General features: G+C 71.5%; 47 protein-coding genes, 1 tRNA gene and 1 pseudogene. 23 read left to right on the top strand and 26 right to left on the bottom strand.

The window, feature by feature from the left end; genetic code table 11:
- Nucleotides 1–134: 134 nt before the first annotated feature.
- Nucleotides 135–1,586: an aldehyde dehydrogenase gene (locus ACPA54_RS32480; RefSeq protein WP_345673366.1), complete on the bottom strand. Its 1,452-nt coding sequence runs from the start codon at nucleotides 1,584–1,586 to the stop codon at nucleotides 135–137.
- Nucleotides 1,587–1,899: 313 nt separating this feature from the next.
- On the opposite strand from ACPA54_RS32480, the gene ACPA54_RS32485 reads away from it, so the two are divergent.
- Entirely contained in the window at nucleotides 1,900–2,955 is a 1,056-nt protein-coding gene (locus tag ACPA54_RS32485; RefSeq protein ID WP_423535167.1) for an MBL fold metallo-hydrolase, read from the top strand.
- Between the two features lie 90 nt (nucleotides 2,956–3,045).
- On the opposite strand, the gene ACPA54_RS32490 is transcribed toward ACPA54_RS32485, so the two are convergent.
- From ACPA54_RS32490 to ACPA54_RS32505, 4 genes are all read right to left on the bottom strand, one after another.
- Entirely contained in the window at nucleotides 3,046–4,191 is a 1,146-nt protein-coding gene (locus ACPA54_RS32490; RefSeq protein WP_423535169.1) for a steroid 3-ketoacyl-CoA thiolase, read from the bottom strand.
- Between the two features lie 279 nt (nucleotides 4,192–4,470).
- The gene (locus ACPA54_RS32495; RefSeq protein WP_423535171.1) at nucleotides 4,471–4,854 is read right to left on the bottom strand and encodes a DUF779 domain-containing protein; all 384 of its coding nucleotides are present in this window, start codon (nucleotides 4,852–4,854) and stop codon (nucleotides 4,471–4,473) included.
- A gap of 44 nt (nucleotides 4,855–4,898) precedes the next feature.
- On the bottom strand, nucleotides 4,899–6,416 hold the full coding sequence (adh, locus tag ACPA54_RS32500; protein WP_423535173.1) for an aldehyde dehydrogenase: 1,518 nt from the start codon (nucleotides 6,414–6,416) through the stop codon (nucleotides 4,899–4,901).
- 147 nt (nucleotides 6,417–6,563) lie between these two features.
- Entirely contained in the window at nucleotides 6,564–7,196 is a 633-nt protein-coding gene (locus tag ACPA54_RS32505) for a TetR/AcrR family transcriptional regulator (RefSeq protein ID WP_423535175.1), read from the bottom strand.
- Nucleotides 7,197–7,289: 93 nt separating this feature from the next.
- On the opposite strand from ACPA54_RS32505, the gene ACPA54_RS32510 reads away from it, so the two are divergent.
- Genes ACPA54_RS32510 through ACPA54_RS32520 form a run of 3 tightly spaced genes read left to right on the top strand, consistent with a single transcriptional unit; the run spans nucleotide 7,290 to nucleotide 9,287 of the window.
- Nucleotides 7,290–8,225 (top strand): ABC transporter ATP-binding protein, encoded by a 936-nt coding sequence (locus ACPA54_RS32510; protein WP_423535176.1) that lies wholly within the window; start codon nucleotides 7,290–7,292, stop codon nucleotides 8,223–8,225.
- The gene (locus ACPA54_RS32515; RefSeq protein WP_423535178.1) at nucleotides 8,209–9,036 is read left to right on the top strand and encodes an ABC transporter permease; all 828 of its coding nucleotides are present in this window, start codon (nucleotides 8,209–8,211) and stop codon (nucleotides 9,034–9,036) included. Before ACPA54_RS32510 ends, ACPA54_RS32515 begins: the two co-directional genes overlap by 17 nt.
- A 26-nt stretch (nucleotides 9,037–9,062) precedes the next feature.
- Nucleotides 9,063–9,287, top strand: coding sequence for an FmdB family zinc ribbon protein (locus ACPA54_RS32520; RefSeq protein ID WP_345673361.1), 225 nt, complete (start codon nucleotides 9,063–9,065; stop codon nucleotides 9,285–9,287).
- Between the two features lie 55 nt (nucleotides 9,288–9,342).
- Here the strand turns inward: ACPA54_RS32520 and ACPA54_RS32525 are convergent, their stop codons facing one another.
- Complete coding sequence (locus ACPA54_RS32525) at nucleotides 9,343–10,044, bottom strand: restriction endonuclease (protein ID WP_423535181.1); 702 nt, start codon at nucleotides 10,042–10,044, stop codon at nucleotides 9,343–9,345.
- Nucleotides 10,045–10,192: 148 nt separating this feature from the next.
- On the bottom strand, nucleotides 10,193–11,026 hold the full coding sequence (locus tag ACPA54_RS32530) for an SDR family NAD(P)-dependent oxidoreductase (protein WP_345673359.1): 834 nt from the start codon (nucleotides 11,024–11,026) through the stop codon (nucleotides 10,193–10,195).
- Nucleotides 11,027–11,219: 193 nt separating this feature from the next.
- On the opposite strand from ACPA54_RS32530, the gene ACPA54_RS32535 reads away from it, so the two are divergent.
- The 9 genes from ACPA54_RS32535 to ACPA54_RS32575 all read left to right on the top strand — a co-directional run bounded on the left by ACPA54_RS32535 (nucleotide 11,220) and on the right by ACPA54_RS32575 (nucleotide 19,750).
- On the top strand, nucleotides 11,220–11,648 hold the full coding sequence (locus tag ACPA54_RS32535) for a (4Fe-4S)-binding protein (RefSeq protein WP_423535183.1): 429 nt from the start codon (nucleotides 11,220–11,222) through the stop codon (nucleotides 11,646–11,648).
- A 116-nt stretch (nucleotides 11,649–11,764) separates the two neighbouring features.
- The gene (locus tag ACPA54_RS32540) at nucleotides 11,765–12,322 is read left to right on the top strand and encodes an arsenate reductase/protein-tyrosine-phosphatase family protein (RefSeq protein ID WP_423535185.1); all 558 of its coding nucleotides are present in this window, start codon (nucleotides 11,765–11,767) and stop codon (nucleotides 12,320–12,322) included.
- A 34-nt stretch (nucleotides 12,323–12,356) separates the two neighbouring features.
- Complete coding sequence (locus ACPA54_RS32545; RefSeq protein WP_423535186.1) at nucleotides 12,357–13,175, top strand: serine hydrolase domain-containing protein; 819 nt, start codon at nucleotides 12,357–12,359, stop codon at nucleotides 13,173–13,175.
- 151 nt (nucleotides 13,176–13,326) lie between these two features.
- Nucleotides 13,327–14,202, top strand: a complete 876-nt coding sequence (locus ACPA54_RS32550; protein WP_423535188.1) for an ABC transporter substrate-binding protein — start codon at nucleotides 13,327–13,329, stop codon at nucleotides 14,200–14,202.
- A 387-nt stretch (nucleotides 14,203–14,589) separates the two neighbouring features.
- Nucleotides 14,590–15,798 carry an ABC transporter substrate-binding protein gene (locus ACPA54_RS32555; protein ID WP_423535189.1) on the top strand — a complete coding sequence of 403 codons (1,209 nt, stop codon included), beginning with the start codon at nucleotides 14,590–14,592 and terminating at the stop codon, nucleotides 15,796–15,798.
- 6 nt (nucleotides 15,799–15,804) lie between these two features.
- Complete coding sequence (locus tag ACPA54_RS32560; RefSeq protein ID WP_423535191.1) at nucleotides 15,805–17,049, top strand: ABC transporter ATP-binding protein; 1,245 nt, start codon at nucleotides 15,805–15,807, stop codon at nucleotides 17,047–17,049.
- Complete coding sequence (locus ACPA54_RS32565; protein ID WP_423535193.1) at nucleotides 17,046–18,002, top strand: ABC transporter permease; 957 nt, start codon at nucleotides 17,046–17,048, stop codon at nucleotides 18,000–18,002. Before ACPA54_RS32560 ends, ACPA54_RS32565 begins: the two co-directional genes overlap by 4 nt.
- Nucleotides 17,999–18,808, top strand: coding sequence for an ABC transporter permease (locus ACPA54_RS32570; RefSeq protein ID WP_423535195.1), 810 nt, complete (start codon nucleotides 17,999–18,001; stop codon nucleotides 18,806–18,808). Before ACPA54_RS32565 ends, ACPA54_RS32570 begins: the two co-directional genes overlap by 4 nt.
- A 60-nt stretch (nucleotides 18,809–18,868) precedes the next feature.
- Nucleotides 18,869–19,750: a hypothetical protein gene (locus ACPA54_RS32575; RefSeq protein WP_423535196.1), complete on the top strand. Its 882-nt coding sequence runs from the start codon at nucleotides 18,869–18,871 to the stop codon at nucleotides 19,748–19,750.
- Here the strand turns inward: ACPA54_RS32575 and ACPA54_RS32580 are convergent.
- Nucleotides 19,731–19,991: a hypothetical protein gene (locus ACPA54_RS32580; RefSeq protein ID WP_345673351.1), complete on the bottom strand. Its 261-nt coding sequence runs from the start codon at nucleotides 19,989–19,991 to the stop codon at nucleotides 19,731–19,733. The two genes, ACPA54_RS32575 and ACPA54_RS32580, sit on opposite strands and share 20 nt — an antisense overlap.
- Nucleotides 19,992–20,252: 261 nt before the next feature.
- Here ACPA54_RS32580 and trxA point away from each other — a divergent pair.
- Nucleotides 20,253–20,663, top strand: a pseudogene (gene trxA / locus ACPA54_RS32585) (thioredoxin); the annotation flags it as partial.
- 441 nt (nucleotides 20,664–21,104) lie between these two features.
- Nucleotides 21,105–21,620 carry a DUF7144 family membrane protein gene (locus ACPA54_RS32590; RefSeq protein WP_423535198.1) on the top strand — a complete coding sequence of 172 codons (516 nt, stop codon included), beginning with the start codon at nucleotides 21,105–21,107 and terminating at the stop codon, nucleotides 21,618–21,620.
- Nucleotides 21,621–21,676: 56 nt separating this feature from the next.
- On the opposite strand, the gene ACPA54_RS32595 is transcribed toward ACPA54_RS32590, so the two are convergent.
- From ACPA54_RS32595 to ACPA54_RS32605, 3 genes are all read right to left on the bottom strand, one after another.
- Nucleotides 21,677–22,213: an Lrp/AsnC family transcriptional regulator gene (locus ACPA54_RS32595; protein ID WP_423535200.1), complete on the bottom strand. Its 537-nt coding sequence runs from the start codon at nucleotides 22,211–22,213 to the stop codon at nucleotides 21,677–21,679.
- Between the two features lie 152 nt (nucleotides 22,214–22,365).
- Nucleotides 22,366–23,766, bottom strand: a complete 1,401-nt coding sequence (locus ACPA54_RS32600) for an NAD(P)/FAD-dependent oxidoreductase (protein ID WP_423535202.1) — start codon at nucleotides 23,764–23,766, stop codon at nucleotides 22,366–22,368.
- 73 nt (nucleotides 23,767–23,839) lie between these two features.
- A complete protein-coding gene (locus ACPA54_RS32605) occupies nucleotides 23,840–25,276 on the bottom strand; it encodes an aldehyde dehydrogenase family protein (protein WP_423535204.1) in 1,437 nt (478 codons plus the stop codon).
- Nucleotides 25,277–25,555: 279 nt separating this feature from the next.
- Between ACPA54_RS32605 and ACPA54_RS32610 the strand changes: the two genes are divergently transcribed.
- The 3 genes from ACPA54_RS32610 to ACPA54_RS32620 all read left to right on the top strand — a co-directional run bounded on the left by ACPA54_RS32610 (nucleotide 25,556) and on the right by ACPA54_RS32620 (nucleotide 29,484).
- Nucleotides 25,556–26,971 carry an APC family permease gene (locus ACPA54_RS32610; RefSeq protein WP_423535205.1) on the top strand — a complete coding sequence of 472 codons (1,416 nt, stop codon included), beginning with the start codon at nucleotides 25,556–25,558 and terminating at the stop codon, nucleotides 26,969–26,971.
- Between the two features lie 29 nt (nucleotides 26,972–27,000).
- Nucleotides 27,001–27,324: a DMT family transporter gene (locus tag ACPA54_RS32615; protein WP_423535207.1), complete on the top strand. Its 324-nt coding sequence runs from the start codon at nucleotides 27,001–27,003 to the stop codon at nucleotides 27,322–27,324.
- Between the two features lie 225 nt (nucleotides 27,325–27,549).
- The gene (locus tag ACPA54_RS32620) at nucleotides 27,550–29,484 is read left to right on the top strand and encodes an ATP-binding cassette domain-containing protein (protein ID WP_423535209.1); all 1,935 of its coding nucleotides are present in this window, start codon (nucleotides 27,550–27,552) and stop codon (nucleotides 29,482–29,484) included.
- A gap of 82 nt (nucleotides 29,485–29,566) precedes the next feature.
- On the opposite strand, the gene ACPA54_RS32625 is transcribed toward ACPA54_RS32620, so the two are convergent.
- Entirely contained in the window at nucleotides 29,567–30,181 is a 615-nt protein-coding gene (locus tag ACPA54_RS32625; RefSeq protein WP_423535211.1) for a TetR/AcrR family transcriptional regulator, read from the bottom strand.
- A 138-nt stretch (nucleotides 30,182–30,319) separates the two neighbouring features.
- On the opposite strand from ACPA54_RS32625, the gene ACPA54_RS32630 reads away from it, so the two are divergent.
- The gene (locus tag ACPA54_RS32630) at nucleotides 30,320–31,852 is read left to right on the top strand and encodes an MFS transporter (RefSeq protein WP_423535212.1); all 1,533 of its coding nucleotides are present in this window, start codon (nucleotides 30,320–30,322) and stop codon (nucleotides 31,850–31,852) included.
- Between the two features lie 123 nt (nucleotides 31,853–31,975).
- Here the strand turns inward: ACPA54_RS32630 and ACPA54_RS32635 are convergent, their stop codons facing one another.
- The 4 genes from ACPA54_RS32635 to ACPA54_RS32650 form a co-directional block, all read right to left on the bottom strand.
- Nucleotides 31,976–32,632 carry a hypothetical protein gene (locus tag ACPA54_RS32635; protein ID WP_423535214.1) on the bottom strand — a complete coding sequence of 219 codons (657 nt, stop codon included), beginning with the start codon at nucleotides 32,630–32,632 and terminating at the stop codon, nucleotides 31,976–31,978.
- On the bottom strand, nucleotides 32,622–33,155 hold the full coding sequence (locus ACPA54_RS32640; RefSeq protein WP_423535216.1) for a SigE family RNA polymerase sigma factor: 534 nt from the start codon (nucleotides 33,153–33,155) through the stop codon (nucleotides 32,622–32,624). The genes ACPA54_RS32635 and ACPA54_RS32640 overlap by 11 nt, the downstream gene beginning before the upstream one ends.
- Before the next feature lie 303 nt (nucleotides 33,156–33,458).
- Nucleotides 33,459–34,118 (bottom strand): pentapeptide repeat-containing protein, encoded by a 660-nt coding sequence (locus tag ACPA54_RS32645; RefSeq protein ID WP_423535218.1) that lies wholly within the window; start codon nucleotides 34,116–34,118, stop codon nucleotides 33,459–33,461.
- 792 nt (nucleotides 34,119–34,910) lie between these two features.
- A tRNA-Val gene (locus ACPA54_RS32650) sits at nucleotides 34,911–34,987 on the bottom strand.
- 748 nt (nucleotides 34,988–35,735) lie between these two features.
- Between ACPA54_RS32650 and ACPA54_RS32655 the strand changes: the two genes are divergently transcribed.
- Together ACPA54_RS32655 and ACPA54_RS32660 are read left to right on the top strand one after the other, a co-directional pair.
- Nucleotides 35,736–37,058, top strand: coding sequence for a hypothetical protein (locus tag ACPA54_RS32655; protein WP_423535220.1), 1,323 nt, complete (start codon nucleotides 35,736–35,738; stop codon nucleotides 37,056–37,058).
- A 414-nt stretch (nucleotides 37,059–37,472) separates the two neighbouring features.
- Nucleotides 37,473–37,958, top strand: a complete 486-nt coding sequence (locus tag ACPA54_RS32660; protein ID WP_345673337.1) for a hypothetical protein — start codon at nucleotides 37,473–37,475, stop codon at nucleotides 37,956–37,958.
- Nucleotides 37,959–38,158: 200 nt separating this feature from the next.
- Here the strand turns inward: ACPA54_RS32660 and ACPA54_RS32665 are convergent, their stop codons facing one another.
- From ACPA54_RS32665 to ACPA54_RS32680, 4 genes are all read right to left on the bottom strand, one after another.
- On the bottom strand, nucleotides 38,159–39,001 hold the full coding sequence (locus ACPA54_RS32665) for an HAD family hydrolase (RefSeq protein WP_423535247.1): 843 nt from the start codon (nucleotides 38,999–39,001) through the stop codon (nucleotides 38,159–38,161).
- Nucleotides 39,002–39,159: 158 nt separating this feature from the next.
- Nucleotides 39,160–40,314, bottom strand: coding sequence for a cysteine protease StiP family protein (locus ACPA54_RS32670; RefSeq protein ID WP_423535222.1), 1,155 nt, complete (start codon nucleotides 40,312–40,314; stop codon nucleotides 39,160–39,162).
- A complete protein-coding gene (locus ACPA54_RS32675) occupies nucleotides 40,311–42,011 on the bottom strand; it encodes a phosphoribosyltransferase family protein (RefSeq protein WP_423535224.1) in 1,701 nt (566 codons plus the stop codon). The genes ACPA54_RS32670 and ACPA54_RS32675 overlap by 4 nt, the downstream gene beginning before the upstream one ends.
- Nucleotides 42,008–43,285 carry an HpcH/HpaI aldolase/citrate lyase family protein gene (locus ACPA54_RS32680; RefSeq protein WP_423535226.1) on the bottom strand — a complete coding sequence of 426 codons (1,278 nt, stop codon included), beginning with the start codon at nucleotides 43,283–43,285 and terminating at the stop codon, nucleotides 42,008–42,010. The genes ACPA54_RS32675 and ACPA54_RS32680 overlap by 4 nt, the downstream gene beginning before the upstream one ends.
- A gap of 533 nt (nucleotides 43,286–43,818) precedes the next feature.
- Between ACPA54_RS32680 and ACPA54_RS32685 the strand changes: the two genes are divergently transcribed.
- Nucleotides 43,819–45,048: a TerD family protein gene (locus ACPA54_RS32685; protein WP_423535227.1), complete on the top strand. Its 1,230-nt coding sequence runs from the start codon at nucleotides 43,819–43,821 to the stop codon at nucleotides 45,046–45,048.
- A 105-nt stretch (nucleotides 45,049–45,153) separates the two neighbouring features.
- Here ACPA54_RS32685 and ACPA54_RS32690 read toward each other — a convergent pair whose 3' ends face one another.
- From ACPA54_RS32690 to ACPA54_RS32715, 6 genes are all read right to left on the bottom strand, one after another.
- On the bottom strand, nucleotides 45,154–45,522 hold the full coding sequence (locus ACPA54_RS32690; protein ID WP_423535229.1) for a DUF4180 domain-containing protein: 369 nt from the start codon (nucleotides 45,520–45,522) through the stop codon (nucleotides 45,154–45,156).
- Between the two features lie 98 nt (nucleotides 45,523–45,620).
- Nucleotides 45,621–46,310, bottom strand: a complete 690-nt coding sequence (locus tag ACPA54_RS32695) for a TerD family protein (RefSeq protein ID WP_345673333.1) — start codon at nucleotides 46,308–46,310, stop codon at nucleotides 45,621–45,623.
- Nucleotides 46,311–46,498: 188 nt separating this feature from the next.
- A complete protein-coding gene (locus ACPA54_RS32700; protein ID WP_423535231.1) occupies nucleotides 46,499–47,629 on the bottom strand; it encodes a DUF475 domain-containing protein in 1,131 nt (376 codons plus the stop codon).
- A gap of 122 nt (nucleotides 47,630–47,751) precedes the next feature.
- Nucleotides 47,752–48,330, bottom strand: a complete 579-nt coding sequence (locus tag ACPA54_RS32705) for a TerD family protein (protein WP_423535233.1) — start codon at nucleotides 48,328–48,330, stop codon at nucleotides 47,752–47,754.
- A 294-nt stretch (nucleotides 48,331–48,624) separates the two neighbouring features.
- Nucleotides 48,625–49,200, bottom strand: coding sequence for a TerD family protein (locus ACPA54_RS32710; RefSeq protein ID WP_345673330.1), 576 nt, complete (start codon nucleotides 49,198–49,200; stop codon nucleotides 48,625–48,627).
- A 348-nt stretch (nucleotides 49,201–49,548) separates the two neighbouring features.
- On the bottom strand, nucleotides 49,549–50,007 hold the full coding sequence (locus ACPA54_RS32715; protein WP_423535236.1) for a peroxiredoxin: 459 nt from the start codon (nucleotides 50,005–50,007) through the stop codon (nucleotides 49,549–49,551).
- Between the two features lie 313 nt (nucleotides 50,008–50,320).
- Here ACPA54_RS32715 and ACPA54_RS32720 point away from each other — a divergent pair, with 313 nt between their 5' ends.
- A complete protein-coding gene (locus tag ACPA54_RS32720; RefSeq protein ID WP_423535238.1) occupies nucleotides 50,321–51,316 on the top strand; it encodes a maleylpyruvate isomerase family mycothiol-dependent enzyme in 996 nt (331 codons plus the stop codon).
- The last annotated feature ends 60 nt before the right edge of the window (nucleotides 51,317–51,376 follow it).

The following is a 51,376-nucleotide window of genomic DNA, read 5'->3' on the forward strand; positions in this document are numbered from 1 at the left end:
TATGTTTTTAATAACCCCCCCCCAGTGCCCCGGGCCCTGGGGTAATTCCCCTTAGGGGGTTCGGGGGGGGGCCCCCCCGGCGGGGGGGGGGGGGGGGGGCGCGGGGGGGGGGGGCCCCCCGCCGCCGGTCCGCGTCAGCTTTCCTTGGGCAGCGCGATCGACTTGTGCTCGACGTACGCGGCCAGGCCTTCGGGGCCGAACTCGCGGCCGATGCCGGAGTTCTTGAACCCGCCGAACGGGCCGTTGAAGTCGACGCCGTAAGTGTTCACCGAGTAGGTGCCGGTGCGCACCTGCCGGGCGATGCCGAGGCCGCGTTCGACGTCCTCGGTCCAGACGCTGCCGGACAGCCCGTACTCCGAGTCGTTGGCGATCTTCACCGCGTCCGCCTCGTCGCCGTAGGGGATCAGGCACACGACCGGGCCGAAGATCTCCTCGCGGGCGACCCGCATCGAGTTGTCGACGCCGCCGAACAGCGTCGGCTCGACGTACCAGCCGGTCGGCTGCGATTCCGGACGGCCGCCGCCGACCAGGACCTTCGCGCCTTCCTCCTGGCCGATGCGGATGTAGTCGAGGGAGCGCTGCCGCTGCCGGTCGGCGACCAGCGGGCCGACCTGGGTGGCGGGGTCGAGCGGGTCGCCGACGACGAGTTCGGACACCCACGCGGCGAGGCGCTCGGAGATCTCGCCGTACCGCGACTCCGGCACCAGGATGCGGGTCTGCGACACGCACGCCTGGCCGTTGTTCATGAACGCGTTGGGCATCAGGCCCGCGACGGTGTGCTCCAGGTCGGCGTCCGGCAGGATGATCGCCGCGGACTTGCCGCCGAGTTCAAGGGTCACCCGGGTGAGGTTGCGGGCCGCGACCTCCATGATGCGCTTGCCCGCGTTGACCGAGCCGGTGAACGCGACCTTGTCGATGTCCGGGTGCCCGACCAGGTATTCGCTGACCTCGCGGTCCGCCGGGACGATGTTGAGGACGCCGTCCGGCAGGCCGGCCTCCTGGCAGATCTCGGCGAGGATGTAGGCGTCCAGCGGGGTTTCCGGGGACGGCTTGAGGACCACCGTGCAGCCCGCGGCGAACGCCGGGCCGAGCTTGGCCGCGGTGACGAACTGCGGCACGTTCCACGGCACGACGGCCGCCACCACGCCGACCGGCTCGCGGCGGATCACCAGCGGGTTGAGGACGCCCGCGCGGCGCTCCTCGAAGGCGAAGTTCCGGGCCGCGTTGATGGCCGAGTCGTAGAGCATGCCGGCGCCCATCGACTGGGCGAAGATGCTCCACGAGTACGGCGAGCCGTTCTCGGAGCTGATCAGCCGCGCGATCTCGTCGTAGCGCGTCATGAACGCGTCCTTGATACGGCCGACGATCTCCAGGCGCTCCTCGAGCGCCATGCGCGGCCAGGGGCCGTGGTCGAAGGCGCGGCGCGCGGCGGCGACGGCCGCGTCGACGTCCGCCTTGGCGGCGTGCGGGACGCGCCCGATGACCTGCTCGGTGTGCGGCGAGACGACCTCGATCACGTCCGACCCCGCCGGGTCGACGAGGCGCCCGTCGATGAACAGTTGGCCGTACTCCAGGACGTCCGTCACTGGTCCTCCTCGGTGGCTGTCTCTCCCGCGGCGAGTCCGGCGCCGCGCGATCGTGCCGATCTGTAGAACAGATATCAGTTGAGCTGCCGGGGAACAACGGAATCCCGGCCCGAATGAGACTGGAGTCTCACCCGGAGTCCCAAGAAACGCGAGTGGCGGATCGCGCGGCAAACTGCTAGACCAAGTCAATTATATTGCCGAGACGGTGCTCTATGGTGGCGAAGGAGCCCGTCATCGCCGAATGACACGTGCGAGACCGGCCCGACAGCACCAGGGCGCGACCTGCGCGCGCACCGATCCGGGGAGGACCACCATGACGGCAACGGAATCTGACAGGACGTCAACCCCGGAAGGTGTGGCGACCGACCTCGGCGGGGGCGTATGGACGATCCCCGTCCCGATCCCGGACAACCCGCTCGGCTACACCCTGGTGTACGTCCTGGAGAGCGCCAACGGCCCGGTGCTCGTCGATGCCGGCTGGGACGACCCGGCCTCGCTGACCGCGCTCACCTCCGGGCTCGCCTCGCTCGGGACCTCGCTCGCCGACGTGCACGGCGTCATCGCGACGCACAACCACCCCGACCACCACGGCCTGACCTACAAGGTCGTCGAGGCGTCCGGCGCCTGGGTCGCGATGCACGAGGCCGACGCGGCACACGTCAACCTCATCAACACCGCGCCGCGGAACCGGTGGATCGATCACCACGTCGCCGTGCTGCAGGCCGCCGGAGCGCCGCAGGACGCGGTCGACGAGCTGGTCGGCTCGCGCTCCCCCTCGTCGGTCGTCAAGCCGCGCTTCACCCTGGCGACCCCGGACCGGAACCTGGTGCACGGCGAACTCGCCGACGTCGCCGGGCGCGACGTGCGCATCGTCTGGACGCCGGGCCACACCCCAGGCCACGTGTGCCTGCACCTCGAAGAGGAGATCGGCACCCGCGCGGGCCGCCTGCTGTCCGGCGACCACCTGCTGCCCGGCATCACCCCGCACATCGGCCTCTACGAGGACACCGAGGAAGCCGACCCGCTCGGCGACTTCCTCGCCTCGCTGTCCCGCGTCGCGGCCATGCCGATCACCGGCGTCCTGCCCGCGCACAAGCACGGGTTCGCCGACGCCGCGGCGCGCGTCGACGAGATCAAGGCGTTCCACGAAATGCGCCTCGCCACGCTGCACGCCCGGCTGGTCGCCGCCCCGCTCACCCTGTGGGAGATCGCGGTCGGCATGGACTGGAACCGGCCGTGGGAGCAACTGAGCGTGCACAACCGGCAGATCGCGCTGAGCGAAGCCGCCGCGCACCTGCGCCACCTGGTCAAGCGCGGCCAGGCGGGCGCGGCCAACGCGGACGACCCGGTCCGCTACGCGGCCGCCTGACAGCCGAACGGACACGGGCACCCCGCGCGGGCGCCCGTGTCCGAAGCGCCGTTCCGTCTTCCGTTCCGCCGACTCCGTCCGGCGTCCGCTCTAGAGCCGCTGGATGATCGTCCCCGACGCCTGGCCGCCCCCACCGCACATCGCGATCAGGGCGAACTCCTTGTCGGTGCGCTCCAATTCGGACAGCGCCGAGGTGATCAGCCGGGCCCCGGTGGCGCCCACCGGGTGGCCGAGCGCGATCGACCCGCCGTTGACGTTGACCTTCGACATGTCCGCGGCGAACGTGCGGGTCCACGCCAGCACCACCGAAGCGAACGCCTCGTTCACCTCGACCACGTCGATGTCGTCCAGGCTCATCCCGGCGCGCCCGAGCACCGCCCGGGTCGCCGCGATCGAGCCGTCCAGGTTGAGCGACGGGTCCGAGCCGACCAGCGCCTGCGCGACGATCCGGGCGCGCGGCCGCATGCCCAGCGCGACGGCGGACTTCTTCGACGCCCACAGGATCGCGGCCGCACCGTCGGACACCTGCGACGCGGTCCCGGCGGTGTGGATGCCGCCGGGGAGGATCGGCCGGAGCGCGGCGAGCGCCTCGTAGGACGTGTCGCGGACGCCCTCGTCCTCCTCGATCAGGTGCCACGCGTCGTCGCCGACGGGCACCTTGACGCCGAACGTCTCGTGCTTGAAGCGGTGGTTGTTCCACGCCTGGCGGGCGCGCTCCTGGGACAGCAGGCCGAGGCCGTCGGCGGCCTCGCGCGAGATGCCGTACTTGCGGGCGATGCGCTCCGCGGCCTCGTACTGGCTCGGCAGGTCGATGTCCCACGTCGCCGGGTACGGGCTGCCGTCGCCGGCTGCCGACGACGTGCCGAGCGGCACCCGGCTCATCGACTCGACGCCGCAGGAGATGCCGACGTCCAGGACGCCGCCCGCGATCAGCCCGGCGAGCAGGTGCGCGGCCTGCTGCCCGGAGCCGCACTGCGCGTCGACGGTGGTGGACGCGGTGTCGTACGGCAGCCCGGTGGCCAGCCAGGCGTTCCGGGTCACGTTGGTGCTCTGCTCGCCGGCCTGCGTGACGCAGCCGCCGACGACCTGCTCGACGATGTCGTCCTGGGCACCGGAGCGGGCCAGCAGCTCGCGGAAGGTCTGGCCGAGCAGCTCGGTGGGGTGCAGGGCCGACAGCGCGCCCCCGCGCTTGCCGACGGGAGTGCGCACCGCCTCGACGATGACGGGTTCAGCCATGGTTCGGCTCCTTTCTTCCGTGAGGGGTTTCTAACCCCGCCCGGTGGAGCCCGACAAGAGGTTGACAACCTCCGAACCGTCACGTACGAACCGCAGCAAATCAGACAATTCCTCGATCCCTGCGACCACCTATGCGGCTATTTGACGGAATCCATGAACGACCGTCAGAAACGTTCCGCCACACGGCAGTAGGGTCCGCCCGCGGACGCGCCGGGCGGCGCCGCGAAGACCCGCGGCGCCGCCCGGAAAGCACGTTTTCCTCCATTTATGTGACCTCGGTCACCCGGCCGGTCCGGTGCGGACCGGTTCCTCCGCCAGTTCGGCGGCTTCCGCGTCGGTGAACACGCGCGACCGGATGAGGAACCGGAACCCGGTCGGCGCCTCGACGGAGAACCCGCCGCCGCGGCCCGGCACCACGTCCACGGTCAGGTGGGTGTGCCGCCAGTACACGTACTGGGCGGCGCTGATGTAGAACGGCGTCCCGGCGACCTCGCCCAGGTACACGTCGGCGTCCGAGACCAGGAACTCGCCTCGCGGGTAGCACATCGGCGACGACCCGTCACAGCACCCGCCGCTCTGATGGAACATCAGCGGCCCGTGCTGCACCACGAGTTCGCCGACGAGCGCGGCGGCCTCCGGGGTGATCGCGACTTTCTCCGGCATCCCTGCCCCTATCTCCGACGGGTCCGTGCGCGTGATCCCGGCGCCTAGAAGAAGCCCAGCTTCTTCGGGCTGTAGCTGACGAGCAGGTTCTTGGTCTGCTGGTAGTGGTCGAGCATCATGCGGTGCGTTTCGCGGCCGATGCCGGAGGCCTTGTAGCCGCCGAACGCGGCATGCGCCGGGTAGGCGTGGTAGCAGTTCGTCCACACGCGTCCGGCCTTGATCTCGCGTCCCATGCGGTACGCACGTGTCGCGTCGCGTGTCCACACCCCGGCGCCGAGCCCGTAAAGGGTGTCGTTGGCGATGCGCAGCGCCTCGGCGTCGTCACGGAAGGTGGCCACGGACACCACCGGCCCGAAGATCTCCTCCTGGAAGATCCGCATGTCGTTGGTGCCCTTGAACACGGTCGGCTCGACGTAGTAGCCGTCTTCCAGCCCGGGCACGATCTTGCGGCTGCCGCCGGCCAGCACCTCGGCGCCTTCCTGACGCCCGATGTCCAGGTAGGACAGGATCTTCTCGAGCTGGTCGTTGGATGCCTGGGCGCCGACCATGGTGGCCGGGTCCAGCGGATCGCCCTGCACGATCGCCGCGGTCCGGGCCAGCGCGCGCTCCATGAACGCGTCATAGATGGACTCGTGGACGAGCGCCCGCGACGGGCACGTGCAGACTTCGCCCTGGTTGAGTGCGAACATCACGAAGCCTTCGACGGCCTTGTCGAGGTAGTCGTCGTCGGCCGCGAGGACGTCGGCGCAGAAGATGTTGGGGCTCTTCCCGCCCAGTTCCAGCGTCACCGGAATGATGTTGTTGCTCGCGTATTGCATGATCAGGCGGCCGGTGGTGGTCTCGCCGGTGAACGCGATCTTCGCGACCCGCTTGCTGCTCGCCAGCGGCTTCCCGGCCTCGAATCCGAAGCCGTTGACGACGTTGACGACGCCGGGCGGCAGCAGGTCCGCGATCAGGTCCATGAGGAGCAGGATCGTGACGGGCGTCTGCTCGGCAGGCTTGATCACCACGCAGTTGCCCGCGGCGAGTGCCGGGGCGAGCTTCCACGTGGCCATCAGCAGCGGGAAGTTCCACGGGATGATCTGGCCGACGACGCCGAGCGGCTCGTGGAAGTGGTAGGCGACGGTGTCGTCGTCGATCTGCGCGATCGAGCCTTCCTGCCCGCGGATCACGCCCGCGAAGTAGCGGAAGTGGTCGACGGCCAGGGGCAGGTCGGCGGCGAGCGATTCCCGCACCGGCTTGCCGTTGTCCCAGGTTTCGGCGACCGCGAGGCGTTCGAGGTTCTCCTCGATGCGGTCGGCTATGCGCAGCAGGATGCGGGAGCGTTCCGCGGCGCTGGTGCGTCCCCAGCCGTCGGCCGCGGCGTGCGCGGCGTCGAGGGCGAGTTCGACGTCTTCGGCGGTGGAGCGGGCGACGTCGCAGTAGGGCTGCCCGGTGACCGGCGAGACGTTGGCGAAGTACTGTCCGAGCACGGGCGGTACGTGTTTGCCGCCGATGAAGTTGTCGTACCTGTCCTGGAAGTCGATGACGCTGCCGGCCGTTCCGGGCCGTTGGTACACCACGTGTCCTCCTCGGCGCGCACGACGAAGAGCCCTGCCGCACAAGGGCGGTGGGCCCTCGGGTATGCCAGGAAACTAGTACCGTGCGGGACTTTGCACCAGGGCTCGCGGTGATCGGGCGCGGACGGTGCGTCGCGGCCGGACGCGTGGTCAGGCGTCGCGGCGGGCGACTGCTTCGACGAGCCGCCGAATGTCGGCGAGGTCCGCTTCGAACTCGGCGGTGAGGTCGGCCGGCAGCTCCACCCACGGCCCGAGGGCGTGGTGGTGCGGCAGTTCCTCGTCGGGCATCCGGCCGCGGCGGGTACGCGGGTCGGCCTCGCCGGGGGCGAAGCGCCCGGCGGCCTCGGAAGCCGCGAAGCCGAGCACGAAGGTGCTGACCAGGCGTTCCAGCCGGGGCACTTCGGGCTCGGGCACGCCGGCTTCGAGGAGGGCGCCGTAGATGACGTCCACCGCCCGGACCGCGTCCGGAGTGACGGCCGGCCGGGAGAACAGCAGGTAGGCGGCCCACGGATGGCGCTGCGCGGCGGCCCGGCAGGCGCGCGCGAGGGCGGCGAGCCGGACGTCCCACGGCTGCTCCGGCGCGGCCGCGGTCGGCAGCAGGCCGGCGAGGAGGCGGCCGACCATGGCGTCGAGCAGCGCCGACTTGTCGCTGACGTGGCGGTACAGGGCCATGGGCGTGACGCCGACCCGCTCGGCCAGCGCCCGCATGGAGACGGCGTCGAGGCCGCCTTCGTCGGCGATGGCCAGCGCCGCGTCCAGGATCTCTTCCCGCCTGCCCGTCATGGGTCTACAGTGTAGACGTATACAGCGTAGACGTATACAGCGTAGACGTGTACGGCGTAGACGTGTACGGCGTATACCACCACGGGGAGAAGGATGCTCAGCGCACAAGGACTCGTGAAACGGTTCGGGAGCAAGGCGGCGCTCGACGGTTTCGACCTCGCCGTCGAACCCGGCGAGATCGTCGGCCTGATCGGCCACAACGGCGCCGGCAAGACCACATTCGTGGAGACCGTGACCGGCCTGGTCCGCCCCGACGCGGGCCGGATCCGCATCGGCCCGCACGACGCGCTGCGGGACGGCCGGGCCGCCCGCCGCCTGCTCGGCGCGGCACCGCAGGAATCCGCGGTGTACGGCACCGCCACCGTCCGGGAGAACCTGCGCCTCTTCGCCGGGCTCGCCGGACTGCGCCGCACCCGCCGCGCCGCGGAAATCGACCACGTGCTCGACGAGTTGCGGCTGACGGACCTTGCCGACCGGCGGGTCGCCGTGCTCTCCGGCGGGCAACGCCGCCGCGTGCAGGCCGCGACCGCCATGGTCGGCGGTCCGCCGCTGCTCCTGCTGGACGAGCCCACCGCCGGAGCCGACCCGGAGACCCGCGCGGCCCTGCTGGCCGCGGTCAAATCCCGCGCCGAGGCGGGCGCCGCGGTCGTCTACACGACCCACTACCTTCCGGAACTCGTGGACCTCGACGCCACGTTGGCGCTCGCCCGGGCAGGCTGCGTGGTGGCCCGCGGCTCGCAGGCCGAACTCACCCGCGACCTGCCCGGCGAACTCCGCGTCACCTTCGCCGACCCGGCGGAACCCGAACTGCGCCTGCCGACGACCGATCCCGGGCGCGCGCTGGCGGAGTTGCTGGCGTCCGGGCGCACGCCCGCCTCCGTGGACATCCGGCGCCCGAGCCTGGACGACCTGTACCGGTCCCTGGAAGGCGCCGGAAGCACTGAAGACACCGAAAGCGCCGGAAGCGCCGGCAGCGCAGAGAGCACTGAAGCCACGACGGGAGCGGACCACCATGACGCCGCCGCCTGAATCCGCACTCCGACTCGGCCCGCCCGAGAGCACCGAGCCGCCGCGCGACTCCCTGACCCGCCTCGACCTGACCCGCCTCGGCGCCCTGGTCCGCCACAACACCCTCCTGATGCTGCGCGAACCGGGACCGCTGCTGAGCCGCCTGATCCTGCCGCTCGTCTTCCTCACCCTGCTCCGCCCGCTCTACCTGGCCGCGCAGGGCCGCGAGGACGGCACCGAGCAGGCCGCGGTCGGCACGCTGGTGACGTTCTCGCTTCTCGCGATGAGCATCTCCGGCAGCGCAATCCTCACCGAACGCCTCGGCCACACCTGGGACCGGCTGCGCGGGACGCCCCTGCATCCGGCGGAGTTGCTGGCCGGCAAAGCGGTCCCGGTGTTCGCCGCGCTGCTCACCCAGCAATTGGCGATCCTCGGATTCGCGGTCGCCGCGTTCGGGCTGCCGATGCCGCACCCGCTGCTCGTGCTGGGTGTGCTGTTCGCCTGGAGCTGCACCTTGCTCGGCCTGGGCGCACTGCTCGGTGTGGTGGCCCGCAGCATGAGCGAGTTGTCGGCGTCGTACGACATCGGCGGAATGCTGCTGAGCAGCCTCGGCGGCGCCATGGTGCCGCTCGCGGCGCTGCCGGGGTGGGTCGCGGCCGTGGCACCGGTGTCGCCGGGCTATTGGGCGGTGCGGGGCCTGCACGCGGCCCTCGCGGGGGACGCGGGCGCGGTCGGCGCGGCGTGCGGGGTGCTGCTCGGCGCCGCCGCGGCGTGCGGGTCGCTGGCGGCGGTGCGGCTGCAGGGGCAGGGCGGCCGGTTGGTGGCGCTGTAGCGGGGCCCGCTCGCTACTCTTCCCTCATGCCCACCTACGAGTTCCGCTGCCGTGCCTGCGGCGACACGTTCGCCGTCAACCGCCCGATGGCCGAGTCCTCCGCGCCCGCGGCCTGCCCCGCGGGGCACGACGACACCGTGAAGCTGCTGTCCGCGGTCGGCATCGCCCGCGGCGGTTCCGGATCCGCTCCGGCGCCCGCGCCGCGGCCGGCCGGGGGCGGCGGGTGCTGCGGCGGAGGCTGCTGCGGCTGACGCCGCTGTGGCCGACGCGCAATCCCGCGGCGGGGCCCGACCGCGGTACGCGGCGTCAGGATGCCGGGCTGCGTCCCGGCTTCCGCGCCTTGCCCGGCTCGGGCACGGGGGCGGGTGCCGCCAACCCCGCGGGTACCTCGCCGTCGACCTGCCACCGCGCCAGCGCCCGCTGGTCGACCAACTGCACGCGGCCTGCCAGCCCGCGGGCCTTCGGCGAGAACGAGCCCGCGGTGGACGCCAGCACGAGAGTCCGCCCCGCATAGGCCGCGACCGCCCCGAACCGTTCCACCACGGCCCCCGACACCGTCGAGGCGTGCGATTCGGTGCGGCAGCGCACGACCACGCGCGTGCCGTCCGCCAACGTGCCCAGCACGTCGACCGAGCGCGCGTCGCCGGCCACCCGCGACGTCTCCACCTCGTGCACGCCGTCGCGCGTGCACAGCTCCGCGACGTGGTCGCCGAGCCGCACCGGATCCATCCGGCCGAGGGTGTCCAGGACCGAGGTGCGTTCGTAGCCGAGCCGGTCCCCCGGCGGCTGCGCCGTCCGCCCGCCCCGGGTGAGCCACCACCAGGCCGCCACCACCGCGGCGCCGCCGACCGCGCAGGAGACGCCGAGCAGCCACGGCACCTCCGCCCGGTCGTCCTCGCGGACCGCGATCCACGCTCCGATGCCGACGCCTTCGACCAGCACGAGCAGCGCGCCGAGCGCCGCCCACAATCTGCGTCTCGGAGTCCCGTACGCCTGCCGCCGCGCCATAACGCCCGCCCCCTGCCGCCCGGTTTCCCCGCCTGACGATCGAACTCGTGCGGGTGGTTCCCCGGCGGGCCGGGAAATACCGCGGGCTCGCGCAAACCGCACCTGCGGTCGCGCGAGCCCGCGGAAAACGTCCCTGCGAAGGCAGGGGTCAGGCCTGGTCGGGCAGATTGGTCCAGCCCTTGCCGTTGGCCTTGCCGTGCCAGCCGCTCGCCGCGATGGTGCCGCCGTCCACGGGGATCAGGTGCCCGGTGACGAACCCGGAGTCGTCGGAGGCGAGGAACAGCACGACACGTGCGTAGTCCTCCGGCTGCCCGAACCGGGCGAGCGGGATCCACGAGCCGATCAGCTTCGGGTCGCGGCCGCGCAGCATCGCCTCGGCGGGGGTCTGCAGGGTGTCCGCCATGTCGGGGGCGATCGCGTTGACGCGCACGCCCTTGCGGGCCACGTCCACGGCGAGGCTCTTGGTGAACGCGATGACCGCCGCGTTGTACGCCGAATACACCGGGCATCCCGGGATCCCGCGGATCGCCTCGACCGTCGAGACGTTGACGATGCTGCCCGAGCCCTGCTCGACCATGGTCGGCAGGATCGCGTGCGTCACGCGCAGCACGTGCTCGAAGTTGATCGCGTGGGAAGCCGCCCAGTCCTCTTCGGTGCTGCGCAGGAAGACCGACGACGGACGGTAGTCGCCCACGTTGTTGACCAGCACGTCGATCCGTCCGCCGGCCGCGCCGAGCGCCGCGTCGCGGAGCCGCACGACGGTCTCCGGCTCGCGGATGTCGCCGACGACGACGATGGCCTGCCCGCCCGCTTCGGTGATGTCCTTCGCGGCGGCTTCGGCGTATTCGGCCTCGATGTCGTTGATCACGACCAGGGCGCCCGCCTGCGCGAGCAGCCGCGACACGCCGCCGCCGATGCCGGCGCCGCCCCCGGTGACGACGGCGACACGTCCGGCCAGCGGTTCGGGGTTCAGCACGGACATCGCCTCCACGTTCTCGAGATATCTGACAGAACGTCAGATTCCTGCATCGTGGCCGTCCGCGCGACCAAGGTCAAGCGCGGCCGCCCGCCACTCCGGCCGCCCGTCCCGCCGGCCCGGTTTACCGCGGGCCCCCCGGGTAACGGGATACATCGGGACAACCTCGCTCCGAGCACGAAAGCACGGAGGCACGGACATGACCGACACCCCCGCCAAGGTCTACGAAGGCAAGAACGTCACGGTGACGTTCGACGCACACCGCTGCCTGCACTCCGGCGAATGCGTCCGCGGCCTGCCCCCGGTGTTCGACACCGCCCGAAGGCCCTGGGTGGACCCGGACGGCGCGTCCCCCGAGGAGATCGCCGACGTCGTGTCGCGGTGCCCGAGCGGCGCACTGCACTACACGGTCACCGGCGGCGCCCCCGAGGACCCGCAGCACCCGACGACGATCACCGCGGTGCCCGGCGGCCCGCTGGTGATACGCGGCCACCTGGTGCTGCGCACGCCCGACGGCAAGCACGCGCACGAAACCCGCGCGGCCCTGTGCCGCTGCGGACACAGCGGCAACCAGCCCTATTGCGACGGCAGCAACGCCTGCCTGCTGGAGGACAAGAACTGGAAGTGAACCGGACGGCGCATTCGCCGCACGGGTCTCCGCAGCCGCACCCCTCGCGTCCGCACAGCCGAGTGCTTCGAACGCCCGTTCACCATGCCGCACGGCCGCCCCGCTACCCTGCGGGCATGACCGAACGCCCGGCCGACGCTTCGCCCGCGCCCGCACCCGCCGACGCCGCGCCGCTGCTGTTCATCTGCACCGGGAACGCCACCCGCTCGGTGATCGCCGGCGTCCTCGCCGCGCGCGCCTACCCGGCGCGGCCGGTCCGCACCGCGGGCACGTTCGTCATCGAAGGACAGCCGGTCAGCTGGCGGACCCGGCGCGCCCTCGAAACGCTCGCCATCACCGCGGACGCGCACCGCAGCACGCAGCTGACCGCGGAGCACCTCGCCGAGGCCGCCGTCGTCGTGGCGCTGGCCTGCGAGCACGTCACGTACATCCGCCGCAACCATCCGGAAGCGGCCGCCAAGACGGCGACGCTGCACCGGCTCGCCCGGGACCTCGCCGACGGCCCCGCACCGCTCGCCGAGCGCGTCGCCGCGCTGTCCCTGGACACGGTGACGCTCGACCTGGAATGGGAGGACGTCGTCGACCCGGGCGGCGGCGAGGTCGAGGACTACCTCGCCTGCGCGGCCGAGATCGACGGCCTGATGCGGACCGTGCTGCCACGCCTGGACGTGTGACGGGCGCCCCGGCGTGCTCGCATAAGCTCGTCCCGTGGAAAGCCTGCGCGTGATCGAGTCCTGGCCCGTCCCCCATGCCGCCGCGGCGGTGGTCCGGGCCGACGGAAGCGTGGCGGGCATCCACGGACCGGCCGGGCACCGGTTCCCGCTGGCGTCGGTGACCAAGCCGCTGACCGCGTACGCCGTGCTGGTCGCGATCGAGGAAGGCGGCATCGAGCTGGACGAGCCCGCCGGGCCCGAGGGCGCGACGGTCCGCCACCTCCTGGCACACACCGCCGGCTACGCCTTCGACCACGAGCGGGTCATGGCCCGCCCCGGACAGCGCCGCATCTACTCGAACGCCGGCTTCGAGGTCCTGGCCCGGCACGTCGAGCAGGCCTGCGCGATCCCGTTCGGCGTCTACCTGAACGAGGCGGTCTTCCGCCCGCTCGGCATGGCGGACAGCAGCCTCGACGGGTCGCCTGCCGCGGGCGGCGTCTCCACCGTCGCCGACCTGGCGAAGTTCGCCGCCGAGCTGATGGCCCCCAAGCTGCTCGCGCCGGAGACCGTCGCCGAGGCGACGACCGTGCAGTTCCCCGGCCTGGACGGCGTCGTCCCCGGCTACGGGCTGCAGCGCCCCAACAACTGGGGCCTCGGCGTCGAGATCCGCGGCACCAAATCGCCGCACTGGACGGGCGCCACCAACTCCCCCGCGACTTTCGGCCACTTCGGACAGGCCGGCACCTTCCTGTGGGTCGACCCCGAGGCCCGCGCCGCAACCGTGGCCCTGGCCGACCGCGACTTCGGCCCGTGGGCGATCGAGGCGTGGCCGCCGTTCAACGACGCCGTCGTCGCCGAACTCGCCCGCGGCTGAAGAAGGTTCATCCCCACCCACCCCGGCTTCGGCCGTTTTGCGCGCGCGCCGACGCAAAGGCCACAAAGCCGCTGGCCGCGAGCCCGGCACACCCCCGAGACTGGCCGGAGACCGATACCGGACAAACCGCCGGACGAGCATCGGGGGAAGCATGAGCCACCCGCATGACCGGACACCGTGGGAATTCCTCGACGACCGCGCACAGTTGGCGAGCGCGCCGGAGCGCCCGCGGCGCGTCGTCACCTACGTGCAGGCCGGCGCGGCGCTGTGGGACCACGGGATCCGCCCGGCAGGCGTCTTCGGATCCCCGCACGACGACGAGACGACAGCGGATCCGGCGAAGACCGGCCGTCTTCCGATGGGCGACGTGCCGTACCTCGGCGCCGGGGCCGGGCTCGACGTCGGCACGCTGCTGGCCGCCGAGCCGGACCTGCTGGTCGCGGTCACATACGGCGGCAGCGCGGTCTACGCGATCGCCCCCGAGACGGCCAAGCACCTCGAAGAGCACGTCCCGGTGCTGGCACTGTCCGTGGCCGCCGACCGCGGCCTCACCGGAATCCGGGAGCGCTTCGCCGAACTCGCCCACGCCCTCGGCGCACCCGAGCGGCCCGAGGCGGCGCACGAACTCGACGCGGCCGAAGGTCTGTTCCGTGCCGCCGCGGCCTCCGCCGGGGACATACGCATCACCGCGGTCTCGTCCGCGGGCCCGGACCAGGTCTACGTCGCCCGCCCGCACACCTGGTCCGACCTCACCGCCCTGCACGCCCTCGGCGCCACCTTGCCGGAACCACCCGACGGCCCAGGCATCAACTGGCACACCACCACGTGGGACGAAGTCATCTCCTGGCAACCGGACATCGTCCTGACCGACGCCCGCGCCCACGCCGGCCCGACGGACCCTGCCCTCGCCGGCCGCACCCGGCTCCTCCCGTGGAACCCGGAGCTCCCACCGAGCCCCGACGCCCACGCCCGATTCCTCACCGGACTCGCCGAGGCCTTGCGGGACGCTGCGCGGTCTCGCAAGTAGCTGTGCGCAGGCCGCGGCGTTCGTGCACTTGGCCTCGCGAGGGGGCAGTGCGCACGCCAACCGGCCGGGCCGATGCCCTACGGTGGACATCCCGGACGTGTCCGCCCATCAAGTCCGCGACACGCGCGGGTTTCTGACACACCGTCAATTTCCGTGCCCGAAATTGACAAGATGTCCATTGCTCGGGCGATCTCGTGCCGGAATCGTTCATGCCCAAGCGGAACCGGTACCGCAATCGCGTTTTCGGCACCGAATCCGGCGTCTTTCTGCTTGTGCGCTTGCCTGCGTGCGTGATCGCCCGCGTGTGTGCCCGTCACTCCCTCCGACGCCCCTTCGCCGCACCTTTTTTGGGCCCCCTCCCCCCTGCCATCCGCCAGGAGGCTCCACGTGCACCCTTTCCTCTCCCGCCTCTCCCCGCCCACCAGAGCCGCCGCCGTCCGGTCCCTCACCACCGGCCGCGGCGCGCTCTCCCGCCGAAGCCTCCTCCGCGGCACCGCCGCCACCGGACTCCTCGCCGCCACCGGCACCTTCGCCACCGCCTGCAGTGACAGCGGGGGCGGCAGCGACGCCGACGTCGTCTTCTCGAACTGGCCCCTCTACATCGACGTCGACGACAAGGACAAGTCCAAGCACCCCACCCTCGAAGCCTTCACTCAGCAAACCGGCCTGAAGGTCAAGTACACCGAAGACATCAACGACAACAACGAGTTCTTCGCCAAGATCCAGCCCCAGCTCGCCAAGGGCAAGGACACCAAACGCGACCTGATCGTCCTCACCAACTGGCTCGCCGCCAAAATGGTCCGGCTCGGCTACGTCCAGAAGTACAACCCCGCCAACGTCCCCAACGCCGCCCGGAACCTCGACGCGCGCTTCCGCGGCAACTCCTGGGACCCGCAGCGCGAATTCGCCTACCCGTGGGCCGAACTCTCCACGTTGATCGCCTACAACGCCAAGGCCACCGACGGTTTCCGTCCCACATCGGTCGAAGACCTGCTGACCAACGAGAAGCTCAAGGGCAAGGTCGCGCTGCTCACCGAAATGCGCGACACCATCGGCATGGTGCTCCTCGCGATGGGCAAGTCCCCGGAGAAGTTCACCGACGACGACTTCAACGCGGCGATCGACAAAGTCCAGAAGGCCGTCGACAAACAGCAGATTCGCCGCTTCACCGGCAACGACTACGCGCAGGAACTGGGCTCCGGCGACATCGCCGCCTGCCTCGCCTGGTCCGGCGACCTCGTCCAGATCAAAGCCGAGCACCCCGAGGTGGAGTTCGTCATCCCCGACCACGGATACGCCTCGTCCACCGACGAACTGCTCCTCCCCATCAAGGCCCAGCACAAGGACAACGCCGAGAAGCTGGTCGACTTCTACTACCAGCCGCCCGTCGCCGCCCAGCTCGTCGCCTCCATCAACTACATCTCGCCGGTGTCCGGCATCCGCGACGAACTCCTCAAAATATCGCCCGACATGGCGAACAACCCGCTCGTCCTTCCGACACCCGAGGTCACCGCCAAGGGCCACGCTTTCCGCGCCCTCACCGAAGACGAGGAAACCCGCTACGAGGCCGCGTTCGCCAAACTCACAGGCGCGTGACCGGCCATGGACGACACCACACCACTCAAGTCCCCCGGCGCAAACCCCGACAACGCCCCCGGCAGCGTCGAACTCCTCTCCCTCCACAAAGCCTTCAACAAATTCACCGCCGTCCACCCCCTCGACCTGAAGATCCCCGCAGGCTCCTTCTTCGCCCTCCTCGGCGCCTCCGGCTGCGGCAAGACCACCACCCTCCGCATGATCGCCGGACTCGAGAACCCGACCTCAGGCCGCGTCCGCCTGGGCGGCGAGGACATCACCGCGCTCCCGCCCCACAAGCGCCCCGTCAACACCGTCTTCCAGAACTACGCGCTCTTCCCGCACCTCACCGTCGCCGAAAACGTCGCCTTCGGCCTCCGCCGCAAAGGCCGCAAGGATGTCGCCGCCCCCGTCGCGGAGATGCTCGGCCTCGTCCAACTCGGCCACCTGTCGGACCGCAAGCCCGCGCAGCTCTCCGGCGGCCAACAGCAGCGCGTTGCCTTGGCCCGCGCGCTCATCAACCGCCCGCAGGTACTCCTCCTGGACGAACCCCTCGGCGCGCTCGACCTCAAACTCCGCCGCCAGATGCAGCTCGAACTGAAGCGCATCCAGACCGACGTGGGCATCACGTTCGTGCATGTCACGCACGACCAGGAAGAAGCCATGACCATGGCCGACACCATCGCGGTCATGAACGACGGAATGATCGAACAACTCGGCTCCCCCGAAGAGCTGTACGAGTCCCCCCGCACCGCCTTCGTGGCCAACTTCCTCGGCCAGTCCAACCTGCTGCCCGCCCGCGTCACCGCCCGCCGCGGCGGCCATCTCCAGCTCGACGTCTTCGGCGGCCGCATGACCCTGCCCGACGAACGCAGCACCGCGACCCGCGACACCTTCGTCATGGGCATCCGCCCCGAGAAGATCACCATGGCCGAGGCCGGTTCCGACGACGAGATCCGCGCCGTGTCCGCCGGACGCAACCGCATGCCCGGCATCGTCACCGAAACGGGATTCATCGGCGTCTCCACCGAGTACCGCGTCCGCACCCACCAAGGCCCCGAGCTGGTCGTCTTCGCCCAGAACCGCGACGACTACCGCCCGCGCGTCGGCGACCCGGTCCTCCTCCACTGGGATCCCAAGCACGGCTTCGGCCTCGACGCCGCCGACACCGCCGACACGGCGGAAGCGTCGGAAGCGTCGGAAGCGTCGGAAGCAAGCCGGGCAACGACCGAGGCGCCGGCGGAAGAACCCGCCCCGGAGCCCCTCCGGTGACCGCGCCCGCCGATCTCGAAGCCCGGCCGGAATCCGCAGCCAAGCCCCGCCCGCCCTCCCCCGCCCGCCGGGCCTTGCGCGCCTTCTGGCGCGAAATCCGGCGCGCCCCGTACCTGTTGCTGCTGCCCGGCATCGCGTGGCTGGTGCTGTTCTTCCTCGTCCCCGTCTACTACCAGGCGAAGATGTCGGTGTCGTCCGGCTCCCTGGAGACGGGGTTCGGCGTCACGTGGTCGTGGTCGACGTTCTCCGACGCGCTTTCCGAGTACGACGAGCACTTCCTGCGCTCGCTCTACTACGCCGGCAGCGCGACGGTCCTGTGCCTGATCCTGGCCTACCCGCTCGCCTACACGATCGCGTTCCGCGCCGGGCGCTGGCGCAACGTCCTGCTGGTCCTCGTCATCGCCCCGTTCTTCACGAGCTTCCTGGTCCGCACGCTCGCCTGGAAGACGATCCTGTCGGACAACGGCGCGGTGGTCGGCTACCTCAACGACCTGCACATCACCAACCTGACCGCGACGCTCGGCCTGACCGAGGGCGACCGCGTCCTGGCGACCCCGCTCGCGGTGGTGACCGGGTTGACCTACAACTTCCTCCCGTTCATGATCCTGCCGCTGTACGCCTCGCTCGAACGCATCGACCCGCGCCTGCACGAGGCCGCCCGGGACTTGTACGCGAGTCCCGCCGCGGTCTTCCGCCGCGTCACGCTGCCGCTGTCGATGCCGGGCGTGGTGGCGGGCACGCTGCTGACGTTCATCCCGGCGTCCGGCGACTACATCAACGCGCAGCTGCTCGGCGCGCCGCAGGAGACGATGATCGGCAACGTCATCCAGGCGCGCTATCTGAAGGTCCACGACTATCCGACCGCGGCCGCACTCTCGTTCGTCCTGATGGCGGTCATCCTGGCGATCGTCACCATCTACATCCGCCGCGCCGGCACGGAGGACCTGGTATGACGGCTGTCTGGTCCTGGCTCAAGCGCAATCTCGTGGTCGTCGCGGGCCTCGGCACGCTCGTTTACATGCTCGCGCCGAACGTCGTGGTGGTGGCCTTCTCCTTCAACAAGCCGAAGGGGCGCTACAACTACGAGTGGTCGAGCTTTTCCACGGACGCGTGGACGGACCCGTGCGGGGTCGCCGGCATGTGCGACTCGGTCACGCTCAGTCTGAAGATCGCCGTGCTGGCGACCCTCGGCGCCACGGTCCTCGGCACGTTGGCGGCGTTCGCGCTGGCCCGCTACCGGTTCCGGGCGCGCGGCCCGGTCAATTCGCTGATCTTCCTGCCGATGGCGATGCCGGAGATCGTGATGGCCGCGTCCATCGGCATGCTGTTCCTGAGCATGGGCATGGACGCGGGCTTCACCACGATCCTCATCGCGCACATCACCTTCTGCGTGAGTTTCGTGATCACCGCCGTCAAAGCACGCGTGCTCGGCATGGACGCGAACGTCGAGGAAGCCGCGCGAGACCTCTACGCCTCCCCCGTCCAGGTGTTCCTCCGTGTGACGCTCCCCCTGGCCGCACCCGGCATCGCCGCGGGCGCGATGCTCGCGTTCGCCCTCTCCTTCGACGACTTCATCATCACGAACTTCAACGCCGGCCCCGACACCGTCACCTTTCCGATGTTCGTCTGGGGTGCGTCGCAGCGCGGTACTCCCCCGCAGATCAATGTCATCGGTTCGGCGATGCTCCTGGTTTCGGTGCTGGCCGTGCTCGCGGCGCAGTTGGTGGGCCGGCGCGGCCGGGGCCGTACGAAGGCGTGAGGGTGCGGCCGGGACGTGTCCCGGCCGGTGGCAGCCCTGGTGCGGCCGTACGGTGGCGGCATGGTCGTCTCGCTCGTCGCCGCCGCCGTCGCCGCCGTCTGCTACGGCGTGGCCACCGTTCTGCAGGCGCTCGGCACCCGGCGCACCGAGGCGGCCGGTCCCGGGGCGGGGCTCGACCCGCGGCTGCTGGTGCGGGTGTTCAAGACGTGGCCGTTCGTGGCCGGGACGGCGTTGGACCTGGTCGGTTTCGCGGCGCAGCTCGTCGCGCTCGCGGAGCTGCCGGTGTTCGCCGTGGAGGCGGCGCAGGCGGCGAACCTCGCGGTGACGGCGGTGATCGCGGTGCCCGTGCTGGGCGTGGCGCTGGGCCGCCGCGAGTGGACGGCGGTGGGTGCGGTCTGCGCGGGTCTGGCGCTGCTGGGTTTGAGCGCGGGGCGCGAGGGCCCGTCGGCGACGTCGGACGTGTTCCGGTACGCGCTGCTCGGCGCGGTCGCCGTCATCGGCCTGTTCGGCATGTGGGCGGCGCGCCGTCCCGAGCCGTGGCGTTCGCGTCTGCTCGGTTTGGCGTCGGGCTTGGGCTTCGGGCTGATCGCGCTTGCCGGCCGGATCGTCACGACTGTGGCGATCGCCGACCTGTGGCGTGATCCGGCGGCGTGGACGGTGCTGCTGGCCGGGGCGGTCACGATGCTCATGTATGCGACGGCGTTGCAGGGCGGTGCGGTGACAGCGGTCGCGGCGGCGCTGGTGGTCGGCGAGACGGTGCTGCCGGCCGCGGCGGGGATCGTCTTCCTCGGCGACCGCAGCCGCGCGGGTTTCGTGCCGATGGCGGTGGCGGGGTTCCTGCTTGCGGTGGCGGGGGCGATCGCGCTGGCCCGGTTCGGCGAGGGCGGTGATCCGCCGCCGCCCGCCGACCGGGCGGAGCAGGTCAGTCTTCCGGCTCGATGAGCTGGTACTCGAGTTCGCCGACCGAGTGGGCGAACTCCGCGGGGGTGAAAACCGCGCCGTCGTAGACGAACGCGGGTTCCACGGCGGTCTCGGCGGTGCCGTCGGGCTGCGCGTCGACGACGACCACGGCCCACGCGATGACGGGGCACAGCACGGCTTCCTCGCCGGTCCGGACGACCTCGATGTCCCACCCGGGTTCGGCGGGTGTGAGGCTGACGACGCTGCGGCGGGTGTAGCGCATGGCGGGACTCCTCGGCTGCGGAACGCACGAGCTTGGACGGATGAGCCCACAGCCTATGTGGCTTGAGTGACAGGCGTGACGCCGCCTTCCCCCGGGATTCCGGGTTCGGCGCCCCGGCAGCGGGCAGGCTGGTGGGGGCGCCTGCGGGGCCCGCCCGGAAGGCTCCGGATTGCCCCGGTCGGCGACGCCGGACCGGAGTGCGGAATGCTTCGGGCGCTTGATTCGTTGCACAGCCGTACCCACTGACGCAGGACGGAGAGGAACATGGCGACGGTCGAACTGACCAAGGAGAACTTCGACGAGGTGGTCAGCGGTGACGGCTTGACCGTGATCGACTTCTGGGCCGCGTGGTGCGGTCCGTGCCGCCAGTTCGCGCCGACGTTCGAGCGGGTCTCCGAGGAGACCCCGGACGTCGTGTTCGCGAAGGTCGACACCGAGGCCCAGCCGGAACTCGCCGCCGCGTTCTCGATCAGCTCGATCCCCACGATCATGCTGGTCCGGGACAACGTGATGGTGTACGCGCAGCCCGGCGCGCTGCCCGAGGCGGCGCTGGTCGACCTCATCGGCCAGGCCAAGGGCCTGGACATGGACGAGGTGAAGCGGCAGATCGAGTCGGAGAAGGCGGACGCGGGCACCCAGTCGCCGAACGGCGACGGTCCGGCGCAGGCCTGACCGGTCCGACCCGGGCTTGTACCGGTCCGACCCGGGCCTGGCAGGTCCGACCCGGCTTGATCCGGGCGTCCGCGGCCGCCGGGCCGCGGACCCGCCTCCCCGCCGTTCCGTGCCCGGTGTTTTGCACCGGGCACCCCGTGGAGTTCTACTGGGAGGAACGGAAGGGGTCCGCAGAGGACAGACGCGGAGAAGCGGTCCTTCGAAGGCCGTGCACCGCGCAATCAGGGTCCGCGAGAAGCGGATGGGGCTCCTTCCGTTTCCACCCCGTCGAAAAGCCCGGTCTCCCCGGAGACCGGGCTTTCGCGTGCCCGGGCTCGCGGTGCGGCCGCCTCAAGGAAACTCTCGAAAGGGACAAATACTGATAAATGGGTCTAGCGTGGAGTGAGTGCAACTGGCTACCAGTCCGGACGTCGGCGTCCGGCTGTCACAGGGGAGCACCTCATGTCACGCAATTCCGGCGGATTCAACGCGTGGTCCGGATGGGTCGCCTTCGCGGCCTTCACGCTGTTGGTGCTGGGTATCCTGAACCTCTTCCAGGGCCTGACCGCGCTTTTCCGGAACGGCTACTACGTTGTCGCCAACGACCAGCTGCTGCTGCGCAGCTACACCACGTGGGGCGTCATCCTGCTGTGCTTCGCCGCACTCCAACTGGCGACCGGCATGGGCCTGTGGGCCGGGGCGAGCTGGTCCCGCTACGTGGCGATCGCCCTGGCGATGCTCAACATCATCGGCGAAATCGCCTTCATCGCCGCACACCCGGCATGGTCGATCGTCGTGATCGCGCTGGACGTCGTGGTCCTGTACGCACTGACCGCGAAGTGGGAGATGGCCCAAGGGATGAACGAGGAGTCGATGTCCCAAGCGGAAGCGGCCGAATGGCGGGCGAGCCAGGCGGCCGACCGCAGCCAGATGGGTTCCACCGAGCGCCACCCGCCGGCGGGCGGCATGGGCGGATAGCCCCGGCCGTCGTCCTTCGGCTTTCCGGGGCGCCCGGGGGGGTCCGCCGGGTCCGGTCAGCGGTGTCCCCGCTGGTCCATGCGCCGGTGGTCGTCGCCGCCGGCCGCGTCGAGCCGCGCGGTCTCCGCGGCGTCGACCGCGCCCACACCCCAGCCGTACGCGAGCTTGTGCACTTCGAGGACGAAGAACGAGTCGGTCGACACCACCCCGTCGATGAGGTGCATACGCCGCGTCACCAGGTCGGTGAAGTGCTCGGTGTCGCGGCAGATGACCTCGACCATGACGTCGTAGTGCCCGGCCGTGACGATCACGTACGACGTCTCCGGGAGTTCTCGCAGTGCCCGGCACACGTCCTGCGCCGTGCCGGCCCGGACCCGCATGCCGATCATCGCGAGATGGTTGAAGCCGATGGTCAGCGGGTTGGCGATGCCGACGATCTGGAGGACGCCGTTGTCCTCCAGCCGCTGCACCCGGTAGCGCACCGACGAGGCGGGGATGCCGAGGTCTTCCGCGATCTGGCTGTATGCCCGTCGGCCGTCCGCCTGGAGGATCGCGATGATCTTCCGGTCGATGTCGTCCAGGCCTGCGTTCATGCGACTGCTCCGCGGTTCTCGTGGCGCCGGTGCCGGCGGCCCACCGGCCCCTGGTTCCTGCGTGTGGTCGTGGCCACCCATGATCGCGCCCCCGTCTCTCGCCTGCCGTGCGTTCCGCCGCGCGTCCGCGGCCCCGGTGCCCCCGGGCGGGGTCACGAGTCGAAGCCGAGTCCGAGCCGGTCCAGGGTACGGAGCCACAGGTTGCGCTTGCCGTTCAGGTCCTCGCGGGCCATCGACCAGCGGGTCGCCTGGATGCCCGCGTAGCGGACCGGTTCGGGCGGGAACGGCAGCGGCTTGCGGCGGATCATCTCCAGCCCGGTGCGCTCGGTGGCGCGCCCTTCGAGCAGGTCGAGGACGACGTCCGCACCGAAGCGGGTCGCGCCCACGCCGAGCCCGGTGAAGCCGAGCGCGTAGCCGATCCGGCCCGCCGCGGCGGTGCCCGCGAACATGCAGAACCGGGTGGTCGAGTCGATGACGCCGCCCCACGCATGCGAGAACGGCACGTCGGCGAGCGCCGGGAACGTCTCGGCGAACTGCGCCGCGAGCGTGCCGAAGGTCTCCGGGCGCTGGGTGAGCGCCTCGTCGACGCGGCCGCCGAACGGGTAGATCGCGTCGTAGCCGCCCCACAGGATGCGGTTGTCGGCGGTCTTGCGCAGGTAGTGGAACTGGTTGCCCGCGTCGGTGATGCCGTGCGCGCCGGTCCAGCCGATGGAGGCGAGCTGGTCGTCGGTCAGCCGGACGGTCGTGAGGGCGTAGTCGTAGACCGGGACCATGCTGAGCCGGAAGCGCTTGAGCAGCGGCGGGTAGATGTTGGTGGCCAACGCGACGCGGCGGGCGGCGACTTCGCCGTACGGCGTGGTCAGCCGGATCCGGTCGGCGGGCTTGCTGTCCAGCCCGGTCACCTCGGTGTGCTCGGCGATGCGGACCCCCGCGGCGAGGCACGCGTCGCGCAGGCCCCAGACCAGCCGGGCCGGGTCGACCAGCGCGTAGTCCGGCTGCCACAGGCCGGTTTCCCACATCGGCGAGTCGACCCAGTCGCGGAGATCGGCGCGGTCGAGGAGGCGGGACTTCTCGCCGTGCTCGGCACCGAGGGCGGCGGCTCCGCGGAGCGCGTCGGCCTGCCACGGAGTGGCGGCGACGGACACCTTGCCGGTGCGGGCGAAGCCGCAGTCGATGCCGTGCGTGTCGAGGTCGCGTTCGAACGCGTCCAGGTTGGCGTTGCCGAGCCGCTGGAGGGTGCCGATCTCGCCGGGCCAACGGGCCGCGCCGTTCGACAGGCCGTGGGTGAGGCTGGGTGAGAGGAAGCCGCCGTTGCGGCCGCTGGCCGCGTGGCCGCAGGTGCCGGCCTCCAGCACGAGCACGTCGCGGCCGGGCTCGCGCTGCTTGGCGAGCAGTGCCGTCCACAGCCCGGTGTAGCCGCCGCCCACGATCGCCAGGTCGGCGGTGGTGTCGGCGGTCAACCGCGGGAGGGCGGCCGGGCGTTCGGGGCGGTCGAGCCAGAAGGCCGTCGGCGAGGTGGTGCGCAGCGCGGCCCGGTGGGCGTCGCGGGTCATGGGATTGTTCCTTGTCTGGGGTTCCCCCGTGGGGCCCGGGTCCCGACGGCCGGGACCCGGGCCGGTGGTGCGGTCAGAGGCTGAACACGCCGGTGCGCAGGTCCGACATGTCGAGCAGGGTGTGCTTGCCGCCGATGCGGCCCCAGCCGGTGCCGCGGCCGCCGGCGCCGCCGAACGGCATGTTGATGTCCCAGAAGCAGGTGCTGTCGTTGACGACGACCTGGCCGACCTTCATCTCCTCGACGAAGCGGAACGCGGCGCCCATGTTCTGCGTGAACACGGCGCCCTGGAGGCCGAGCTTGTCGTCGTTGGCGATGCGCAGGAGTTCGTCGTCGTTCGCGCCGGTGATGATCGGGACGACCGGGCCGAAGGACTCCTCGCGGGACAGCAGGCTGTCGACCGGGACGTCGTCGACGACGGTGAACTCGTAGTAGAGGTCGGTCGGCGTGCCGGACCGGCGGCCGCCGCCGGCCAGGATCTTCGCGCCGCGGTCGCGGGCGTCCGCCATGTGCCGGTCCATCTTGGCGGCGACGCCTTCGTTGTTGAGCGGGCCGAGGTTGGTCGCGGCGTCGAACGGGTCGCCGAGGACGACCTTTTCGGCGGCCCGCAGCACGGCTTCGACGAAGCCGTCGTGCGCGTCGGCGTGCACGATCACACGCTCGGTGGCGCAGCAGACCTGGCCGGAGCACAGGTGCGCGCCGTAGACGGCCGCGGCCGCGGCGGCGTCCAGGTCGGCGTCGGCGAGGACGACGAGGGGGCCGTTGCCGGAGCACTCCATGATGGAGCGCTTGAGGCCCGCGGCGGCCTGGATCTTCGCGCCGGTCGCGGACGAGCCGATGAAGCCGATCGCGTCGATGCCGGGGTGCCGCACGAGCGCGTCGCCGGTGGCGCCTTCGCCCGCGACGATGTTGACCAGGCCCTCGGGCAGGCCCGCGGCGACGAACGCCTCCATGGCCTTGAGCACGGTCAGCGGCGTGTTGGCCGGGGGCTTGACGACGTGCGAGTTGCCGGTGGCGAGGCCGGGCGCGACGAACTCGGCGAGCATGAGCAGCGGGAAGTTCCAGGGCGTGATGATGCCCCAGGTGCCGACCGGCGCGTGGAAGGTGAACATGCGCTTGTTGTCGACGGTCGACGGCATCGTCTCGCCGTGCAGGCGCACCGCGTCTTCGGCGTGCAGGTGGAACAGCTGCGCGGCTTCCTCGATGTCGGCGACCGACTCGGCCAGGGGCTTGCCCTGCTCCAGCGTCTGCAGGCGGGCCAACTCGTCGACGCGCTTGGCGAGTTCGTCGCCGATGCGGTGGCACACCTTGGCGCGTTCCCAGACGTTGACGCGGGCCCATGCGGCCTGCGCGTCGTTGGCGGCCTTGACGGCGGCGTCGAGGTCCGCGGCCGACGGGATCGGGATGGTGCCGACGTGTTCGCCGGTGGCGGGGCTGCGCACCTCGTACGAGTCGGGGCCGGTGCCGTCCACGTACGCGCCGTCGATGAAGAGCTGGTAGCGGGTGCTCATGGAATATCTCTCCGATTTGTACCTGGTTGCCCGGGTTGCCCGATAATCAAGCGGACTCGTACGGCTTCACCCATACGGTGACCCCGCCAGCGTCCACCCAGCAACTTGTGGCTGTCAATACTTCAGATTCAGCAATTCAAGGTTACGTTCTTTGCTCGATCAGCAGAACAACCGTTGACACCGTCAAATCGACACGCCTATAACGGAGCCCTTCGCAGTCCCGTTCCCGCACCTCCCCCCACCGCACCCCCACCGCACCCCACCCCGAAGGGCACGCCCATGTCCGCCCAGGTCTCCACGCCGCCGACCGAACCCGGCTCCGCCGGAGAGCAGCCTGCGCTCGCCAAGAAGATGCGCTGGTACGACGGCTTCGCCATGTCGCTGGCCATGCCCGCGGCCCTCATCGCCTCGCTCGGCGCCTCCATCGGAGGCCTCGGCGCCTGGGGCGCGATAGCCCTGTGGGCGGCCTCCATGGTGCTGGCCACCGGCGCCAACTGGATCTACTCCGAGCTGGCCGCGATGTTCCCCGAGTCGTCCGGCGGCATCGCCCACTACGCCACCGAGGGCTGGAAGCAGCGCGCGCCGTTCGTCGGCCCGCTGGCCAGCATCGGCTACTGGTTCGCCTGGACCACGTCGCTCTCCGTGTACGCGGGCATCATCGGCTCGCTCATCCAGGCCCAGTGGTTCCCCGGCCAGGACTGGAGCTGGGAGCTGGGGCCCGCCACGGTCACCTTCCCGATCGCGGTCGGCATCGGCATCGTGCTCCTGCTCTTCGCCGCGGCCATGTTCGGCCTGCACGTCGCCATGTGGGTCGTCTATGTGACCGGCGGCATGCTGCTGATCCCGCTCGCCGTGTTCATCTTCGTGCCGTTCTTCACCGGCGACTGGAGCGCCGGCAACCTGCACTGGAACCTGCACGGCGCAAGCGGCATCCGCGAAGCGCTCGTGTGGCTGTACGTGATGGCGTGGACGTCCTTCGGCGTCGAGGTCTGCGCGACCTTCGCCCCCGAGTACAAGGACACCGTCCGCGACACGTCCCGCGCACTGCGCGCCGGTGTGCTCTTCTCACTCGGCGTGTTCATCCTGCTGCCCCTCGCCCTGTCCGGCTACCTCGGCGAAGGGCGCATCGCGGGCGACCCGACGACCTTCTACGTGGGCGCGTTCCAGGACCTCATCGGCGGCGCCGCGGACCTCATGGTGGTCTTCCTCATCGCGTCGCTGCTGCTCATCATGATCACCGGCCTGGCCGACGGCTCCCGCGTGCTCTACAACATGGGCAAGGAAGGCACGACCGTCAAGCAGGTCGGCGTCCTCAACCGGCGCGGCGTCCCGGCCCGCGCCCTGACCGTCGCCCTCGTCATCAACATCCTGGCGCTGGTCTTCCTCAAGACCCCGCTGGCCATCGTGGTGACCGGAAACCTGGGCTACATCCTCACCCACATCCTGGCCATCTCCGGCTACGCGATGCTGCGCAAGGACCGCCCCGACCTCGCCCGCCCGATCAAGCTCCCGGGCTTCTTCGTGCCGCTCGCCTGGCTGCTCGCCGCGTTCCTCACGGCCGTGCTGGTCGTCGGCGCCACCGGATTCAAGATCACCGGCTACGGCGGCTACAAGGAACTCGGCATCGCACTCGGCGTCCTGGCCACGGCGGTCGGCCTGTGGCTGTACCGCACGAAGGTCCAAGACCGCCGCTGACCGCGCATCCACTCTCCCGGGGACGGCCCATGCCCTACGTCTACCTCGCCTTCGCGATCGTCGCCGAAGTCGTCGCCACCAGCCTGCTCAAGTCCACCGACGGCTTCACCCGGCCCCTGCCGACGGCCATCTGCCTGGCCGGTTACGGAGCGGCGTTCTACATGCTCGCCAAAGGTCTTCAGCAGGGGCTGCACGTGGGCGTGGGGTACGCGATCTGGTCCGGGGTGGGCACCGCGCTCATCGTCGCCATCGGGGTGCTGTTCCTGCACCAGCCGGTCGACGTGTGGACGATCGCCGGGATCGGTCTGATCGTGGGCGGGGTGGTGGTGCTGAATGTGACGGGGGCGCACTGAGGGGGGCGGTGTAGGGCGGCGGGGCTTCTCGCGCTTCCGCGGCACTGCTCTCCACCTTCTCCCGCGACCGGCCCGGAGGCAACACGCCTCCGGGCCGGACCCGTTCGGGCTTGGACGACCCGCACGCCCCCGAACCCCGCACGCTTCCGTGCGCCCCTCCCGCACCCCGCACGCCCCGGCGCAGCATAGGCGTTCCGCGCCCCGCGCGGTCCTGGAGGGATGCCCATGCCGAACGCTGCACCCGACCCGGACGACCGGCCTTCCGCCGAAATCCCCGCCCCCCGTGCCCCGCACGAGTCGGTCGACACTCCCACCGACGAAGAACTCCGCTTCGTCTCCTCCTTCGCCGACACCGACGCCGTCCTCAACAAAGTCACCACGCGGGCGATGGCCACCCGTCTCCCCCGCCTCATCGGCACCGCGTTACGCCTGGTCTGGGACGTCGACCGCCGTGCCCTGCTCGCGCTCCTCGCCTGCCAGGTCGCCGCGGGCGTGCTGGAGGCAGCCGGGCTGCTCGCCACCACCGCCACCATCACCGCGGTCATCGCCTCCGGCGACGTGCTCGCCCGGCTCCGCGACGCCGCACCGTCGCTGTGCCTGCTCGCGGGGGCCGTCGGCGCCCGCGCCGGACTCGGCGTCGCGGTCGTCTACCTGTCCCAACGGCTCACCCCGCAGATCAACCGCAAGGCCGAGGCGCTGCTCCTGGAAGCCATCGCGTCGGCCGAGCTGGAGGCGTACGACCACCCCGGCTTCGTCGCCGAATACGACGCCGCCGACCGGGGCGCGCAGTCGATGCGCACCCTCCTCACCCATTCCCAGGACGTGATCGCCGCCGCCGCGTCGTTCGCCGCCGCGGCCTCTGTGATCACCTACCTGCACCCGGTCCTGCTGCCGCTGCTGCTGCTCGGCGCGATCCCGCGCGGCATCGCGGCCGTGCGCGCCGCCCGCATCGAGTACCAGACGAGCACCGAGACCCAGCACGAGCGCGTCCTGCTGAACAACCTGCGCTGGCAGATCGCCGACGAATGGCGCGCCAACCAGCTCCGCGCTTTCACCCTCGCCCCGCACCTGCTGGCCGTCTACGAGAAGCACGCCGACAAAGTCCAGCGCATCACCCAAGCCGCGGCCGCCCGCGCCGCACGCGTGTCGGTCCTCGGCGCCGTCGCGGGCGGCGCGGCCGCGGGGCTCGTGTGGGGCGCGGTCGTGTGGCTGCTGGCCACCCACCGTATGAGCGTCGCGGCGGCGGGCACCGCGGTGATCGCGCTGCGCACGGTGAGCACGTCGCTGGGCGGCATCGTGGGCGCGGGGACGAGCATGTACGGGACCGGGCTGTACATGGACAACTGGCAGCAGTTCCTCGACCGCGCGGGCGGCCACCGCATGGAACTCCGGCGCGGCGGCGAGGAGTTGCCCAAGCCACGCGTGTTCCGCGCGGAAGGTGTCGGGTTCACCTACCAGGGCCGCAAGAAGCCCGCGGTGGACGGCGTCGACTTGGAGGTCCCGGTCGGCAAGATCGTCGCCTTGGTCGGCGAGAACGGCTCCGGCAAATCAACTCTCGCCAACCTGCTGACCGGCCTGTACATGCCGACGACGGGGCGCGTGACCTGGGACGGCCGCGACACCCGCGACCTGGCGCCGCGGGCCGCGTGGAAGCACATCTGCTATCTGACCCAGCACGTGGTCCACTGGCCGCTGGTCGCCCGCGACAACATCACCGCGGGCCAGCCCCGCGTCGACCACGACGCGGCCATGGCACGGGCGTTGGCCGCCTCTGGCGCGGACGAGGTCGTCGACGGCCTCGAACACGGCCTGCACACCAGCCTCGCCCACGAGTTCATGGGCGGCACCGACCTGTCCGGCGGTCAGTGGCAGCGGATCAACCTGGCCCGCGCGTACTACCGCCCCGGTGTCCTGGTGGTCCTCGACGAACCGACGAGCGCGCTCGACCCGCGCGCCGAGCACCGCATCTTCAAAGGCCTCCGCGAACAGGCGCAGGACCGGGCGGTCGTCCTGGTCACCCACCGCCTGGCCAACGTGGCCTTCGCCGACGAGATCGTCGTCCTGGAGCACGGCCGGGTCCGCGAACGCGGCACCTTCGACGAACTGGTGAAGGCGGAAGGCCTGTTCGCGGAGCTGTGGCAGTTGCAGCAGGACCGCTAGAACCGAACGAGCAACGCTGGCGCGGGGGGGTAGGCCCCCCGCACCAGCGCCCGCACCGCACGCACGCGCCCTCCTCAGCCGCCTACCCCTCCCCCACCCACACTCCCGCCCGTGCCCCCGCCACCGCCGCTGCCGCCGCCCGATCCGCATCGTCGGCGTTCAGCGCGGCCCCGGTATTGAGCAGCGCGTAGTAGAGCGGCGCGGACACCGCCGCAACCACCGCGCGCGGATCCGTCCCGGCCGGGATCTCACCGCGCGTGACCGCATCCGTGACACACCCCGCCCATTCGCCGATCCGCACCTCATAGAACCGGTGCAGCGCCTCGGCCGCCTGCGCGTTGCACAGCGACGCCGCGATGAGCGCCTTGAACAGGCGCCCTTGCCGCTCGTCGGTGAGCGTCTTCACGACCAAGCGTGCGTTCTCCGTCAGATCCTTGTGCAGGGAACCGGTGTCGCTGCGCGGCAGCGACTGCTCGGCCATGTCGGCCAGCAGGTCGGCCGCGAGCGCCCCCGGCGTGTTCCAGCGCCGGTAGACGGTGGTCTTGCCGACGCCGGCGCGGCGCGCGATCTCGGCGAGGTCGAGCGCGTCGAAGCCGTCCTCCGCCAAGGCATCGCCGGCCACGCGCAGGACGGCCTCCCGCACCCGGGCGGTGCGGCCACCGGGGCGGGTGGTGCCGGGGGCTGGGGTGCTGGTCATCAGGCCTCCTTCCGGCCGGCTTACTCCGGCACGACACCACTCTATCGGAACCACAGTTCCCTTAACAGCGGAGTCAGTGCTACGGTCTTCGACGTAACGGAACTCCAGTCCCGTTAAATCGCTCGGAGGAACCCTGCCATGTCCACCACCACGCCCTCCTCCCGCCCGGCCGCCGCACCCGACGCGGCCGCGGCCGCCCCCACCGCAAGCCCCCGGCCCCACGCCGCCGCCACCGCCACCGCCACCGAAGCCCCCCACGCACGCCCCGGCCCCGACCGGCCGCCCCGCACCACCGACTCCCGCACCAGACTCGTCCTCGCGGTGCTGCTCGTCGCCCAGTTCATGCTCGCCGTCGACTTCTCGATCCTGAACGTCGCGCTCCCCGCGATCGGCGACGGACTCGGCTTCTCCCTCGGCAACCTGCAGTGGATCGCCACGTCGTTCGCCCTGTCCGCGGCCGGCTTCACACTGATCTTCGGCCGCATCGGCGACCTCGTCGGCCGCAAGCGGATCTTCCTCGGCAGCCTGGCCCTGCTCGGCCTCGCCTCACTGGTCGGCGGGCTCGCCACCAGCCCCGCCGTCCTGCTCGCCGCACGCGTCGCCCAAGGCCTGGCCACCGCCGCCGCAACCCCGGCGGGCCTGTCCCTGCTCACCACGTCGTTCCCGGAAGGCCCGCTGCGGCAGAAGGCCCTCGGCCTCAACGGCGCGCTGATGTCCGCCGGGTTCACCGCGGGAGCGGTCCTCGGCGGTGTGCTGACCGAACTCCTTTCCTGGCGCTGGGCGTTCTTCATCAACGTGCCGGTCGCCGCGGCCGTCCTGCTGATCGCGCCGTCCGTCATCGAGGAATCCCGGCCCGCGGAACGCCCCAAGCTCGACGCCCCCGGCGCACTCTCCGTCACCCTCGGCCTGCTGGGACTCGTCTACGGCCTCACCCAGGCCGGCGAACACGGGTGGACCGACCCGCTCGCCCTGACCGGCCTCGTCGCCGGCGCCGTCCTCCTCGCCGTGTTCTACGCCGTCGAACACCGCGTCACCGAACCGCTCGTGCCGCCGGCCGTCCTGCGCCGCCGCAACGTCGCGTGGGGCAACGTGCTCGGGCTCGTCGCCTTCCTCACCGAGACCTCGCTGGTCTACCTGCTGACCCTGTACCTGCAGAAGGTCCTCGGCTTCTCCGCGCTGCAGGCGGGCGTCTCCTTCGGCGTCCTCGGCCTCGGCACCGTCGTCGGCGGCCTCCTCGCCCCCCGCGTCATCGCCAAGACGTCGACCCGCACCGCGCTGATCGTCGGCGGCCTCGTCCAAGCGGCCTTCACCGCCGTGCTCCTGCTGCTCGGCACCGCCGCCGGCCCCGCGATGGCGCTGCTGCTCCCCGCCACCTTCCTCGGCGGCGTCGGCAACATGCTGGTCATCGTCGGCTTCATGGTGACGGCGACCTCCGACCTCCCGAACCACGAACAGGGCCTCGCCACCGGCCTGGCCACCATGTCCCAGCAGATCGGCATCACGATGGGCACGCCGATCATGTCCGCGGTCGTCACCGCCATCGGCACCTCCGCCACCACCGGGATCCTGCCCGCTGTGAAAACGGCGATCGCCGTGAACGCCGGCCTGGCCCTGGCCGCGGCCCTCACGGCGGCCCTGGTCTTCAGCCGCCGCACCTCCCCCAAGGCGTGAACGACACCACAGCCCGCCCCCGCATCACCCGGCGAATCCCCGGAGTGGCAATGCCACTCCGGGGATTCGCCGAATACCTGCAAGATGTGGCGCCGTTGTCAGCATGCTCTCCCGCGCTTCCGGTCACCGGAACCAGTCCGCCCCGGGACCAAGCAGCGGATCCACCACCCGCAGACCGTCCGAGGCTCCTTCGCAGGTGTTGATCGTCACCACGGCCTCCAGTCCGGCCCGATTCCTGAAGAACAACGCCTCGTAGTCTCCTTCGGGGCACTTGCGTGCCCGCGTCAACGGCGGCGCGCCATTGACGATCGAGGCCGCACGCCGGGCATCGGCCCCGGCCAGCCGACGGGAGTCCGTCACCACCCTGGATGGGACACTCGCACCGTCGACCCACACGTTCCGGTACACACAGGACAGCATCCGCCCCGGCCGGGCGGGCAGCAGAGCGTCACCCGACTCCCCGGGGTTCGCCGGCGAGGGAAGCGCGGGTGGACACACAGTGACCCCCGTATCGGCACCCACCGCGGCCGGCGTGTGCTCACCGAACGGACCGAGCCGGAACGCCGCCCCGATGCCGAGGACGAGCACCAGCACAGCCACCGGACCGGCGATCTTGACCGCCCGATCGCGCCGCTTGCGGACGCTCCGAGCGGTACGGGCACTGCGTTCACCGAGGTCCGCCGAGGCATGCATGTCACCCACGGCGGTTTGGAACCCCAAACGCAGGGCCACCACTTCGGCCGTGTCGAGGCCGTCGTCCCTGTCGTGGTCAGTCACCATGCCGGACCCCCAGCCGATCTCCGTCCCGAAGCTCGTCCGCGTACCCACGGAGGGTCCGCAGCGCTTTGTACGTCTGGCTCTTCACGGTTCCGCGCGTGCAGGACATCGCTGCGGCGGTGTCCGCTTCCGACAGGTCGAGGAAGAACCGCAGCACGAGCACCGCACGCTGCCTTGGCGGAAGGCGGCGCAGGGCCGCCGCCAACGCGTCGCGGCTGTCCCAGAGCGCCATCGGATCCGGTGCCTGCCTCTCCCCCGGCACGGGTTTCCCGGACAGCAGATCGGTCGGCTCCTCACGACGCCACAACCGCCGCCGCCTGGTCAGGTGCGTCGACACCATCACCTTGTGCACGTACGCGTCCACGCTGCCGCGGCCGACCCGTTCCCACCGGAGCCACACGCGGACCAGCGCCTCCTGCACCAGGTCCTCGGCGGACGTCCGACTACCGCACAGCAACCACCCAAAGCGCACCAACCGGTCCCGGTTTACCGCCACGTAGTCGTGGAACCCTGCCGGATCCTCCATCCACACCCCCTTCGGCCGACAGTCCGACGACTCGACACCGGCTTCGGGTTGCCTCCGCCGACGAATCGGCGGCGACATTCCCAACCAGCCGCCCCGGACCTCCATCCGCTGCTCGAACGCGACGAGGTCGTGGTCGTGGTCGATCGCCTGTCGGCCGCAACGGCCGCAGCATCGGGCGGTGCGTGTGAGGTCCGTATGCCCGTGGCCGAACCTGCGGCGCGGCATCCTCCGTTCGGGACAGGGGATCACGGGTTCGCGACGACAGATCGCGCAGCCTCGGCACCGAGCCGTGTCGTACCCGTCTCAGCGGTCCTTGACCATGATCCCGATGTGCCGGGCCAAGGCGGGGGCGAGGTCGAGCAGTTGGGGTGTGCTGACGATGGCGCCGTTGAGGGCTTCGGCTCCGGAGGTGATGCCGAGCGCGGTCGCATCGCGCAGGTCGACCCGGCTGAGCGTGGCCTTGGTGAAGTCGACCTTGTCCAGGGAGGTTCCGGGGAAGGAGACATCGGTCAGGGTGGCGCCGGCGAAGTCGACGTCGCGCAGGAGGCAGTCGACGAACACGACCTCGCGGAGCTTGGTGGCGCGCAGGTTGACCGAGTCGAACTTGCAGTGGTGGAAGACGGCGCGCCGCATCTGGGCGCCGTGGAGCTGGGTGCCGGCCAGGAGCCCGGACAGGCACTCGGTGTCCAGCCAGGTGCTCTCGGCCAGGTCGGTGCCGACGGTACGCATGCTGTGCATCCACACCGTGTCCAGCCGCGCGCGGCGCAGCCGGCCGCCGTTGAACGTCACCGAGGAAAGCGCCGACTCGGTGAAGCGGCTCATCCCGGCATCGGTGTCGTCGAAGGTGGCGCCGTCGATGTGGAGCCACTCATAGTCCTCCTCCCGCGCCAGGTCCGCGGTGAAGGACTCGAGCCGATGCCGGAAGGGCAGGTCGGACAGGTCTCGGGGAGCAGGGGTAGGCATGGGCGTCCTTTCCGGCGGCAGGCCCGCGTCAACGCCGCCCAGGGCGGGTGTCGGAGGTGGGATGCCTGCATGGTTACGCGCGGCGGGCGGCCCCGTCGAATCGCCTTGCGCCGCCTCGGCCGCGCCGTCGACGCGCGGCCACGGCTCGCATGCAAGGAATCGACCGATCTGTTGGCGGGATCTGTACGCGGTGTGTCCATCATTGATCGCACCGTGTCTCACGATCATGCGCCCTGGCAGCCCAACACGGCCTTCTGCCAGGCATGTTGCCGCGCCGGGACAGCAGATCCGCCCGTCGGCCGGAGGCCGCGACCGGCTTCTCCCAGATTCATTTTGCGCTGCACGCCCTTCCGAGTCGGCACCGCCAACGCGCTCTCGGCCCGTCCTGGCGAAATCCCCGCACACGGGCGCGAGGACCGATCTCCGGTGGCGGCACGTCCACCTCGACGCTCGGACACTGCTCGTCCGCAAGCAGCGCAAAAGCGTCGGCGGCGAGAACTACGCCTGGCCGACGCCGCGGCCGCCCCGCGGATCCCGGTGCCCGATGCGCGGCACGGGGCAGCCACCCTGCTCGCAGTGAGCAACGTGCACCCCGCGTCGCGATGGAGATCCTCGGCCACAGCAAGGTCAGCGTGACGTGGATGTCTACACGCACGTACCCGACACACTGAAGCGGGAAGGGGCCTCGCACATCGGCCGGATGCTGCACCGCCGACGCACCTGATCGCCGCCGTTGATGTCAAAGACCGATGCAAGAAGCCCCAGAGCCTGATCGCTCCGGGGCTTCTTCGCTGGTGGGCACGATCGGACTCGAACCGATGACCCCTGCTTTGTAAGAGCAGTGCTCTAACCAACTGAGCTACGCGCCCGCGCAAGGCGGAATGGCCGCGTGGTGCAGTGGCGGCTGGTGCACAGCGTACCGAATCGGCACGAGTGCACGCGCACGCGTTTCGGGGCGCGGGACGGGGGGCGCGGGACGGGGCCGCGCGGCCGCGCGCCCGGGCCGGTGCGCGGGCGGGCGCGCGGGTGACGGCGGCCGGTCCGGCGCCGGGCGGGGGACGCGGCGGCAAGGAGCGGGTCGGCGCGCAGGCAAGTGAGCCGGTCGTGGACGCGAGCGCAGTGGCGGGAGGCAGGGCGGGCGAAGCCGGGGACCGCACCCGGTCAGCGCTTGCAAAAGCCGGCCGTGGAAGGGGACGGCCACGGTCGATGCCGGACCCGGCCGCGGGGACCCGGCCGCGCCCGGGCAGTCAGCGCCTGGGCAGGCAGCGCGTCCCGTCGACACTTCGTGCGCCGGCGGCCGACGGCCGACGGCAATCGTGGCTGGTGCGAGGCAACGCGGGGCCGGAGCGACGGAGCGCGTCCAGCCTGAGCTCACGCCCGGCGCGAGGCACGGCAACGAAGCGCGTCCAGCCGGCACTGACGCCCCGCCCGAGGCGGGCCGCCGGCGGCCAGGAGCCGCGCGGTCGGCGCTCAGGCGTGGCGGGCCGCCCCCACCTCGACACGCTGCCCCGTCATCCCTCCCCCACCCCGGCCCCAAGACCTCCCCACCTCCGCTCCCTCGCCTCTCAGACCTGGGAGGATGAAGTCGGCAACGCGCAGACGGTGACGGGAGTGGGAGTGGCACTCGGGTCGGGACGGCGTCGGGTCGGGGTGGCGGTGTGGCTGCCTGTGCTCGTTCCGCTGCTGGTGCCGGGGGCGTTCGGGGGTGGGGAGTCCCGGCCGTGGCGGCGTCGGCGGGAGGCCGCGCGGGCGGGTGCCGTGGCGGCGCGCGAGGCGGCCGGGGAGGCTTTCCTGCGGCTGGACACCGCGCAGCGGGATCTGCGGATTTCGCTGGAGACGGTGCGTGCGGTGGAGCCGTCCGACCAGACCGATGCGGCGTTGCGCCGGTTCGACGCGTTGAGCGAGACCGTCGACGAGGCCAGTGCGGCGTATATCGCCACGATGGACCGGCATCCGCTGGACGTCGACGCGGAGTCCGCCGACTACGAGGCCGCCCGCCGTGATCTCGACGCCGCCGCGCGTCGGTTGGACGAGGTCGGCAAGGAGCTGGAGCGGTTCGCCGGGACGCTCGGGCCGACGATCGCCCGGGCCGACGCCGCGCTGTCGCAGTTGCCGCCGAAGACCGAGCAGGCCCGCCAGGCGGCGCGGGCCGCCGCGGACGCCGTGCGGACCGCCGGGCAGCAAGGCCTGGCCGGGCCCGCGCTGGACCAGCGTTTGGCGGCGCTGCTCGCCGCGCTCGCGGACCTGGAGAAGGGTGCCGCGGTGCACGGCGTCGCGGGCACGTTGACCCGCGCGGCGCAGGTGACGGAGACCGCGCACGCGCTGTACGAGGAGGCCGAGCGCCTCCCCCGCCTGCGCGACGACGTCACCAAGCGCCTGTCGTCGCTGCGTACCCGCGCGCAGGCGGTGGCGTCCCGCGCCGACAACCTGGAGCCTGCCCTGCACCGGCTGCGCCGGGACTACAGCGCGGCGTGCTGGACGGACATCGCGGACGCGCCGCAGAAGGTCACGCAGGCGGTGGCCGTGGCGGAGGCCCGGATCGACGAGGCGGGCCAGGCCGCGGGGCGGCAGGAATGGGCGGATGCGGTGAGCCGGTTGGCGACCGCGCGCGCCGCGCTGAACCAGGCCGACGAGGCGATGGCCGCGGTGCACGACCGGCTGCGCGACCTGGACGCGGCCGCCGCGGACCCGGAAGCGGAGGTCCAGCGCACCCGGTTCGCGGTCCGCGACGCGCAGCGGCTCGCGGTCGGCGACCGGGCGGTGGCCGAGGAACGCTACGCGCGGCGGCTCGACGCGCTGGTGTTCCGGCTCGACAAGCTCCGCGACGGGCTGGACGCGCCGCATCCGGACTGGTGGCAGTTCCTGTCGGAGGCCCGGGCGATCCGTGCCGAGGTCGCGAGCGTCGTCCAGCAGATCCGCGACGACCGCGCAGGCGCCTGACCCGGGAAACCGGGCGCCGCCGCCGCACTACCCTCCGCGCATGAACGACCCCGGTCCGCGCCAGAGTGTTCGCGCGCGGCGGACGTGAGTTCCGCCACACCACTACCGACAAATACGGACAAAAGCCGCGTGGTTTACGACAGCGGGTCAACTCCTGGCGACCCCGGGCGACCGACCCCGCCCGCCCGCAAATCGGTCCTGCCGTTTTACCCGAAACGGCGTTTAAGGTCTTTGACAGCGCGGTAACGCCGGGACCTCGGTCCCAGCCGTCAGGGCCACCTTCCCCTGAGCCGCCGAGCCGCAAACACGTCGGCGTGCCGAACGCCCGGGCGACCCCGGGAGAATCCCCACCCGACGCCGCCCTTCGGGCCGTGGTGCCTCGCACCGCGGCCGCGACTCCCCGGGGACGTGCCCATGCCCGTGCTGCTGATACCGATGCTCGCGTTCGTCGCGCTCGCCGCCGCGCCCTGCGTGGCCGCCCTGCGCCGTACGCCCAAGGCGGACACCGTGCAGAAGATCCCGCTGCACACGCCCGACGTCAACGAGCTTCGGCGCATGATGCACACCGCGTACGACGAAGAGCGCGACCTCCTGCACGAGCAGGCCGTCCGCTGGCTCAATTCGCTCGGCCGCGGCCCTCTCCGGGTCACCGACGTGCACGCCGCCCCGCGCGGCCTCGGCGGCGACAGCGTCGTGCTGAGCGACGGCACCGTGCTGGGCCTGTCCGCGACCGGCACCGCGGTCCGGGAACTCGGGCAGGCGCTCGACCGGTTCGCCGAGGTCACGCTGACCCGCGTGCGGGCCGCCCGGGACGGCTTCCAGCTGACCTTCCACATCGAAGGCCTTCCGCCGGTGCAGGCCAGCGCCGAACTCCTCACGGTCCGCGGCGCCGACGTCTGACGCACCGACGACACACCGGCGTGCCGCCCCGGCGCCCGCCGACATCCGGTCGAACCGCTGCCCCCCGCACCGCACCGGTGCCGGGGGCAGCGTCGCGTAGCCGTGTCCGGCCGTGTCGTCAGGCCGTGTCGTCAGGCCGTGTCGTCAGGCCGTGTCGTCAGGCCGTGTCGTCAGGCCGTGTCCGGCCATCGCCGACCGGCTCAGGCGGCCTGGGCCACCCGCACGCGGTCGAGCAGCCAGCGCAGGATCTCCTCGCCCGCCCGCACCCCGGCCGTACCGGTCGCGACGACGTGCGGGGCGTGCCAGTCCAGGTCGGCGAGTTCGCCGTGACCGGGACGGATGCCCAGGTCGGCGGCGCGCAGCAGCTCGATGTCGAGCAGCGAGTCGCCCGCGGCCAGCACGGTGCCGGCGCCGCTGCGGCGGCGGATCTCCTCGACCGCCGAGCCCTTGGTGAGCGCGTCCGGCACGAAGTACAGCTTGCGGCCCTGCAGCGACACACCCCAGCCGCGTTCCGCGGCCCACCCGGTCAGTTCGTCGACGAGCCCGGCGGGCACCTTGTCGCGCTCCAGCACCAGGTACGTGAACAAGTCCTCGGCGACCCGCAGCTTGCGCGTCCACTCCGGGTCGGTGGCGGCTTCGAGCCGTGCCACGACCTCGGCCAGCGGCGCGGACTCCTCCGCGAGGCGCTTGCGGATCAGCGCATGCCAGTCCTCGTCGGTGACACCGTCGACGAGGATGTGGCCGCCGTTGGCGCAGATCGCGTACGCGGGCGCCGGCCCCGGCAGATGGATCCGCTGGTACTGCTTGCGGGTCCGCGTGGTGGTCGGCACCAGCAGCGCCGCCCGGCCCAACTCGGCGATCATGCGCGACGCGTCGGGCGTCAGGAACGAGATCGGCTTGCCCTCGTGGATCTCCACGGACTCCAGCACCGGCGGCCGGGCGTCCGCCGGCAGCCCTAGCTTGGCGGCGGCCCGCGAGTAGATCAGCGTCCGGTCGAGGTCGCACGCGGCGACCACCGGCCCGGTGCGCGCACCGCGCGCCACCGGGGTCGCGGCAGCGGCACCGGACTTGCCGGCCTTCCCCGCCTTGCCTGCGTCCGCCGTCTTGCCTGCGTCCGCGGCCTTGCCGGCATCGGCCGTCTTGCTGGGCTTGCTGGGCCTGCTGGGCTTGCTGTCGTGCGTGTGGTCGTGCCGGGCCTTCGTCACGTGACTCCCATGTCGCGGCGGAATCCGGGCTTGACCAGCCCCACGCACGAGTACGGCAGGTCGTCGACCTCGACGACCGGCACTCCGCGCTGGTCCGCGAGCATGCGGACGTGGTCCAGCTCGGTGCCGACGCCGCGCCGGGCAAGGATCATCCACGGCACGCGGCGCAGCAGAACCCGCGTGGTTTCGCCCACGCCGGGTTTGATCAGGTTGACGTTGTCGATCCCGTATTCGGTTCCGATGCGCTCGACGGCCCGCCAGCCCTCCCAGCCGGGAGCGCGGTCGGCGGCGGCGAGCGCCGGCCAGTCGCGGGCGACGTCGTCGGCGACCGCGGCGAACCGCGAAGCCACCGTGTCCAGGAACAGGTTCGACACGTCGACGGACGCGAGGTCGCGGTAGAACTTCGCGCCGTGGAAGTCGTCGGGGCCGATCAGGCCGGGCCGCAGCACGGTCCGCGACACGAGGCCGGAGACCGTCGAGTTGAGGCAGGCCGACGGGATGAGGAAGTCGTCGCGGGTGCCGTATGTGCGCACGCACGACCCGGGGTCGGCGAGCACCGCGAGTTCGTCGGAGAACCGCAGCCCGGTCGCCTGGTGCAAGTCGTCCAGGGCTTCGGTCAGTTCGCGGGTAATGGCGCCCTTGCCGGTCCAGCCGTCGACGAACATCACGCGGGCCGGGTCGTATTCGCGGGCCAGCCAGCGCAGCGCGACCGGGTCGATGCCGCGGGCGCGGACGATGGAGACCGCGTGGTGCGGCAGGTCGAGGCCGTGTGCGTAGGCCGCCCAGCGGCGCATGAGTATGCCGACGGGGGTGCCGGCCCGGGCCAGCGACACCAGTACGGCGTCCCGGCCGCGTTCGGCGAGGACGATCTCGGTCACCACGCCCACCGCGTGCGCGATCCGGTCCGCGGTCTCGTCGAGCGCGGCGTGGAACAGCGCCTGGTACTCGGGCGAGGGCTGGTACTCGATCGGCAGAGACTCGGCGTAGTGTGCGCCGCCGTGCTGGATCGCCTCCTCGCGCTCCTCCAGCGGTGCCTCGAGTTCCACGTCCGAGAGGTCCTTGAGCAGCCAAGTGACCTCGTCCGCGGCATAGGAGGAGAACCCCGGACCCGCGAGCGGTTCGGGCAGTTTTCCGGTGTCGCGGACGGTCATATGGCTACCTCGCGGTCGGGAACGGCGGATTCGGGGACATCGGGCAGCGCGCCGGCCGGCGCGGTCGCGACGGCCGAAGTGCGGGGCGGAGCGGATGCGGGGACATACGAGGGCACGACAACCACCGCTACCCGGTCGGTTACCCCGGCCAGCCGGTCGACAAGACCGCCGTCCGCGTGGAGTGCGGCGGTGTCGGCGGTGCTGTCGACCACGACGGCAATCGTGTCGAACCGGCGCGCGGCGTCGGCACCCGGGTCGACGTTGTACGCGTACCGCGGGCCGGGGCCGTCCGCGGGATCGTCGTGCGCCGGAAAGTCCAGGCGCGTGCGGATCGCATAGCCGGGGTCGTCGACGGCGAGCACCGGGGAACGGGTCGTCGTCGAGTAGCGGACCTCGGCCTCGGGCAGCGCGTCGGCGAGCGCGCGCGCCAGCCGCAGCGGCACGTACATCAGCTCTTCGAACCCGAGCACGAGCACCCGGCGGGCCCCTGCGAGGGCGACGCCGGCCTGGGCGCCGAGGGCGGGCAGCGCGGCATCGAGCCGGGCCTGGTGGTCCGGGGTGAAGCCGTGGCGGCCGCCGTCCGGAAGACCGGCGGGCCAGGCGAGGCCGAGGCGGAAGACGGACGCGCGGACCGGGCCGGACACGGCGGCACCGCTGCTCCGCGTGGCGTCGTTGCCGCCACCCGGGGCGTCGAGGCGGCCCTCGGCGTCCCGCCCGGCCGCGCCGCGGGCTTCCTCCGCCGCCACCAACTCCTGGCCGCGCGACAGCGCATCCTCCGGCAGCGTCACCACACCGCTCGCGAGCGCGACCACGTCCACGCGCGCACCCAGCTCCGCCGCAAACGCCGCCATCGCGGCCCGGTCGGCACCGGTACGCACGTCGATCAGCGACGCGATCACGTAGCGGCTGCGCGGCGCGACCGCGTGAATCTCCGCGATCGTGTTCAACACCGTGCGCCCGGTGGAGAGTTCGTCGTCGACCAGGACCAGCGGTCCGTGCCCGGACAGCAGCGTGGGATCCTCCGGCAGCAGCAAGTGCGAGGTGGCGTGCGAGTGCTCCTCCTCGAACCCGCCCAGCGGCTCGACACCGGCCACCGGCCTCCGCGTCGAGTGCAGGTAGGTCGCGCCCGCCACCATCTCGGCGACGCAGTGGCCGAGCCCGGTCGCGGTCTCGGCGTAACCGAGGACGACGGGGCGGTGGTGGAGGCCCGAGCCCACAGCGGTCCGCGCGGCCGCGGGCGTGCCGTGGTCCGTTGGCGTAATCCCGTCGGATCCCAGCGCCGCGTCGACTCGGCCGGCCCCGTTCACCTCGGCCCCGCCGACGTCGTCCGCCAGCCGAGCCGCCACCAGCACGCCCAACGCCCGCCCGGACTCGTGCACCAACTCGGGCAGTTGCGGCACGTGCTTCCCCAACACCGTGGACACCAGCAGGTGGGCACGGCGCGGATTCCGGCGCAGCGCGAGGCCGACCAACCCACGCAGGTCGGCGGCACCATCGTGCGGCGCCGTCACGTCGGTCGAGAAGCTCGGTCCGATGCCGTTCTCGTCGGCGGCCATCCGCAGCCCGAGACGGCGCGCGACCCACGTGCCGGACCACTCGGCACCCGAGTCGGTCGAGGCAGGCGAAGCACCGAACGCGCCCCGGCCGCCCGAACCGCCCGAGCGCCCGGCCTCGGCCACGCCGTACCCCGTGCTCATCGCTCTCCGCCCGAACCCGCCGACGTCCCCCGCACGTTCACCGCGTGCGACATGTCCCGCAACCGCGGTGCCACGCTGGCGCGCACCGGTCCGGCGGCCTGCGCCGACGCCGTGGCGGCCAGCAGGTCGACGAAGCTGACGTCCTCCGCCGCCACGCCGAACGCGCCCGCGCGGCGCATCACCGCTTCGGCCCAGGCCCGGTGCGGCTTCACTTCGTTCATCTTGTTCGTGTAGGCCGAACGCAGCACGCCCCCGCCCGCCGCGCTCTCCGCGAGGATGTCCGAGGCGTCGCTGAATTCCTCGTGGGTGACCACCGACATCGCGTGGATGACCGCGACGTGGCTCGGGTGGATCGCGGTCTTGCCGAGCAGGCCGTTGGCCTTGTCGAGTTCGAGCTCGCGGATCAGCCCGTCCAGGTCGGCGGAGATCAGCCGGGACCGCAGCGCGACGGCCTCGTCCGGGTCCTCCGCCTCGGCGAACGGGGAGCGCCGCAGCTGCGGCTTGAACAGGCGCTCGCCCTGCGGGAAGTACTCCCAGACCGGGCCGGAGATGACGAACCCGGTGCCGTCCGAGCGGCCGAACACGTTGACGATGTCGGCGATCAGGCCGGCGACGAGGTGGACGTCGTAGGCGGTCAGGTCGCGCGACCGGCGCAGCGCGTACGCGGAGGCGAAGTCCGTCGCCCCGATCCGCACCGCGAGCACGTGCTCGCGGTAGCCGGCTATCAGCGCGGACAGGTCGGTCAGGACTCGCTGCCGGTATTCGAGATAGGCGATGCTCGGCGATTCCAGCACCGGCATGCCGAGCAGCCGCCGGCCGCTGTCCAGGCCCGCCTCGACGAGCGCCTTGAGGTAGCGGGCGCCGTTGTCCGGTTCGAACTTGGGCATGACGAAGCCGGTGAGCACGGACAGCGCCGGGCCGAGGCGCTCGGCGAGGTCGGTGATCTGCTCGGCGGTGCGGACCCGGACGAACAGCAGCGGGCCGTCGGCGCCGGATTCGGCGTACTCGGTGAGCTGGGCGACGAGGTTGTGCTCGCCCATCTCGACGTCCCGGTCGTCGATCGCGTCTTCCAGGCACAGCACCATCGAGGTGACGCCGCGCGCGGCCTGCTTGGCGATGTCCGCGGCCAGGGTGCGGCGCGTGGCGGGGCTGTACAAGGTGGCGCCGAGTGCCGCGGCGAGCACGGACGGCTCGGAATCGCGGCCGAACTCCTGCGGCGGCCGATGGAACAACCGGCTCAGCTCGTGGTCGGCCAAGAACGCGAAGTGGCGCATCCGTTTTCCCCCTTGCGTGTCGAGTTTCCGGTCCTGGGCGCGTCCCCCTCGCGCATGGCGGTGCGGTGGGACCTTATTCGCGCCTTCGGCGCGTTCGCGCCCGACCGGGAATCCCGGCAGGCACACATACGGTAACCGAAAAGCAAAATGGCAGACGTTCCCTCCGGGCGCATGCGGAAGACGTTCACGGGCTTGTCACAGCCGTGTCACACGCAATCAGGCCGCCCGCAGCAACGTGGTCGGAAGGCCGGAATTGCCGACGGCACCCGGGTTCCCGGCGGGGCGTGCACGCTGGGTGACGGCCGAAAACCACGGAGCGACAATGTGGCGGGGACCACGCACGATCCCCGCGCCCGCACTGCCGTCCCCTTGCCGCCCTCGGATCTGCAACGAACGCCGATCCGTCCGAGTTCGCGCATTCCGGATGGATCTCCGCACGGATGGGCCGTCCGGGTGAGCCCCGCGGGGCCCGGCGGCACGCCGCGCCCGCCCCCTCGTTGAGCCGCGGGCGCCGTTCCGGGCAGGATGGGGCCATGACGCAGGTGATGACCAAGGGCGCGAACACGGTCCTCGGCGCGGAGTCGGTCCGGGTCGTCCTGGAGTGGCGGCCGGGTGCCGGGGTGCCGGACATCGACTGCTCGGCGCTGCTGCTGGGCGCAAACGGGAAGGTGCGCACCGACGCGGACTTCGTGTTCTACAACCAGCCGCGGCATCCGTCCGGCGCGGTCGTGCACGGCGACAAGGTCGTCGCGGCGGCGGGCTGCTCGGACGCGTTCCGGGTGGACATCAAGGCACTGGAGCCGAGCGTGGCACGGGTCGTGGTGGCGGGCTCGGCGTACGAAGGCCGGGTCGGCCAGGTCCCGAACCTGATCCTGCGCGTCTTCGACGCCGGCTCGGGCACGGAGCTGCTGAACTTCCCGATCGCCGGTGCGACCACCGAGACGGCGTTCGTGTTCGGCGAGATCTACCAGCGCAACGACCAGTGGAAGTTCCGCGCGGTCGGCCAGGGCTACGACACGGGCCTGGCCGGGCTGGCGATGGACTACGGCATCAACGTCGACGACGAGGAAGACGACGAGCCGGCCCCCGCGGCCGTCCCGGCACCGTCCGCGGGACCGCGGCAGGGCTCGGCTTCCCCGGCGCCCGCCGCGTCTCCGTCGACCCCGACGCCGTCCACCCCGCCCCCGTCCACCCCGTCCCCGTCGGCGTCGTCCCCGTGGCCGACCCCCGCGCCGACCACCGCCGGGCCCGCGAGCACCCCGGCGGCCGCGCGGTCGCAGCCGCCCGCCGGGCGGGCACCGATCACGCCTACACCGTTCGCCGACCTTCCCGCGACCGCGCTGATGCCCGCGAGCCTGCCGGGCAGCGCGCCGCCGGCCGGAGCCTCGACCGGGCCGCAGTCGCCGTACGGCGGCATCCCGATCCCCCCGCCGCCCGGCCTCGACGACCCCGCCCCCGGCTTCCCGGCCACCCCCGGGCACGGCAGCGCGGGCGTCCCGGCCTCGCAGCCGGCGTCCGCCGCGGTGTCCAACCCGGGCACCCCGGCGGGCACGCTGACGCCCGCCGGTGTCATGCACATGCCGCCCGGCGGGCCGCAGTACGCCCTGGGCGCCGCGCCGCAGGGCCCGCACTCGAGCCCCGGCCACACGCCGCAGGCGACTCCGGCGCACACCCCGGCCCCGTCGGGCCCCGGCTTCCCCGGCGGCCCGGCACCGCAGACCCAGTGGCTGAACAACCCGCCGCAGGGCCCGCAGTTCCAGTAGCGGTAGCGGGGGCGCTTTCCGGTCGATTGCCACGGGACGCGACGCGCAGCACGACACCGGCCGGGCCCGCCCGGGCTCGGCCGGTGGTGCTTGCCGAGAGTGCCGCTACTCCCCCGCCAGCTTGCCGCGCAGCGCTTCCGCATCCCGGAGGAACCACAGCTGGCGGCCGCGGTTGCTCTCCGCCACGAAGTCGCGCAGCGCCGTGCTCCCCGCGACGTGCCGGTCGATGTCGCCGAGCACCGCCAAGCCCATGCGGTAGTTGGCGAACTTCTGCACGATCCCGCCGGCGACCTTGGTGCTCAGCCGGAAGAAGTCGTCGCCGAGGCGTTCCGCGGGCACCGCGACCCAGGACGCGCCCTGGTAGTACGCGTTGCCGATCAGGTCCGTGGCGTCCTGCTCGCCGCGCACCGGTTCTCCCGCGGGGTCGCACACGAAGACGGGGGTGCCGCCGAAGTCCTCCACGGTGTCGGCCATGACGCGTTCCTTCCTACCTGCCTGCTTGCCTGCCTGCTTGCGTGCTGCAGTGGTTCGCTCGGCAGTCTAGGAACGCGCCGTCACCGGCCGCGCGGCATTTACTTGTAGCCCCGCGCCCAGACCAGCCCCCACCCGAACGCCCGGTCCAGTTCGGCCTGGAACCCGTCGAGATAGCGCACCACGCGGCGCACGGTGACGTCGTCGCCGTGGTTCTCCACCAGGGCGACCGCGCAGGTCTTGGCGCCGGACGAGCGTTCGTCGAGGCGGACTTCGATGGGGCGGCCGGCGTTCGGGAAGAGGCTCACGACGCCGTTGGCCTGGTCGAAGGCGGGCGTCCCGTCGTAGATGTAGACGAAGATCAGCAGCCGCTTCATGAGCCGCCACTGGTCGAGGTTGATGAACATCGTCTCGCCGGAGGCCGAGCCGGTGCGGTCGTCGTGGTCGAGGCGGACGAACGGGGTCGCGTTGAAGTCGCCGTAGAGGTTGCCGAGCGCCTGCACGACGCCTTTGGAGCCGTCCGCGAGTTCCCACATGCAGCCGAGGTCGAGGTCGATCTTCTGCGGCAGCGGCGGCGCCTGGACCTCGAGCGGGCGGAACAGTCCGCCGCGCGGGCGGCCCGGGGCCTCTTCGTAGTGCTGGTTCCAGTGCAGGTTGACGCGGAGCGTGCCGGTCGCCGAACCCTGGCGGGTCAGCGACACCTCGGGGGTGGTCCGGGTCAGGGTGACCTTGTGGCTGCCGGTGTCCGGCTCGCCGATCAGTCCGCCTTGCGACCGTCCGAACAACGGCATCGTGCCCTCCCCGCCTCGGCCGGCCGGCGCCGGGCGCCGACGGCGCCCGGTCACCGTGCCGGCACAGCTGACACAAAAATAGCCGTACCGCGCGGTGCCTGGTGAGACACGCGCGCGGTACGGCCGGTTTCGCTCCGCACCCGATTCCGCCCCTTTTCGGGGGGGTTCGGACGGGTTCAGCCTGTTGCTCAGACCTTGGCTTCCACCGATGGCTCGCTGCCCTGCCCGTTCTGCCCGGGGATGTGGCCGATCCGGCGGTTGCGCATGATCGACGAGATCAGCGCGATGCCGATGAAGCCGACACCGACGAGGCCGGTGACGATCTCCGGGACCTCCCACTTGATCGAGAAGACCAGGATGCCCGCCAGCGCGCCGATCGCGTAGTGCGCGCCGTGCTCCAGGTACACGTAGTCGTCCAGCGTGCCCTGGCGCACCAGGTAGACGGTGAGCGACCGGATGTACATCGCGCCGATGCCGAGGCCCAGCGTGATCCACAGCAGGTCCTGGGTGATCGCGAACGCGCCGACGACGCCGTCGAAGGAGAACGACGCGTCGAGGACCTCGAGGTAGAGGAACATGAAGAACGCGGCCTTGCCGGACGCCAGCACGAGCGGCTTGGCGCTGCCGGACTTGGCGCCCTCCTCCGCCTCGTCCTCGTCGTCGTCCGCGCCGACCCCGTGCGACTCGAAGTAGTCGGACAGTCCGCCGACGCCCAGGTACGCGATGAGGCCGAGGACACCGGCCACCATCACGGTGCCCTCCTTGCCCTCCGGCGCCAGGTGCTGCGCGGCGAGGACCAGGCCGACCAGGGCGATGAGGGTGGACAGCACCTCGAACTTGCCGAGCCGCGCGGTGAACCGCTCGACCGGGGCGATCCAGTTGTGCTCGCGGTCGTCGAGCATGAAGTCCAGGAAGATCATCAGCAGGAAGATGCCGCCGAACGCCGCGATCGCGGGATGCGCGTCGTGCAGGTAGTCGGCATACGTCAAGCCGTCGATCATCTTGTTCTCGTGGAACGCGAGATCGATGACGTCCATGGGATTCAGCGACGCGGTCAGGCTGACGATGGCCAGCGGGAACACCAGCCGCATGCCGAAGACCGCGATGAGCACGCCCACCGTCAAGAAGATCTTCTGCCAGAAGGCGTTCATCTTCTTGAGGATCGTGGCGTTGACGACCGCGTTGTCGAAGGACAACGAGATCTCCAGGATGGACAGGATCAGGACGACGCCGAATCCTTCCGCCCCCCAGAAGATGAAGGCGACGGCCAATCCCGCCAAGGTCACGGCGAATGACCAGCCGAAGGTACGGAGCAACACGGAGGGATGGTCCCTTTCTCGGGTTGTCGGGCAGGAAGAACGGAAGGACGGGTGGCGCCGGGGTACTGCCCCCCTGAAACGACTATGGGCCGGTCACCGGGGTGACCGGCCCTGACTGGTCGTCACTGAACGCTGACGCCGAAGTCGAGAGCGATCCCCCGCAGCCCCGAAGCGTACCCCTGGCCGACCGCGCGGAACTTCCATTCTCCCTGGTATCGGTAAAGTTCTCCAAAGATCATGGCAGTCTCGCTTGACGCATCTTCCGTCAGGTCATATCGCGCAAGCTCGTTCCCGTCCGCCTGGTTCACGATGCGGATGTACGCGTTGCGCACCTGCCCGAACGTCTGCCCCCGGTTCTCGGCGTCGTAGATCGAGACGGGGAACACGACCTTCTCCACGCCCGCGGGCACGAGCGTGAGGTCGACCATGATCGTCTCGTCGTCGCCTTCGCCCTCGCCGGTGAGGTTGTCGCCCGTGTGTTCCACGGCGCCTTCGGGGCTCTTGAGGTTGTTGTAGAAAACGAAGTAGTCGTCCCCGAGCACCTTTCCGGCGCCGCCGCACAGCAGGGCGCTGGCATCGAGGTCGAATGCCGCACCCGTGGTCGCGCGCGCGTCCCAGCCGAGACCGACCAACACCGTCGTCAGGTTCGGCGCGGCCTTCGTCAGCGAGACATTGCCGCCCTTTGCGAGGGTGACCCCCATGTGTTCCTCCTGCTTCGCTTGGTCCCCGATCGAAGCCTAGTCAGACGCCCCGCACCGCGTCTCGACCCCGTCCCGGCTCAAGGGATTTCCCCCAACCGGCATTCCGGCCGGCGCCGCACGCGAACGCCTTTGCCATCGGACGGCATAGTTGCGGTGTTGCGCAATCGCGCTACGAAATCGATACGGAATTGCGGTAATCGACGGAAGAAAGCAAGACGCCCGCCGGCGCACGGCCGGCGGGCGTCACCTTGCAATTGTGCTGCGGCACCGTGCGGCGCCGCGATCCGGCGGACGTCAGACGTTGACGCCGAAGTCCTGCGCGATGCCGCGCAAGCCCGAGGCGTAGCCCTGGCCGACCGCGCGGAACTTCCACTCCGCGCCGTTGCGGTACAGCTCGCCGAAGACCATCGCGGTCTCGGTCGACGCGTCCTCGGTGAGGTCGTACCGCGCCAGCTCGTTGTTGTCCGCCTGGTTGACGATGCGGATGAACGCGTTGCGGACCTGGCCGAACGACTGCTGGCGGGTCTCCGCGTCGTAGATCGACACCGGGAACACGATGCGCTCGATCTCGGTCGGGACACCCGCGAGGTTGACCTTGATCGCCTCGTCGTCGCCCTCGCCCTCACCGGTGAGGTTGTCGCCCGTGTGCTCCACCGAGCCGTCGGGGCTCTTGAGGTTGTTGAAGAACACGAAGTTGCTGTCCGAGGCGACCTTGCCCGTGTTGTTGAGCAGGATCGCGCTTGCGTCCAGGTCGAAGTCCGTGCCGGTGGTCGTGCGAACGTCCCAGCCCAGGCCGACCAGAACGGCCGTCAGGCCCGGGGCCTCCTTGGTCAGGGAGACGTTGCCGCCCTTGCTCAGGCTGACTCCCACGAGTCCTCCATAAGTTCGTGGAGACCGCCGCGGCGGCGATGCTCCGGGATTTGCCGTATACGGCTGGACAACGATCCGATCCTAGTCACGAGTTCCTGGTGCCGTTGTGATCTGACGGGTGTCGCGCGGGCGAACATTTCCGCGCGGCCAATCGTTCCTGCACCTGCCCCCGAACGGGCCGTGAAAACGCCGTGCCCGGGCCGGCGCCTCGGGGGGCACCGGACCGGGCACGGCGGGAGACCTGCGCGACCGGAGCGGTCGGAAAGGCCGGAGAGGCCGGAGAGGCCGGAGAGGCCGGAGAGGCCGGAGAGGCCGGAGAGGTCAGGGAGGCCGGAGAGGTCAGGGAGGTCAGATGGAGCCGAGCGCCTTGACGTACTCGTTCAGGTCGCGCGCGTCCGGCAGCGCGTTGACGACGGTCCAGCGGACCGTGCCTTCCTTGTCGATGATGAAGGTGCCGCGGACCGCGCAGCCCTTCTCCTCGTTGAACACGCCGTAGGCCTTGGCGACCTCGCCGTGCGGCCAGAAGTCCGACAGCACCGGGTACTCCAGGCCTTCGCGCTCGGCGAACACCTTCTGGGTGAACATAGAGTCGCAGGACACCGCGAGGAGCTGGGCGTCGTCGTTGACGAAGGTCGGCAGCTCGTCGCGCAGCGCGCACAGCTCGCCGGTGCACACGCCGGTGAAGGAGAACGGGTAGAAGAGCAGGACGACGTTCTTGCTGCCCTGGAAGTCGGAGAGCTTGACGACCTCGCCGTGCTGGTTCTTCAGCTCGAAGTCGGGGGCCTTGCTGCCGATCTCGACGGCCATGGTGCGGTCCTTTCGACCTGCGGATTTCCAACCGCTGCGATGTGACGGTGTCGCGCCCCGGAAGGGGCTTCACGCCCACAGTCTGGCACCAGCCCCACACCGGCCCGCACGGGTGACCACCTGACGGGCACTCGGCCGGGAGGACGGCCGGTGTCGGGCGACCCGGGCGGGGACGGAGGGCCGGGCCTCCGGCGATCGGGCGGCCCGTGGGCCGTGGCGGGTGATCGCGCGGACGGTGGGAGGGTGCGCGCGGGCGGGCGGTGTTCGGGTGGGGCCCGCTTGGCTCGGAATTGTCCAGGGAAGGATGGGGGGCATGCCCGCGACCGCTCACCCGCACGACGCCGCCGCCGACGACGAGCCCGGCGCCGCCGCCGCGCACCCCGGCCCCGACCGCCCGGCCCCCGCCGGCCAGGGCCCGCGTGGCGCGGCCGATCTGCCGCTCGGCGAGCAGCGCGAGCGCGCGCTCGCCGCGTGGGACGCCTTCCGCCGCACCGCCGCGGCCGCCGACCCGGACGCGCCGTCGCGGCTGCCCGGCTGGACCGGCCGGGACGTCGTCGCGCACCTCGCCTCCTGGCCGGAGGAACCGCTCCTCACCCGGCTCCTTGCCGAGGCCCGCGGGGAACGCGCCACCGCGGCCGAGCCGCTCGACCAGGACGCCGCCAACGCCGCGCTGATCGCCGCCCACCGCGACGCGACCCGGGACGACCTGCTCGCCGCGCTCGACGCCGGACGCGCCCGCATCGACGACGCCTTCGCCGCCGTCGCCGCCGACCCCGGGCTCGGCACCACCCCCACCGGTTCGCAGGTCGGCCCCGTCCCGCTGCTCACCCAGCTCGGCGCGATCGCCTACGAACTGGCCGTACACGCCCTCGACTTGGCGCCCTGCGGCGCTGCGAAGCCGGACCCCGCACTGCTCGACGCCGGGCTGCTCGCGCTCGCCGACATCACCGGCGCGCTGGCCGCCCGGCACGGCGTCGCCGCCGACACCGCGCTGGCCGACCCGGACGGCGGCTGGGCGTTCGTCGCGTCCGCGGACGGCTGGACGGTCCGCCGGGTCGCCGCCGACGAGCGCGGCATACCGGCCGTCCGCGGCGCGTCCACCGCGCTGCTGCTGGACGCATCGGCGGGCCGCCGGGCGGTGCCGCCGCTGCTGGTCAAACGCGACCTGCGGCTGGACAACCTGGCCGGCCTGCTGGCCTTGGCGCCGCTGCTCGACCACGTCCCCGGCCTGCCCGGCGGCCCCGCGCTGCGGGTCGCGGCCGGCTGGCTCGGCGGCATAGGGCGCACGATAAGCCGCCTGCAGCGCTGACCCGCCCCGGGCCGGCCGCCGGCATGCGACGAGGCCCTCTCGCGAAAACACAACTAAAGC

It is taken from the genome of Uniformispora flossi, from assembly GCF_049534875.1.
GTDB lineage: Bacteria > Actinomycetota > Actinomycetes > Streptomycetales > Streptomycetaceae > Yinghuangia > Yinghuangia aomiensis.

What these genes read in the sequence shown, in the direction of transcription:
- ACPA54_RS32485 (WP_423535167.1), top strand. Translation starts at nt 1,900, where the DNA reads ATGACGGCAACGGAATCTGACAGGACGTCAACCCCGGAAGGTGTGGCG.
- ACPA54_RS32490 (WP_423535169.1), bottom strand. Translation starts at nt 4,191, where the DNA reads ATGGCTGAACCCGTCATCGTCGAGGCGGTGCGCACTCCCGTCGGCAAG.
- ACPA54_RS32495 (WP_423535171.1), bottom strand. Translation starts at nt 4,854, where the DNA reads ATGCCGGAGAAAGTCGCGATCACCCCGGAGGCCGCCGCGCTCGTCGGC.
- ACPA54_RS32505 (WP_423535175.1), bottom strand. Translation starts at nt 7,196, where the DNA reads ATGACGGGCAGGCGGGAAGAGATCCTGGACGCGGCGCTGGCCATCGCC.
- ACPA54_RS32510 (WP_423535176.1), top strand. Translation starts at nt 7,290, where the DNA reads ATGCTCAGCGCACAAGGACTCGTGAAACGGTTCGGGAGCAAGGCGGCG.
- ACPA54_RS32515 (WP_423535178.1), top strand. Translation starts at nt 8,209, where the DNA reads ATGACGCCGCCGCCTGAATCCGCACTCCGACTCGGCCCGCCCGAGAGC.
- ACPA54_RS32520 (WP_345673361.1), top strand. Translation starts at nt 9,063, where the DNA reads ATGCCCACCTACGAGTTCCGCTGCCGTGCCTGCGGCGACACGTTCGCC.
- ACPA54_RS32525 (WP_423535181.1), bottom strand. Translation starts at nt 10,044, where the DNA reads ATGGCGCGGCGGCAGGCGTACGGGACTCCGAGACGCAGATTGTGGGCG.
- ACPA54_RS32530 (WP_345673359.1), bottom strand. Translation starts at nt 11,026, where the DNA reads ATGTCCGTGCTGAACCCCGAACCGCTGGCCGGACGTGTCGCCGTCGTC.
- ACPA54_RS32535 (WP_423535183.1), top strand. Translation starts at nt 11,220, where the DNA reads ATGACCGACACCCCCGCCAAGGTCTACGAAGGCAAGAACGTCACGGTG.
- ACPA54_RS32540 (WP_423535185.1), top strand. Translation starts at nt 11,765, where the DNA reads ATGACCGAACGCCCGGCCGACGCTTCGCCCGCGCCCGCACCCGCCGAC.
- ACPA54_RS32550 (WP_423535188.1), top strand. Translation starts at nt 13,327, where the DNA reads ATGAGCCACCCGCATGACCGGACACCGTGGGAATTCCTCGACGACCGC.
- ACPA54_RS32560 (WP_423535191.1), top strand. Translation starts at nt 15,805, where the DNA reads ATGGACGACACCACACCACTCAAGTCCCCCGGCGCAAACCCCGACAAC.
- ACPA54_RS32570 (WP_423535195.1), top strand. Translation starts at nt 17,999, where the DNA reads ATGACGGCTGTCTGGTCCTGGCTCAAGCGCAATCTCGTGGTCGTCGCG.
- ACPA54_RS32575 (WP_423535196.1), top strand. Translation starts at nt 18,869, where the DNA reads ATGGTCGTCTCGCTCGTCGCCGCCGCCGTCGCCGCCGTCTGCTACGGC.
- ACPA54_RS32580 (WP_345673351.1), bottom strand. Translation starts at nt 19,991, where the DNA reads ATGCGCTACACCCGCCGCAGCGTCGTCAGCCTCACACCCGCCGAACCC.
- ACPA54_RS32590 (WP_423535198.1), top strand. Translation starts at nt 21,105, where the DNA reads ATGTCACGCAATTCCGGCGGATTCAACGCGTGGTCCGGATGGGTCGCC.
- ACPA54_RS32595 (WP_423535200.1), bottom strand. Translation starts at nt 22,213, where the DNA reads ATGAACGCAGGCCTGGACGACATCGACCGGAAGATCATCGCGATCCTC.
- ACPA54_RS32600 (WP_423535202.1), bottom strand. Translation starts at nt 23,766, where the DNA reads ATGACCCGCGACGCCCACCGGGCCGCGCTGCGCACCACCTCGCCGACG.
- ACPA54_RS32605 (WP_423535204.1), bottom strand. Translation starts at nt 25,276, where the DNA reads ATGAGCACCCGCTACCAGCTCTTCATCGACGGCGCGTACGTGGACGGC.
- ACPA54_RS32610 (WP_423535205.1), top strand. Translation starts at nt 25,556, where the DNA reads ATGTCCGCCCAGGTCTCCACGCCGCCGACCGAACCCGGCTCCGCCGGA.
- ACPA54_RS32615 (WP_423535207.1), top strand. Translation starts at nt 27,001, where the DNA reads ATGCCCTACGTCTACCTCGCCTTCGCGATCGTCGCCGAAGTCGTCGCC.
- ACPA54_RS32620 (WP_423535209.1), top strand. Translation starts at nt 27,550, where the DNA reads ATGCCGAACGCTGCACCCGACCCGGACGACCGGCCTTCCGCCGAAATC.
- ACPA54_RS32625 (WP_423535211.1), bottom strand. Translation starts at nt 30,181, where the DNA reads ATGACCAGCACCCCAGCCCCCGGCACCACCCGCCCCGGTGGCCGCACC.
- ACPA54_RS32630 (WP_423535212.1), top strand. Translation starts at nt 30,320, where the DNA reads ATGTCCACCACCACGCCCTCCTCCCGCCCGGCCGCCGCACCCGACGCG.
- ACPA54_RS32635 (WP_423535214.1), bottom strand. Translation starts at nt 32,632, where the DNA reads ATGGTGACTGACCACGACAGGGACGACGGCCTCGACACGGCCGAAGTG.
- ACPA54_RS32640 (WP_423535216.1), bottom strand. Translation starts at nt 33,155, where the DNA reads ATGGAGGATCCGGCAGGGTTCCACGACTACGTGGCGGTAAACCGGGAC.
- ACPA54_RS32645 (WP_423535218.1), bottom strand. Translation starts at nt 34,118, where the DNA reads ATGCCTACCCCTGCTCCCCGAGACCTGTCCGACCTGCCCTTCCGGCAT.
- ACPA54_RS32660 (WP_345673337.1), top strand. Translation starts at nt 37,473, where the DNA reads ATGCCCGTGCTGCTGATACCGATGCTCGCGTTCGTCGCGCTCGCCGCC.
- ACPA54_RS32670 (WP_423535222.1), bottom strand. Translation starts at nt 40,314, where the DNA reads ATGACCGTCCGCGACACCGGAAAACTGCCCGAACCGCTCGCGGGTCCG.
- ACPA54_RS32675 (WP_423535224.1), bottom strand. Translation starts at nt 42,011, where the DNA reads ATGAGCACGGGGTACGGCGTGGCCGAGGCCGGGCGCTCGGGCGGTTCG.
- ACPA54_RS32680 (WP_423535226.1), bottom strand. Translation starts at nt 43,285, where the DNA reads ATGCGCCACTTCGCGTTCTTGGCCGACCACGAGCTGAGCCGGTTGTTC.
- ACPA54_RS32685 (WP_423535227.1), top strand. Translation starts at nt 43,819, where the DNA reads ATGACGCAGGTGATGACCAAGGGCGCGAACACGGTCCTCGGCGCGGAG.
- ACPA54_RS32690 (WP_423535229.1), bottom strand. Translation starts at nt 45,522, where the DNA reads ATGGCCGACACCGTGGAGGACTTCGGCGGCACCCCCGTCTTCGTGTGC.
- ACPA54_RS32695 (WP_345673333.1), bottom strand. Translation starts at nt 46,310, where the DNA reads ATGCCGTTGTTCGGACGGTCGCAAGGCGGACTGATCGGCGAGCCGGAC.
- ACPA54_RS32705 (WP_423535233.1), bottom strand. Translation starts at nt 48,330, where the DNA reads ATGGGGGTCACCCTCGCAAAGGGCGGCAATGTCTCGCTGACGAAGGCC.
- ACPA54_RS32715 (WP_423535236.1), bottom strand. Translation starts at nt 50,007, where the DNA reads ATGGCCGTCGAGATCGGCAGCAAGGCCCCCGACTTCGAGCTGAAGAAC.
- ACPA54_RS32720 (WP_423535238.1), top strand. Translation starts at nt 50,321, where the DNA reads ATGCCCGCGACCGCTCACCCGCACGACGCCGCCGCCGACGACGAGCCC.